The sequence below is a fragment of the Nocardia sp. NPDC050435 genome (assembly GCF_040655395.1).
Classification (GTDB): domain Bacteria; phylum Actinomycetota; class Actinomycetes; order Mycobacteriales; family Mycobacteriaceae; genus Nocardia.
In genome coordinates this window covers 1-55,187 of sequence record NZ_JBFAJW010000010.1, presented here as the reverse complement: position 1 = coordinate 55,187, position 55,187 = coordinate 1, and the positions used below count along the sequence as shown (strand labels likewise).

The window sequence follows — 55,187 nt, the reverse complement described above, 5'->3', positions numbered from 1 at the left end:
CGGCAATGACGATCAACGAAGAGGCGACCCGATGGAGCCATCTCGCAGGTGAGGCCAAAGCTGGTCGCCTATACCTGGACAGATCCGTTGCCACCGAGTGTCGGGACGCGTGCAACAAGCAGATCGAGCTGTTCGAAGAACTGATCAGGGATCTCCAAGGACTGGCTGTCGTATCCGGCTTCGGGCAATTCGACTGCGCCGACGAACTCGCGAAAATGTTGGGTGCTAAAGCAATTGGCGGCGATGGAGACGTCAACACCGCCTTGAAGGAGCACATCGAAGTCCTGAAACTTATTCGGGACACGATTCAGGTCTCTGTCGACAAGTACGAGGCGCAAGACAAGGCTAATGCGGGTGTCCAAGACGAGTTGCTGAACTGATCGGGGGGATTTCTATGGGGTTGTTGTTTGCCGGGATCGCGGCGGCGCTGTGGGAGTCGACGAAGTCGGGGCCGCCGGATGTGGGGCAGGACGCGAGTCCTGAGGCTACGCAGGCGCGGAATCGGATTCAGGAACTGGTGAGCGGCAGCGGCCTGGATTTCCAAGGGGCGAAGGTGCCGGAATCCGCCTACAAGGATCCGGAGGGGATGGACGACCTCTACGCGCGGGTGCAGAAAATGGACCCGGCGGCGGTCAAGATGTTGCACGATCGCTGGGAGGGGCTGCGCAACAAGCTCAATGACGGTTTCGTTGCTTTCGGCTTGGAGATGACGAGGGCGATCGAGTCCAAGTGGCAAGGGGAGGCTGCTGCTTCGGCGGCTACCGGCATCACCGAGTATGTGAAGAAGTCGAGCACGCTGGTTGATTCGGTGGCGCTGGTTTCGGAGAAGGTGAAGCTGGTGCGGTCGGCAATCGATATCACCAAGCCGAACGTGCAGGAAGCTCCCGATACGACGGTGACCAGCAATATCGCGAGCTGGGTGCCGGGTCCGACTTGGAAGCTGAACGATCATCGTGAGGAGTCGTATCAGTCGGCGGCGGCGAATGTCGTGAAGAATGTCTTCTATCCGGCGGTGAAAGAGGCTGACGACAAGGTGCCGATGGTGCCGAAGCCGTATAACCCGGTGCAGAGTGCCGATGTGCCGGAGGTGAAGGAGCCGGCTCGGCCGAGTGCGGGTGTGCCGGATAGTGGTCCGGTGCGGCCGGCGGTGACGGATGAGCCGGAGGCTGGGGCGCGGCCGGGGGAGACGGAGCCTGGTGCGGGGCCGCAGAGTGCGGACGATCCGGGTACGAAGCCGACGGCGGTCGAAGCGCCGACGACGCCCGCTTCGACTGTTCCGGTCACGGCTGATGCGCCGAAAGCCGCGGAGCTCAAACCGAATTCGGGGCTGCCCGGTTCGGCAGCTCCCGGTGTTCCGGGCTCGGGTGTCCCGGGCACGAGCGTGCCGGGCTCGGGGCAGCCGGGCGCGAAAGTGCCAGGTTCGGGGCGGCCGGGGGCGAGCGTTCCGGGGTCCGGTGTTCCGAATTCGGGTGTACCGGGTGCGGGCGTGCCGGGTTCCCGTGCGCCGGGTACCAGTGGGCCGGGATCCCGCGCGCCGGGTACCGGTGTGCCCGGCGGTGGTAATCCTGGTGCGGGAAAGACGGTTTCGGGGGCTCCCGGTTCTGCGGTTGCCGCTTCGGGGGCGAACCGAACCGCCACCACCCGCGCCGGTACCTCCGGCATGCCGGGCATGGGTGGTGTGGGGGCCAATCGGGGCACGAGGGAGGACGACAAGGAGCATCAGACGAAGGAGTACCTGATCAATCAGGAGAACGGGGAGATTCTGACCGGGCTGGATCCGGAGCATCGGGTGAAAACGGTTCCGCCGGTGATCGGCGAATGAGTAAGCAGGACTGGACGTTTACGCCATTGGCGTTCAAGGTGCTGTGGCGGGCGGCGGATCGCGATGTGCTGCCGTATCCGTTGCAGTACCGGTCGACGGCGGACACCATCGCCGATTTCGACAAGACGTGGCGGGCCGAGGCGGCCGCGCTGCACAAGCATTTCGACGAGACGATGTTCGGTGCGCTCAAGGTTCTGGCGGAGCCGGAGGCGCGGATCGAGGTGGCGGGACGGCTCGGCCGGATCAAGTTGCGTGTGCACGCGGCGGTGCATTATCAGCAGGCGGTGCTGCTTGTTCAGGAAGCGACCGACGTGCCGGATCGAGGTGGCCGGGTCCGTATGACCACGGTTCCGGCGCATGAGATTTCGCGCCGGATTCTGGCGCAATTGCCGAACACTGCTCGCGGCAGCGGTGAGGGGCTCGAGGTCTCGCGCCACGACCTCGAGGAGGACGGCCCGTTCCACGGCTTCCACGACGACGCCCCGGTCTCACCCCGGAAACTCGCCGCTCGATTCTTCGAGCGCCCCCGCGGCGCGGTCGTCCACGTCGCCGTCTACGCGGGCCCGGCCTGGGACAAACGGCCCGCCCCGTCCCGCGGTTTCCACATCATGGATTACCCGGATGGCCGCTACATGGTCCGCACCGGCGGCACTCTCAAGGCCACACCAGCGGACCGGCCCCTGCTCCAGGCCGATCTGGACCGCATCCTCGCCATCACCGTGGACGCGCACCGCACCGAAGCCGACCCCGCCTACCAAGCCCGGGTGTAGCGAAACTTTCAGGTGGGGGCCTGAGCGCAGCGGCGCATCGCCGAGCCCCGCAGCTGGATGTCGGCCGAGCCGGGGCTGGGCCGCATACCGACCAGACCTACGGCCCGCCGAGTAGCGCTCGACCGCAAGGCAATCGCCGGAGGTCAGGGGATGAGCACGACTCAGCGCGCCGGACGGACCGCGTCGAGGATGACATCAGCGACGCCCCGCATCCCGGTGGGGGTGGGGTGGTACGGGACCAGGGTTTCGGTCGCGAGAATCGGGTCGAACCATCGGACGCCGACGGGTGCGCACATGTCGTGGCCGATCGAGCGGGAGCGCGTATCGATATAGGTGGCACCGGTTGCGGCCGCACCGGCCGCGACAACGGTGTTCAGACGATCGAAGGCGCGCTGCACGGTCGACGCGTCGGACGGGCGGAGGCCGACGAGTTCGGGGCAGCCGCCGTCACGGACGTAGAGCGGCCACCCGTCGACATACACCTTCGCGTTGGGCGCGAGCACCGAAATCTGGCGCAGTGCGGCCGAATACGCGCCGGCGATGGCGTCGATCTCGGGATCCCATGCCGGGTTGGCGCATTGCTGCGCGCCGGCGGAATGGCAGGCGAGGATGTATCGCGTCGCATTGGTGTCGTTCGCGCCGATGTGGACGGTGACCAGTGCGGTGCTCGGTCCCAGGGCGTCGAACTGGGGGGCGATGCCGGGGCCCTGGGAGGTGGTGAGGTCTTTGATCTTGGCCGAGCTGCAGGTTCGATCGTCCAAGGTCAGCCCGAGTCCCGCGGCGACCAGCTTCGGTGTGTTCGCCGTGGACCGCGCGCATTGCAGCGGTGCGCCGATGTCGAAGTTCTGTACGCCGGTGGTGGCGGCGCCGGAGTCTCCGAGTGCCACGTACTCGGCTCCGGCCGCCGCGGCCGGTGGCGCGAAAGCGATTGGGGCCGAGCAGAATAGTGCTGCCGCCAGCGCCGCCGACAGTGTGCTGTTCATGGTGTTGCTCCACTCCGCATCGAGCGCCCTGGAAGTGAGACGCGCTGGTTCCGCTTTGCGGCACAGTACCCAACGATTCCGTGCCGAGGGGCCGATTCGCACAACTCATGACGCGAGTTGTTTGTCGAGCACCCGCACCAGCCGCCAGGTCACCGAGGGCGCGTCGGCGGGCGGATCGACCCACGGGCGCTCCTCGATGAGCAGCCGATAGGTGTAGCCGGGCTGGTAGTCGAATCCGTCGATCCCGAAGTAGTGCAGTTCCCATTCGGCCTGCGGATCTTTGCGCACTTGCAGGCACTGCATGGGTGCGACGCCGGTGCAGGGCACCTCCTGAGCCGCCACCTCGATCTCGAACTGCTGGGCGGCGGGGGCGGTGCTGGTCGCGGGGGCGGCGGCGGATTGGTCCGCGCTACATCCCGTCAGCGGCATTGCGACGAGTGCGGCGGCGAGAACGAGCATTCCCAGGCGCATGGCCGCGAATATGCCACAGGCCCCGCGCCGCACCGGGGATCTCCGGCCCCTTTCACCATAACCCGGCCCGGCGGGCTTGCCGCAAGGCCCCGGGGCGGGTCCATAATCGCTGCTCTGAGCCGTATCGGCGGCGCAGGGGAAGGCGAGGACGGATGACCGAACAGAGGGCGACGCGGGTGGGCCCGGCGGAACTCGAGATCGCCTACGAGCGGCTGGGCGACCCGGGTAAGCCACCGGTCCTGCTGATCATGGGCGCGGCGGGGCAACTGATCGACTGGCCGGACGGCTTCTGCGCGGAACTGCTCGAGCGCGGCCTACAGGTGATCCGCTTCGACAGCCGCGATACGGGCCGGTCGACGCACGTCACGGCCCCGCCGCCCGACATCGCGGCGGCGATGGCGGGTGACGTATCGACGGCGGCCTACACGCTGTCGGACATGGCCGCCGACACCGTAGGCCTACTGGACGCGCTGGGCATCGACAGCGCGCACCTGGTCGGCGCGTCGATGGGCGGCATGATCGCGCAGACGATCGCGATCGAGTATCCGGACCGGGTGCGCTCGCTCACCTCGATCATGTCGACGACCGGCGATCCCGCTGTGGGACAGTCGGATCCGGCGGCCTTCGGCGCGGTCGGCCCGCCGCCGGCGGAGCGGGCCGCCTACCAGGACTGGTCGGTGCTGACCAAGCGCGCCTCCGGCTCACCCGGCTTCGCCTTCGACGAGGCGGCGGTCCGCGAGCACGCGGGCCGGGTCTTCGACCGCGGCATCGACTTCTCCGGCATGATGCGCCAGGCGGTCGCGGTCCTGGCCTCCGGCGACCGGACTTCCGCGCTGCGGGCGCTGGACGTGCCCGCGCTGGTGCTGCACGGAACCGCCGACCGCGTCTTCGATATCAGCGGCGGTCGGGCGACGGCGCAGGCGATTCCGGGCGCACGGCTGGTGGAATTCGAGGGGATGGGCCACAGCCTGCCGCGCGAGCTGTGGCCGAGTTTCGCCGGCCACATCGTGGCGATCGGCGCCACCGCCGAGCGCGCCCGAACGGTGGCAGACTGGCTGCCATGACAAGTGCTGAGTGGGCTGAGGTCGACGACTACCTGGTGGATCAGCTGGTGCGGGATCCGGAGACGGCGGCGGTGCTGGCCGAGAACGCGAAGGCCGGACTGCCCGCCATCGACGTGTCCGCGCCCCAGGGCAAGTTCCTGTATCTGCTGGCGCGGTCGGCGGGCGTGCGGCGGGTGCTCGAGATCGGCACGCTCGGCGGTTACAGCACGGTGTGGCTGGCGCGCGCGGTCGGCAAGGCCGGGCAGGTGCTGACTCTGGAGTACGAGCCGCGCCACGCCGAGGTGGCGCGGGCGAACCTGGATCGGGCCGGAGTCGGTGAGCGCGTGGAGATCCGGGTCGGCGCGGCTATCGAGAGCCTGCCGGTGCTGGCCGAGGAGAATCCGGAGCCGTTCGATCTGGTGTTCCTCGACGCGGACAAGGTCAACAATCCGAACTACGTCCGGTGGGCGCTGCGGCTGACTCGTCCCGGCTCGGTGATCATCGTCGACAATGTGGTCCGCGCGGGCGGCCTGGCCGACGCGGAGTCCACCGATCCGGCGATCCGGGGCAGTCGCGAGGTCGTCGAATTGCTCTCCGCCGAACCACGTCTGGATGCCACCGTGCTGCAGACCGTCGGCGCCAAGGGCTGGGACGGGTTCGCCTACGCGCTCGTGCTCGACTAGGGGATCAGCACCACCTTGCCCATCGTCCCCCGCGTTTGCAGGGCGTGGTGGGCGCGTGCCGCGTCCGCGAGCGGGAACCGCTGCACCGCGGGCCGCAGCCGCCCGGCCGCGGCCTCGGCCAGTGACCGGGTCTCCAGCACCCGGATATCGCCGCCGACCCGTTGCAGCATCGCCGGGCCGAGCACCACCTCGGAGGTGATTCCGCGCTCGTTCTGTTCGGTCTCGGTGACGGTCAGCGGTCCGTCGGCGTAGCCGTAGACGAGGTGGCGTCCGCCTTTGCCGAGCAGATCGACAGCGGTACGGGCGATGTCGCCGCCGACCGCGTCGAAGACGACGGTGGGCCGGTGTCCGCCGAGCCGCTCGGCCCAGTCGGGCCGCAGATAGTCGAGGGCTATATCGGCGCCGTTCGCGGCGACGCGCGCGGTTTTCGCGGGCCCGCCCGCCAGGCCGATCACGAACGCGCCCGCGTTCGCCGCGGCCTGCACGAGCAGCGTCCCGATGCCGCCCGCCGCGGCGGTGACCAGGGCCACGCTGCCGGGCCCGAGGTCGGCGAACTGCAGGATGCCCAGGGTGGTGCGCCCCGTGCCGATCATGGCGATGGCCTCGGCGGCGTCCAGATTCGCCGGAATCTCGTGTAGCCGAGCCGAATCGGCGACGGCGAGCGCCGCGTACCCGCCGGGAACCGCGCCGAGGTGGGTGACGACGTGTTTGCCGAGCCACGACGGGTCCGTCTGCGGGCCCAGCGATTCCACGATTCCGGCGACCTCCCGGCCGGGAATGGTGGGCAGCTCGGGCACCGGGTAGGGGCCGGGCAGCCCTTGCCGGAGTGCGGTGTCGACGAAGTGGACGCCCGCGGCCGCTACCGCGATGCGCACCTGTCCGGGGCCGGGCTGTGGATCGGGGACGGTCTCGAGGCGCAAGTTCTCGGCGGGGCCGAAGGCGTGGAGCTGGATCGCGTGCATACCCACGACCTTGCAACCTCAACGATGGTTCGGGTCAAGCCTGCCGGATCCGGGCCTCGAATCCGTCACAGAGGGTGGCCAATCCGGCGTAGAGCAGATCCTCCTGCGTCAGCGCGCTGACACCGGCGCCGACCAGGTCGGCCAGGGCGTCGGGCACCGGCGTGGTCGGCGCGCCCTCCAGCAGCGCGCGCAGGCCGTTGCTCTCCTCGGGCTGGATCTTCTTGCGCTCCAGCAGATCCGAGCTGACGTGCGGCAGGGTCGCGCCGGAGATGAAGTTCCACACCGAGAACGACATCTGCATCGCCTCGCGCGGGCTCACCGCCAGCTCCCGGAACCCCTCCACCAGCCAGGCCAGGCAGGCCAGCCCGTGCGGGCCGAAACTGTAGCGGGGCATGGCGAAGGTGAGCAGCACCCAGGGGTGCTGCTGGTAGAGCGCCCAGTCGATCTCGGCGGCGATGCGGACGCGATCGCGCCAGGTCCAGTTCATGCCCTCGGTGGGCGGATACGGGTTGCGCCGGGCGACCTCGTCGGTCATCAACGCGATCAGTTCGTCTTTGCTGGCCACGTGTCGATACAGCGACATCGCCCCGACGCCCATCCGGTCGGCGATGCGGCGCATCGAGACCGCGTCCAGGCCCTCGGTGTCGGCCAAGGCGATCGCGGTGTCCACGATCGCGGGCTGTGTGAGTTTCGGCTCGGTCATCCTATGTTTGCCTGTCCATGCGGGTGTGGCATGCGTACACTGTACCCTTGGTCGTGCGTACGCCGTACGCGAGCAGTGAGAGGAACTCTGGATGACACAGGTGCAATCGCCCGCCGACACCCGGCGGGCGTGGCTCGGATTGGCGGTCCTGCTGCTCCCGGTCCTGCTGGTGTCGATGGACGTCTCCGTGCTGTTCCTGGCCATGCCCACCATGACCGTGGATCTCGATCCGTCCGCCACCCAGGCGCTGTGGATCCTCGACATCTACGGCTTCATGATCGCGGGCCTGCTCATCACCATGGGCAACCTCGGCGACCGCATCGGGCGGCGCAACATTCTGCTGGCCGGCGCGGCCGTGTTCGGGCTCGCCTCGGTGCTGGCGGCGTTCGCGCCGAGCGCCGCGGTGCTGATCGCCGCCCGCGCGCTGATGGGCCTCGGCGGCGCGACCCTGCTGCCGTCGAGCCTCGCGCTCATCTCCAGCCTGTTCCCCGACTCCCGGCGGCGCGCCGCGGCCATCGGCGTGTGGACCGCGTTCTTCGCCGGCGGCTCCGCGGTCGGCCCGATCATCGGCGGGCTGCTGCTGCACCACTTCTGGTGGGGGTCGGTGTTCCTGATCAATCTGCCAGTGCTGCTGGTGCTGCTGGTCGCCGGGCCCTTCCTGCTGCCCGAGCATCGCTCCGAGGCGCTCGGCCCGCTGGACCTGCCCAGCGTCGTGCTCTCGATCGGCGGCATCCTGCCGCTGATCTACGCGGTCAAGCACGCCGCGGCCGAGGGCATCGATGCCGAGGCGCTGGTTCTGGCGCTGATCGGCGCGACGCTGCTGACGCTATTCCTGCGGCGGCAGCGGCATCTGGCCGAACCGCTGCTGGACCTGAAGCTGTTCACCCGGCCGGCGTTCAGCGTCGCGATCGGCTCCAGCCTGACCGGCATGATGGCGCTGGCCGCCATGGGCTATCTGACCAGCATGTACTTGCAGTCGGTGACCGGACGCGACGCGCTGGCCGCGGCGCTGCTCGGCATCCCGAGCGCGGTCGCGGTGTTCGTCGTGTCCATGACCGGCGCGCGGCTGGGCCGCCAGATCGGCGTGCGCTCGACGTTCGTGCTGGCGCTGCTGCTGGCGGCGCTGGGCAACCTGATGTTGCTCGGGGTCGGGGTGCACGGCGGCGTCGGCTGGTATGTCGCGGGCTCCACCATCGCCGGCGTCGGCTACGGACTGGCGTTCACGCTGGTGTCGGATGTGGCGGTGTCCTCGGTGCCGCCGGAGCGCGCGGGTTCGGCGGTCGGCATCTCCGAGACCAGTTTCGAACTCGGCAACGCGCTGGGCCTGTCGCTGCTGGGATCGCTGGCGGCACTGGTGTTCCGCAGCGGCGGCGATTACGCCGACACGCTCGGTGAAACCCTGCAGCGGGCGGGTGACGACACGGCGCTCGCCGAGAGCGCTCGCGAATCCTTCGTCGACGGCATGCATTTCGCGACCACCGCGGGCGCACTGGTGTTGCTCGCGATGGCCGTGGTGGCCCGGCTCGCGCTGCGTCAGAACACCATTCTCACCGACTCGCACGCGCACTGATCAGCGGCCGAAGACCGAGTTCAGCACCTCCGCGGCCCAGCGGTTCATCGGAACGATCACCGTGGCGTGCAGCCGGCGCACCGGCCGCACCACGGCGGCGCGCCACGCGAGGGCGAAGGCGCGGAACATCGGGCCCAGCACCGTGCGGTGGAGGAAACGGCACGGGATGACCACGAGCACGCCGACGACGCGCCAGGCGTAGACCACGGTGGCGCGCAAGGCTTTCCACAGCGGACGCAGGATCCGGCGCCACAGCTGGGCGAGCGGCCAGAGGACGAGCCACCGCGCGAGCTGATACCCGGCCCAGACGACGGCCCTGCCGACCGGATACAGCACCCATCGGCACAGCCGGGCGGCGGCGGGCCGCAGCACCCGCCGCCACAGCCATTCCTCGACGGCGCGGCGCAGCGGCCGCAGGATGAAGTCCAGGATCAGCGCGAGGGCCGGGGTGAGCACCAGACCCCACAGCACCTGCTGTACCAGCCAGCCCCACACAAGGTTCTTGACGAACAGCCAGAGCGGGCGAATTACCCAGTACCGCACCATTGTCGAGACCGGGATCAGCAGGTTTTCGACGAAATAGCGCGCTGCGGCGGCGATCACGCGCCCGATCAGCTTCAAGCCCTCCCAGAGCAGGCGCAACGGCACCAGCAGCACCACGGCGATGGCCCGTGCGATCCAGGCGCCGGGAGAAACACGGCCCGCCTCGGGCCCCGATGAAGTCATCCTCGGATCCTCCCGTAGCCGGGAGCCCCGCCGCCGCCGGATTTCTACCCGATGCGACAGGTAAAAACACGCACGGCGCAATACATTTGACGCGTGACTGAGACGCAGCCCCCTGTCAACGGGCGACCGCTCGCCGAACGGGTCGCCACCCGCCTGCTATATCCGACCTCGCGCCCGCGCGAAAGAGCCCTGCGCGACGCGGTTTCCGGGCGCATCGTGCTGGTGACCGGGGCCTCGCACGGCATCGGCAAGGCCAGTGCCCGCAAACTCGGCGCGGCGGGTGCGGTGGTCCTGCTGGTCGCCCGGTCCGCCGACGAGCTGGCGCAGGTCGCCGCCGAGATCCGCGCCGACGGCGGTCGCGCGCACACCTACCAGGCCGACCTGACCGACTTCGACGCGACCGAGCAACTCGCCCAGCGCGTGCTGGCCGAGCACGGCCACATCGACGTCGTGGTGAACAACGCGGGCAAGTCGATCCGCCGGCCGATCGATGAGTCCTACGACCGCTTCCACGACTTCACCCGCACCATGGACATCAACTACCTCGGTCCGGTCCGGCTGCTGCTGGCCCTGCTGCCGCACATGCGCGCGCGTAAGCAGGGGCACATCGTCAACGTCTCCACCTGGGGCCTGCTCATGCCGCCGACGCCGCGCTGGGCGGCCTACGGCGCCTCGAAGGGGGCCTTCGACACCTGGCTGCGCACGGTCGGCGCCGAGATCGCCGTCGACCGGGTCACCACCACCTCCATCTACATGCCCCTGGTGCACACCCGCATGAGCGCGCCCACCGACTTCAGCAGCATTCCGGGCCTGACCGTGGACGAAGCCGCGGACCTGATCTGTCACGCCGTCACGTCCCGGCCGCGCGCCATCGCGCCGTGGTGGCAGGCGCCGATGCAGGCCGCGAGCAATCTCAGCCGCGTGCAGGCCGCCCGGTTCATGGAACGAGCCTTCCGGCGCGGGCGGTTGTAGCTCGTACGGAGCCGCACATGTGCTGGTGAACCCGCCCAGGTGCCGACCGGCGCGCGGGGGCGACACGCCGAAGCATAGGATCGTGCGGTGCACAAGAGGTCCGCGGAGAATTCGGCGCTGTTATTCGCCCTCGCGGATTCACGCCTGCCGATCGGCGGGCACGTGCATTCCGGGGGCGTCGAGGAAGCCGTCGCGTCCGGACTGGTGCGGGACGTGGCGACCGTCGAGTTGTATCTGCGCCGGCGGGTGGAAACCTCGGGCTTGATCGCCGCCTCCCTGGCCGCCGCGGTGTGCGCGGGTGCGCTCGAGCCCGCGCGCGCCGAACTCGAAGCCGACGCCCGGACGCCGTCGCCCGCCGCCCGGGCCGCCTCCCGGGCACAGGGGCGTGGCCTGCTGCGCCTGGCCAAACAGCTGTGGCCACAGGCCGATTGGACCGAGCTGGGGGCGCGCCCGCACCTGTCGACGGTCTTCGGCGTGGTGGGGGCGGTCTGCGCGGTGACGCCGGAGGAGATCGCGGGCGTCGTCGTCTACACCACGCTGACCGGCGCGGCGACGGCCGCGCAGCGGCTGCTGGCGCTGGATCCCGCCGCCATTGCGGCGTGCACGGTCCGCCTCGCCGAGCTATGCGACGCGACGGCCGCCGCCGCGGCCACCGAACTCGCCGCACTGTCCGATCCGCTGCAGGACGTCCTCGCCGAACGGCACCTGCACCGCGACATGCCCCTGTTCGCGAGCTGAGAGACCCACCGAGAGAAGGAGACTGCCACCATGCCCCCGCACCTGATCGACGGTGAGCCCCACGACCATTCGCACGATCGTCCCAAGCGGCAGCGCACGCCGGGCGAGGCGCTGCGGATCGGAATCGGCGGCCCGGTCGGTTCCGGCAAGACGGCGCTGACCGCCGCGCTCTGCCGCCAGCTGCGCGACGAACTGTCGATCGCCGTGCTCACCAACGACATCTACACCACCGAGGACGCCGACTTCCTGCGCCGCCACGCCGTGCTGCCGGACGAGCGGATCACCGCCGTGCAGACCGGCGGCTGCCCGCACACCGCCATCCGCGACGACATCACCGCGAACCTGGACGCCATCGACGACCTGATCGCGGCGAACCCGCCGCTGGATCTGATCCTGGTGGAATCCGGCGGCGACAACCTGACCGCGACCTTCTCCTCCGGCCTGATCGACGTGCAGATCTTCGTGGTGGACGTGGCCGGTGGCGACAAGGTGCCGCGCAAGGGCGGCCCGGGCGTGACCTTCTCGGATCTGCTGGTCATCAACAAGACCGACCTGGCGCCGCTGGTCGGCGCGGACCTGGGCGTGATGGAACGCGACGCGACCAAGGTGCGCGAGAACCGGCCGACCGCGCTGATCTCGCTCACCGACGACCCGGCCGCGACGCCGGTGCTGGCGTGGGTGCGTGAACAGCTGGCCGCGCTCGCGCACGCCGACGCGCACGCTTCCGATTCCGCTGTTGCGCACTGAATTACGGATCGTGGCGGCCGTCGGGTCGCTGCCGGTGATCGAGGCCGTCGGCGGGCTGGCGGCGCGCCGGACGGCGCCGGACACGGTGCACATGATCGGTACCGCCGCCACCCCGCTGGGCGGTGACGAGCTCGATATCCGCATCGTGGTCGGCGACGGCGCGCGCCTGACCGTGCGCTCGGTCGCCGCGACGATCGCGCTGCCCAGCGTCGCGACGCCGCTGTCGGTGGCGCACTGGCACTTCGAGGTCGGCGAAGACGCGGTGCTGGACTTCGACCCGGAACCGACGATCGTCGCGGGCGGGGCGCGTCACCATGCCCGCACGACGGTGCGGTTGGGCGCCGGCGCGCGGGTACGCATCCGGGAGCGGATCCAGATCGGGCGCAGCGGCGAGGAGTCCGGCGAGTGGCGCGGCGATCTCGTCGCCGACCTCGGCGCGGTGCCGCTGCTGCGCCACCGCCTGCACCTCGGGGGGCTCGCGGTGACCGACGACGCGATCTCCGCGCCGCGGGCGCTGGACAGCGAATTCGTCTATCCGGACGATCGTCCCGCGGAGGTCGACGGCCTCGACGGAGTCCTGCTTCCGCTCGCCGCGGGCGGCAGCTTATTCACGCATATCGGCCGAACACTGCGAGCGGAGGGGCCCGCGTCTGCATCGGCGGCTGTGGTACCCGTCTGAGGCCGAAGGTGGCAGCCGGGCAGCGGTGGCGCGACCGACCCGGTGACTTCGCCCGCCTGACCGGCGAGCGGCCTGGGGCATCCGACCGACTCGCTCGACGCGCGCGGGGCCGAGTCGGGCCACCCCCTCGGCCGTTCGGCCCGAATTCGATTCGGGCCGAACGGCTGCGCGTTAACCGGACAGGCTCGGGAGCAATCCGCCGAGACCGCCTCCGCAGCCACTGCTGCCGGAGTTCCCGGCCGCCGCGACCTGCACTGTGACGGAGTCGGAGACGAGCAGTTGCCGGGCCACCAGTTTGTGTGCGCCGGCGGTTTGCGGAGTCCACTTCAGGCTGACCTTGTTGGTCAGCACCGAGGGCGCGACGGGGCTGCCGGGGATATCGGCGCCGTTGTCGGTGAACTTCACTGTGCTCAGCCGGTCCACCTCGACCGAGGCGGTGAGGGTGTAGGTGCAGCCCACCTTGTGGTCCTGGCCGGAGACGGCGAGATCGCCGACCCAGGCGCCGGCCTGCGGCGCGGTCAGGACGAGGGTGGCGGCCACGGCGACGAAGGCGGTGAAGCCCATGCGGACTCGCCGCGCGCCGATCGTGTGTGCGTTCATGCTGTGTTCCCTATCTACCCGTGCTCTATGGGTAGCGGCACAGTAACGAACGATCATGTTTCACATTTGGGTTTTGCGCGAATCGTCTTGCTGCGCAGAACGGGAAGGAGGGACCCGACGCCGTTGTCGGGTCCCCGTCCCTTGCCTTAAGCCGCGCTCAGTCCCCGACGACCCGGGACGGCGCGTTGAACGCGTTCACCGCGCCGACGACGCCACCGGCCGCCGCGCCGACGACCGCGGCCGGCACCGTGATGATGGCCGCACCGGCGGCCGCGCCGAGCATCGGACCCGCGACGATGCCGACCGGCACCAGCGGCAGGCCGAGCACCAGGCCGACGGTGCCGCCGACCAGCGCGGAGGTCAGCGCGAACGGCGCCGCCGACGCCGCGGCGGCCGCCGCGCCGATGGCGGCGGTGCCGACGGTCTGCCCGGCGATCCGGTCGGACCGGCTGCGCTCCATGCCGATCGAGTCGAGGAACGTCGCCAGGTTCGCCTCGGTCACGGCGGACTGGTCGTTGATCTGGATCGCCTGCTCTTTGTCGATCCAGTCCGGAGCGGGCACCGTGACATCACCGAAGCGGAACTGCCCGGGCGGCGGCGCGATCGGCGGCACCGGGGCCACCGGGACCGGCGGGTGCAGCACGCCCACGGGGGCGAGGTACCGCTTGTCCGGCGCCGGGCGCGACCACTGCAGCGAGCTCTTGGTGTCGTCCGGGATGTTCAGGCCCTCGTACGGCGACGCGTTGGGAACGTCGGCCGCGGGCCACTGGGCCTTCTCCGAAAGCGTGGTCGTCTCGGCGGGATCGGCGTTCGCGGTGCCGGTGCCGACGAGTGCGAGCACCAGCGTGCCCGCGCCCGCGGCGACGACCGTGCCGACCGTCGTGCGCTGCGGGGTGGGAGCCCTGTGCTTTCCTGTGGGCATCAACTTCCTTTCTCAATGAAATGCAAGTTCGACGTCCCACATTCGGATCCACGAGCGCCGCGGATTGGTCCGTTCGGCGGCCGGCCCGGAATATCCGAGTAGCCCTCGGGTAGCTATGAGAAACGGCCGGGCCGGATCCGCTCGATTCGCGAATCCTGCCCGGCCGCATGATCACCGGTGCGTACTGCCTGTCTTCGTGCTCTCGCGGTCACCGCGTCGGCTCGACCGCGGCGCCCACGCCGATCCCGGTCGTGACCCCGGCCCGGACCTCGGGCTCGACCCGCGACTCGGTGCGCACCTCGAGCCCGGTATCCGGAGAGAGCTGCGCCTGCACCGTGGCTTTGGTGTCCAGTCCGGCCGAGGCGCCGCCCGATGCGGTCGAATCGACCAGCAGGCCCGCGCCGGGACCGCGCTCGGCGAGCGCCGGATCCGCGACGGCGATACCCGCGCCCGCGATGGCCGCCGCGAACGGCAGCGTCCCCACGAGCAGCAGCGGGCCGCGGCGGCGCCGGGCGGGTGGACTGTTCTCGGGTTTGCCCACGAATAACCTTCCTGTCGAATTCGAAGAGTGTTCCTTCGGAATTCGGTCAGGAAACGTGCGTGGATGGGCCGGAAACGGTACGAAAGTGCCTAACCGGCCTGCTGTTCCGCGGCGGCGCGGCCGGGAGCCCGGCCGTTGCCCGGAGGCGCGCCCAGCGCCGCGGCGAGTTCGTCGGCCTCCTCCTCGTCGGAGTTGACCTGTTCGAGCGCCAGCCGGGCGAACACCCACTGCTCGGTCGCCGCCATCTGACCGCGGGTGCGGCCGAGGAAGGACACGAACCACTGGATGACGGTGATCAGCCGGCTCCGGTAGCCGACCAGGTAGTACAGGTGCAGCCCGAGCCAGGCCAGCCACGCCAGGAACCCGCCGAACTCCAGCTTGCCGACCTGGCACACGGCGTTGAACCGCGAGATCGTCGCCATGGAGCCCTTGTTGAAGTACTTGAAGGGCTTGCGGTCCTCCGGGCGTGCGCCCTTGAGGCCGGCCTTGATCGCCTTGGCCGCGTAGGTGGCGCCCTGGATCGCGCCCTGCGCCATACCGGGGACGTCGGGCACCGACATCAGGTCGCCGACGACGAAGACGTTCGGGTGCCCCTTGATGGTGAGATCGGGTTCGACGATGACGCGGCCCGCGCGGTCCACCTTGGTGCCCTCGGACCGTTCGGCGAGCATCTTGCCCAGCGGGCTGCCCTGTACACCGGCCGACCACACCTTGGTCGAGGACTCGATGCGCCGGATGGTGCCGTCGGAATCCTTGACCGTGACGCCGTGCGCGTCGACATCGGTGACCATGGCGTTGAGCTGGATCTCCACGCCCATCTTCTCCAGCTTGCGCTGGGCCTGACCGCCGAGCTTGGGGCCCATCGGGCCGAGCACCGCGCCCGCGCCCTCGACCAGGATGACCCGGGCGTCGCGCGGATCGATGTTGCGGAAGGTGCCTTCCAGGGTGCGGTCGGCGAGTTCGGCGATCTGCCCGGCCAATTCGACGCCGGTGGGGCCGGCGCCGATCACCACGAAGGTGAGCAGCCGGTCCCGCATCTCCTGCGAGGTGGCCAGCTCGGCGCCCTCGAACGCGCCGAGGATGCGGCCGCGGAGCTCGAGCGCGTCGTCGATGGTCTTCATGCCGGGGGCGTAGGTGGCGAACTGATCGTTGCCGAAGTAGGACTGCTGCGCGCCCGTCGCCACGATCAGGCTGTCGAACGGGGTGACCGTCTCCTGGTTCAGCAGTTCGGAGGTGACGGTGTTGTTCTGCAGGTCGATGTCGATCACGTCGCCGAGCAGCACCTGCGCGTTGCGCTGCTTGCGCAGCACCAGGCGGGTGGCGGGGGCGATCTCGCCGACCGACAGGATGCCGGTGGCCACCTGGTACAGCAGCGGCTGGAACAGGTGGGTGGAGGTTTTGGAGATCAGGGTGACATCGACGTCGGCGCGCTTGAGGTGCTTGGTGCCGAACAGGCCACCGAAGCCCGAACCGATCACCACCACCTTGTGACGACGGTTCTCGACAGCTTCTGTGCTCATCGCCGGTGCTCCTCGAAGACCTGGGGTTCGTCCCCCGCAGACGGTTATTTCCGGTATCCATGCGCGACGTTCACACATCCGAGCCCGAGCGCACGCCGCAGGGTCAACCGTAGTCGGCGCCTTTCGGGCCGTCACGGCGAGATCCGGTTAGCCGCGTCGCGTTGTGCGTAAACCCGGGCCGCCGGGCGTGCGAAAAGAATACGATGAACACCCTCGTTCCTGGAGGTTTGGCATGGTTGCCGACGCTCGTGTCTCGGAGAACGCCTCGCTCATCGACATTCCGGCCGAACATGTGATCGATCGGGTGCTGCGCCGCATCCCGGAGCGGCCCCGGGTGCTCGCCGCGCCGCCGGCCGCCAGTTCGACCGTCGCGGTGCACGGCGATATCGGGCTGCCGTATCTGGGCCGGGCGCTGCAATATCTGCGCTGGGGCCCGGCGGAGGTGATGGCGCGGCACCGCCGCTACGGGCCGGTGTCGATGTCGCGGTCGCTGGGTGTGGAACGGGTGCTGGTGACCGGCCCCGAGGCCATCGATCAGGTGCTGGGCATGCGCCGCCGGGATTTCGGGCAGGGCTGGAACTACTTCATCGGACCGTTCTTCGGCCGCGGCCTGCTGCTGCTCGAATTCGACGAGCACATGTTCCATCGGCGGATCATGCAGCAGGCGTTCACCCGGGACCGGCTCGAAGCGCACGTGGCCGCGCTCGCGCCCGTGGCACGCGCTGCCATCACGCAGTGGGTGCCGAAGGGGGAGACCAGCGCGACCGTGCGTCTCTACCCGACCCTCAAGGACCTCACCCTGGACATCGCGGGTGAGACGTTCATGGCGGTCGACGTCGGGCCGCGGCGCGGCGAGCTGATCGATGCTTTCCTCGCGTGCACACATGCGGGCCTCGCCACCATCCGGCATCCGGTGCCGGGCGGACGCTGGCGGGCCGGGTTGCGCGGGCGGGCGGTGCTCGAGCAGTACTTCACCGAGATGATCCCGCGTAAACGCCGCGGCGACTCCCCGGATTTCTTCTCCGCGCTGTGCCACGCGCGCAGCGAGGACGGAGACGTGTTCAGTGACGCCGACGTGGTCAACCACATGATCTTCCTGATCATGGCCGCGCACGACACCACCACGACCACGGCCACGGCGGTGCTCTACTACCTGGGCAAACACCCGGAATGGCAGGAGCGGGTCCGGGTCGAGGCGCGGGCGGCGGGCGCCGCGCGCACCATCGCCGACCTGGACCGGATGACCGAGCTGGACCTGGTGATCAAGGAGAGCCTGCGGCTGATGCCGCCGGTGCCAGGCTTCGTCCGCCGGGCCGTACGCGACACCGAGATCCTCGGCCACTACATTCCCGCGGGCACGCCGGTCGACCTGGCGTACCAGGTCAACCACTTCCTGCCCGAGTTGTGGAGCCGCCCGGAGATCTTCGACCCCGAACGGTTCGGCCCGGACCGGCGCGAGGACAAATCGCATCGGCTGGCCTGGGTGCCGTTCGGGGCGGGCGCGCACAAGTGCATCGGCATGCACTTCGGCACCCTCGAGGTGAAGACGCTGGTCGCCGAGCTGGTCCGGACCTACGAGTGGAGCCTGCCGGCGGACTATCGGATGCCGTGGGGTTTCACCACGATTCCGTTCCCGCGCGACGACGCGCCCGTCACCCTGCGGCGGATCAGCGGCCCTTGAGCAGCATCTCGGCGACCTTGGTGTCGGTGTCGGCGCCCTCGGTGTAGCCGCCGTCGGGGCCCAGCGCGCTCATGATCGCGAGGGTGTAGCGCTCTTCGGGTCCGGCGAAGCCGACCGAGTTGACCACCCAGCCGCCCTGTTCGGCGGACCAGCCGTTCTTCAGGCCCGGGCGCATCTTCGCGCCCGCGCCCCAGACGCCCCAGTGCTGGTTGTAGTCCACCGAGCGCATGCGGTCGAGCAGGTAGGCCTTGTCGTCGGGGTGCATGCCGGTGAGCGCGTAGTCCATCAGGCGATCGAGGTCGGCCACGGTGCACTTCTGGAACGACCAATCCGGGAACATCGCGGTGGTGGTCGGCTGCGGCACCAGGCTCGTCATCCCGTTGGCGCGGAAGGCGTTGTTGAACGCCATGCGGTCCAGCCCGGCGTACTTCTGCCAGAGGATGTCGGTGGCGGTGTCGTTGGAGGTGGCCAGCATCGATTCCATCAGCCCGCGATCCTCCGGGCTGAGCGCGATCGCGCCGACGCGGGCGCGATTGAGCAGGTCGACGGCGATGGCGAGCTTGATCGTGGACGCCGTCCAGACCTGGTTCTCGGCGTTCTCGTTGGCGTAGACGCCGCCGGTGACGCGGTCGCGGATGATGTAGCCGGTGACGCCGGGGCGGGTCTTCAGGTAGGCGTCGACGCGATCGATCCTGTTGCTCAGGTCGGCGTCGAAGCCGGGAATGGTGCGGGTCAACGCGGGCGGGGCCGCGTCGGCCCTGGGCGCCAGCGCGGGCGCGGTCGGGATCAGAACCGCCGCGGCGGCGAGGACACAAGCTGATGCGGCCACGCGGGGAAGTGCACCGGTGCCGGCCATGGGGTAACGCACGAGGGAACACATTGGCACATCGGCCCGTGGGACGCACGTCTTGAGCTCGGCGCGCCGCTGTGTTATTCGCAAAACTATCGAGTGAGCAATCCGGTTCGGCGCGAGCCGAATTCAGCGGAAGGCCGCGAGCAGCTCTTCGACCGTGCGCCCGTTGAGGCGATAGCAGTGCTCGAAGGCCTCGGCGTGCCGGTCGCGTGGCCAGCTCTGTAGCACGACCGTGCGACCGTAGAACCGTGAGTTGATCAACTCCCAGTGGTCACCGATGCGGCGGACTGTGAATCCGGCCCTCGGAAACAGGGGAATCACCTTCGCTGCCATTGACGCGAACCAGCCTTTCGATCCAGCTTCCCGTCCTCCCCGGTTCAGCACTGTCGCACACCGCTTCCCGCGACTCCGCGTGACACGGCCGAGAAATCCGTTCGCCTGTGGCTTAATTCACTTTCCGCCGTCCGGGGGCCGGTGCGGTTGCGGAGGAGTCGCTGGCGTATAAACGACCAATGCCGCTGCACATCCACCGTGCCGAGCGCGCCGACATCCTGGCCGATTCGCTCGCCGCGCTGTTGGCGACGCCGCTGGATGATCCGTTCGCCGCGGAGGTGGTGGCGGTGCCGGCCAAGGGCGTGGAACGCTGGCTGACGCAACGACTCTCGACGGTGCTGGGCGTATCGGGCGGCGCCGCCCGGGGTGATGGTGTGGCCGCCAATATCCGGTTCCCGTCACCGGCCGCGCTGGTCGCGGACGTGCTCGCCGCCGCGGCGGGGGTGCGGCCGGAGGCGGATCCGTGGGCGCCGGAGCGTGTGGTGTGGGCGCTGCTGCGGGTGATCGACGCGGCGCTGCCGGAACCGTGGTGCGCCGTGCTCGCCCGGCATCTGGGTGCGGGCGAACCGACCGGTCGCGACCATCGCGTCGGGCGGCGCTACGCGACCGCGGCCCGGCTCACCGCGCTCTTCGACAGCTACGCCGCGCAGCGCCCCGCGCTCATCACCGACTGGGCGGCCGGTTCGGACACCGACGGGGCCGGGCATCCGGTCCCCGACGATCTGCTGTGGCAACCGACGCTGTGGCGGCGGCTGCGCGCCGAGATCGGTGCGCCGAGCCCGGCCGAACGGCTCGAGCCGGCCTGCGCGCGGCTGCGCGCCGAACCCGCGTCCATCGATCTGCCGCAACGTCTTTCGATCTTCGGCGGCACCCGCCTGCCCGCCGACCAGCTCGCGGTGCTCACCGCCCTGGGCGCGACCCGCGACGTCCACCTCTGGCTGGCCCACCCCAGCCCGGCCATGTGGTCCACCCTCGCCGAACTCCCGCCCGCATCCACCCGCGCCGCCGACACCACCGCCACCGCCCTGCACCACCCTCTGCTCACCGGCTTGGCCCGCGATGTGCGCGAGCTCCAGCAGCGCCTGCACACCGTCGCCACCACCCACCTGCCCGCGCACTCGACGCAGGCTTGCGGGCCGGAATCCGCGTCGGCAGAATCCGCGCAGCGGGCGGACGTTCGCGAACAGGCGGGGCCGTGCACGTTGCTGGCGGCGGTGCAGGAGGGGATCCGCGCGGATCGGTGGCCGCCGGTCGAGGCGGCCCACGCCGCCGACGGCACGGTGCAGGTGCACGCGTGTCATGGGCCGACGCGGCAGGTCGAGGTGCTGCGGGAGTGTCTGCTCGGGTTGTTCGCCGCGGATCCGACGCTGGAACCGCGCGACGTGCTGATCATGTGTCCCGAGGTGGAGGCGTACGCGCCGCTGGTTCGCGCGGCGTTCGGCGGTGGCGCGGCGGGCGAGGAGGCGGCCCATCCCGCGCAGCTGCTGCGGGTGCGGCTGGCCGATCGGGGGCGCGGGGTCACCAATCCGATGCTCGCGGTGATCGCGACGCTGCTGGAGCTGGCCGACGGGCGGGTCACGGTGACCCAGGTGCTGGATCTGGCCGCCTCCGAAACTGTCCGCCGCCGTTGCGGTTTCGACGACGACGCGATCGAGCGGCTGCGCGAGTGGGCCGCCGAGTCCGGCGCGCGCTGGGGGATCGGGCAGCGGCAGCGGCAGGCGTTCGGGCTCGCCGACTTCGCGCAGAACACGCTGAACAGCGCCGTCGATCGGATCCTGCTCGGCGTCACCGCCGACGAGAGCGCCGACGACTGGCTGGATCTGGCCCTGCCGCTGGGCGACGTGGACTCCGGCGACGTCGACCTGGCCGGGCGGTTCGCGGAATTCGTGGACCGGCTCGCGGTGTGCCTGCGCGATCTGCGCGGCCCGCGCCCGGCCGGCGAGTGGGCGGCCGTGCTGGCGCGCGCCCTGGACCTGCTCACCGACGTGCCCGACCGTGACGCCTGGATCCGCGCCGAAGCCCGCCGGGAACTCACCGCCGCCACCGAGCACGCCGGCGACGTGCAGCTGCGGCTGCCGGATGTCGGTGTGCTGCTGGCCAATCGGCTGGCCGCCCGCCCGACCCGCGCCAACTTCCGCACCGGTGAGCTGACCGTGGCCACCCTGACGCCGATGCGCTCGGTGCCGCACCGGGTGGTGGTGCTGCTCGGGCTCGACGACGACGTGTTCCCGCGCGCCGGCGGCAGCGACGGCGACGACGTGCTGGCCCGCGATCCGCAGCTGGGCGAACGGGATTCGCGCAGCGAGGATCGCCAGCTGCTGCTGGACGCGATCATGGCGGCCCAGGATCGGCTGCTGGTGTTCCACACCGGCGCGGATCCGGTGACCGGCAGCAAGCGCCCGCCCGCCATCCCGGTCGCCGAACTCCTGGACGCCCTGCGCGGTTACCTGGCGGCAGACCAGGACGTGTTGGTCCGGCATCCGCTGCAGAGCTTCGATCGCCGGAACTTCGACGCGGACCGGCCGTTCAGCTTCGACACCGGCGCGCTGGCGGGCGCCGTGGCCGCCGCCGCCCCGCCCAGCCCGCGCCCGGCGTTCCTGCCGGAGCCGCTGCCCGCCCCCGAACTCGGCGACGTGGCGCTGGCCGACCTGATGGCGTTCGCCGAGCATCCGATCCGCGCGTTCCTGTGGCAGCGCCTGGGTCTGCGCGTCCCCGAGCACGACGAGGACATCGCCGACCGCCTGCCTATCGAACTCGACGGTCTCGCCAAATGGGAACTGGGCGAACGACTGCTGACCGCCCGGCTCACCGGCGCGGACGCCTCCGGCCTGCGCGCCGCCGAGTGGCGGCGCGGCACCTTGCCGCCGTTCGGTCTGGGCGGCGCGGTGCTCGACGAGGTCGAGCACACCGTGGACAAACTGGTGCGGGCCGCGCTGCCGGAGTACCAGAGCCCGGCGCGCGCGGTGGACGTCGCGATCGATCTGGGCGGCGGCCGCCGGCTCACCGGCACCGTGCCCGAGGTGCACGGCGAAACCCTGGTGCGCACCACCTTCTCCCGGCTCGCGCCGAAGCACCGGATCGCCGCCTGGGTCGCGCTGCTCGCCCTGGCCGCCACCGAGGACCGCTCCTGGCGCGCCGTCACCACCGGCCGGGGCCAATTCCATCGTCCCGCTTGGCGTTCGGCGCTCACCGCCCCGGACCGCCCGGCGGCCGTCACCGTCCTGCGCGATCTGGTGAAGCTGCGTGACGCGGGCCTCTGCGAGCCGCTGCCGATCACGCCGACCGCGACCGCCGCCTACGCCGAACGACGCTTCCGCGGTTCCTCGGCCGAGGAGGCGTTCAGCGCCGCCGAACGCGAATTCAACGGCGGCCCCAACGGTCCCGGCGCCTTCGGCGACCACACCGACCGGCACCTGCGCTACATCTGGGGCCCGGCCCCGCGCCTGGACGATCTGATGACCGCGCCCGCGCCGGCCGGCGACGCCAACGAGACCACACACTTCGGCGCCCTCGCCCGCCGCCTCTGGACCCCGCTGCTCGCCGCCGAAACCCAGGGCCAGCCATGACCGCCCCCGGCGCGGGCGGCGCGGGCAACGCACCGGTCATGATCAACACGGACACGCGGGCCGGGGTGCACGGCATTCGCGGGATCGAGTGGTTCGATCGGGGTTTGCGAGTTACCGAGGCGGAAGTGGGTTTGCCCATGCGGGTTTCGGGTGGGTGGCGCGGATGACCGTGCAGGATCTGGTGTTCGCGGCCGAGGAGCTGGCCGAGCCGGGGCGGTTCGATCCGTTCGGGCCGCTGCCCACCGGGACGACCGTGCTGGAGGCCAGCGCGGGCACCGGCAAGACGCACGCGATCGTCGGCTTGGCCGTGCGCTACGTGGCCGAGGTCGGCATCGACGTCTCCGAGCTGCTGCTGGTGACCTTCAGCCGGGCCGCGACCCAGGAGCTGCGGGAACGGGCGCGGGACCGGTTCGTCGCCGTGGCCGCGGCGCTGGTGGACCCGGAAGCGGCTCGTGCGCATCCCGACGAGCTGGTGCGGCATCTGGCCGCGGCCGACCCGGCGGAGGTGCGGCGGCGGCGCGAGCGACTGCTGGTGGCGCTGTCGGATTTCGACGCGGGCACCATCGTCACCACGCACAGTTTCTGCCAGCGCATGCTCGACGAACTCGGTCTGGCCGGGGAACACGACCCCGGCGCGCGCCTGGTCGAGAACGTGGACGAGGTCGTGCTGACCGTCGCCGACGACCTGTACCTGAACCGGTACGCCCGAACCGAACCCCCCTTCGGCCTGAAGGAAGCGCACACCCTGGCGCTGGCCGCGGTGCGCGACCGGCATGCCCGCCTGGCCCCCGAGGGCGACGGCGCGGCCGGGCAGCGCGTCGCCTTCGCCGCCACCGTGCGCTCGGAAACCGAACGCCGCAAACGGCTTTCGGGTCTGCGCGATTTCGACGACCTGCTGGTCCTGCTGCACGAGGTGCTCGCCGATCCGCGGCACGGCGCGCGCGCCTGCGCTCGCATCCGGGATCGCTACCGGGTCGCGCTGGTCGACGAATTCCAGGACACCGACCCGCTGCAGTGGGACATCCTGCGCCGCGCCTTCCACGGCCACACCACCATGGTCCTGGTCGGCGACCCGAAGCAGGCCATCTACGCCTTCCGCGGCGCGGAGGTGCTCAGCTACCTGGACGCGGTCGCACACGCCGACCACCGCTGTGAACTCGACACCAACTGGCGCAGCGACGCCGGTCTGCTCGCCGCCCTGGACCACCTGCACGGCGGAGCGGCGCTGGGGCACAAGGAGATCACCGTCTACCCGGTGGCGGCGACCCGCTCCTGGACCCGCCTGTCCGGCCCGGCCGACCTCATCACCCCGCTGCGCGTCCGCTGTCTCCCGCGCACCGGTGCGGGCCCGCTCAACAAATCCGGGTTCCCGGCGGTCGGCCGCTTGCGCGCCAAGGTCGCCGAGGACCTCGCCGCCGACATCGTCGGCTTGCTCGAGTCCGGCACCACACTGCGCGATCAGGCGATCATCACCGCGCCGGACGATCCGAACACGGCCGCGCAGACCGAGTCCGGTACCTTTGTCGCGCGCCCGATCGGCCCGGGCGACATCGCGGTCCTGGTGCGCACCCGCTCGCAGATCGATGTGGTGCGCGCCGCCTTGGACAAGGTGGGCGTCGCCTCCGTGCTGGCGGGCGGCACCAGCGTGTTCGCGACTGCCGCCGCCACCGACTGGCTCTGGGTGCTGCGCGCGCTGGAACAGCCGCATCGCTCCGACCGGGTCCGCCTGGCCGCGTGCACGCCGCTCATCGGGGTGACCGCCGCCGAGATCGACAGCGGCGGAGCGGATCTCGTCGGCCGGGTCAGCGCACAGCTGCGCGAGGCGGGCCGCCTCTTCGCGCGTGCGGGCTTCGCCGCGGTGTTCGAGCAGCTCGCCGCGGAAACGCGGCTGGCCCAGCGCCTGCTGACCGTGGAGAACGGCGAGCGCGACCTCACCGACCTGCGCCACATCGCGCAACTACTCGACCAGGTCGCCCTCACCGAGGGCCTGGGCCTGACCGCGCTCACCCGCTGGCTCACCGATCGCGTGCGCGACCCCGCCTCGGGCTCGGTGGCCGACCGCAGCCGGCGCCTGGACCGCGACGCCGCCGCCGTGCAGATCGCCACCGTGCACGCCAGCAAGGGCCTCGAATTCCCGGTCGTGTTCCTGCCTTTCGCGTGGGACAGCGCGAAGAATCCGTACCCGGCGACCCTGCTGTTCCACGACGATACCGGCGCCCGCGTGCTCGATGTCGGCGGCCAAGACGCCCCGGGTTTCGCCGAACGCAAGCAGCGCGCCGAGGCCGAGGAAGCGGGGGAGGAGCTGCGCCTGCTCTATGTGGCCCTGACCCGCGCCATGTGCCAGGTCGTGGCCTGGTGGGCGCCCGCGATCACCACGGCCGCAGCGCCGCTGCACCGGATGATCCTGGGCCGCCCCGAGGGCGGCGACCTCGTCCCGAACCGGGCCTCGGTTCCCGCCGACGCTGTCGCGGTCCAGAACATCGCGGCCTGGGCGGCCGCGGCGCCCGAGGCCATCTCGGTGACCGCCGTCGACACCGCCGAGGCGGTGCGACCGCGCCGCGTCCGCACCGACCGGGCCGCCGGCGCGCTCGCGGCCGCCCGGTTCGAGCGGATCCTGGACCAGCAGTGGCGTCGCACCTCCTACTCGGCGCTGACCGCGGGCGCGCACGATCTCGCCGCCGCCGAGCCGGAGGACGCGCACGACACCACCGACGAGCCCGCCACCCCGCTGCTCGACGACACCGAATTGCCCACGGCCGCACCGTCGCTGATGAACGCCCTGCCCTACGGCGCAGAGTTCGGCACCCTCGTGCACGGGGTGCTGGAGCTGATCGATCGCGAGGCCCCCGATCTCGCCGCCGAGGTGCTGACCCGCAGCCGCGCCGCCATCGACGAGCTGCTGGCCGAGATCGATCCGGAGCTGCTCGGCGCCGCGCTGCTGGCCGTCCTGCGCACGCCGCTCGGATTCGGTTGCCTCGCCGATATTTCCGGCCGTGATCAGCTCAACGAGCTGGAATTCGAACTGCCGCTCTCCGGCGGCGATACGCCCGCCGCCCACACCGCCACCCTGCGCCAGATCGCCGATCTGCTGCGCGCGCACCTGCCCGCCGACGACGAATTCCGGCCCTACGCCGAGCAATTGGCCGCCCTCGACGATGTTCCGCTGCGCGGCTACCTCACCGGCAGCATCGACGCCGTGCTGCGCGTCACCGACGGCGCCGCACCGCGTTTCGTGATCGTCGACTACAAGACGAACCGGCTGGGCACCGGCGATCTGACCGTCGACCACTACACCCGTGAGCGGATGTGCGCGGAGATGCGGCGCTCCCATTACCCGCTGCAGGCCCTGCTGTACTCCGTGGCCCTGCACCGTTACCTGCGCTGGCGCCTGCCCGATTACGATCCGGCCCGGCACCTGGGTGGCTGCGCGTATCTGTTCGTGCGCGGCATGATCGGCCCGGACACGCCGCCCGGTCGCGGTGTCTTCGACTGGACGCCGCCCGCCGCGCTGATCGTCGCGCTGTCGGATCTGCTCGCGGGCGAGGCGGCCGGATGACCTCGATTCAGTTGGCGCAGCGCGGTTCCGGACTGCTGCGCACCTTCAACGAGGCCGGGGTGCTCTCCGCCGCGGACGTGCACGTGGCGGTGCGGCTGGGCCGGCTCGGCCGCGAGGAGGCCGAACCGGTGCTGTTCGCGGCCGCGCTGGCGGTGCGCGCGGTGCGGTCGGGCTCGGTGTGCCTGGAACTCGATCGGATGCGCGAGATCGGCGTCGACGCCGACGAGAGCTGGGACGCGGGGACCGGCATCGATCCGGCGACCCTGCCGTGGCCCGAGACCGCGGTCGTGGTTGCCGCGTTGCAGGCCAGCCCGCTCGTGGTCGGCGGGCAGGCGGGGCCGCTGCGTCCGCTGCGCTTGGTGCCGGGGGACCGGGACGGTGGGCCGCTGCTGTACCTGGACCGGTATTTCCAGCAGGAGCAGACGATTCGCCGTGTGCTGACCGAACGCTCGGGCAGTCACCCGGTGATCGATCCGGCGCTGGTGCGGCGCGAACTGGACCGGCTCTTCGACGGTGCACCCGGTCTCGCTCCCGACCGGCAGCGGCTGGCCGCCGCCCTGGCCGCGACCCATTGGACGACCGTGGTCGCGGGCGGCCCCGGCACCGGCAAGACCCACACCATCGCCCGGATCCTGGCGCTGCTGGAGGCGCATCAGCGCGCCCATCCCAAGCTGCCCGCCCTGCGCATCGCCCTGGCCGCGCCGACCGGCAAGGCCGCGGCCCGGTTGCAGGAGGCGGTGCGTGAGCAGGCCGGCACGCTGGAGCTGCCGGAACTGACCGCCTCGACGCTGCACCGGCTGCTGGGCTGGCAGCGCAGTCGCAGCACCCGTTTCAAATACCACGAATTCAATCGGCTGCCCTATGACGTGATCGTGGTCGACGAGACCTCGATGGTGTCGCTGACCATGATGAGCAGCCTGCTCGCGGCCCTGCGCCCCGATACGCGGCTGGTCCTGGTCGGCGATCCGGATCAGCTGGCCTCGGTGGACGCGGGCGCGGTGCTCGCCGACCTCGTCGCGGGACCCGTCGCGGGCGCACCGAATCCGGTCCTGGAGCAGGTGCTCGGCCCGGATCCGGCGCAGCCGCACGCCGAATCGCTGACCGCGCTGGAACAGACCCGGCTGCGCGGCGGCATCGTCCGCCTCACCCGTGGCCGCCGCTTCGGTGGCAAGATCGCTGATCTCGCCGTCGCGGTGCGCGCCGGCGACGCCGACACGGCCCTCGAGCTGCTGCGCGCCGGCGGCTCCGAGTTGTCGCTGTGCGTGCCCGAGGACACCAGGCCGGTGCGCGCGGATGTGGTGGCGGCCGCGCGCGCGGTCACCGAGGCCGCGCTCGCGGGCGACGCCACCGGCGCGCTCACCGCGCTGGAATCGCACCGCCTGCTGTGCGCACACCGCCAGGGCCCCTTCGGCGTCGAACGCTGGGACCGCATGGCCGCCGAGTGGGCCGCGGCGGGCGGCGCGGGCCCCGAATCACCTACGGTCCCTTGGTATCCCGGCCAGCCCCTGCTGGTCACCGCCAACGACCACGAAGCCCGCATCTACAACGGCGACACGGGCGTCATCGTGCGCCTCCCGGACGGCTCCCTGCGCGCCGCCCTGCAACGCGGCAGCGAGCCCTACCTCGTGCACCCCACCCAATTCCCCGCCGTGGTAACGGTTTTCGCGATGACCATCCACCGCAGCCAGGGCAGCCAATACGACACCGTCTCCGTCGTCCTCCCCGAACCCGAATCCACCCTGCTCACCCGCGAACTCCTCTACACCGCCATCACCCGCGCCCGCCGCCACGTCCGCGTCATCGGCACCGACGAATCGATCCGCGCCGCAATCGCCCGCCGCGTCCTGCGCGCCAGCGGACTCTCCCGCAACCCCGGCTGACCTGCCGTGAGATAGGACTCAACCGCCTGCGTGACAACGGACGCATCACCAGCATGTTCTGCTCCTTCACCCGGCAGTCGAAGATCCTGCGCCTGTTCGGCACCGGTCGCCTGGTCCGGCCTGACACCGCGGAGTTCGACGCCCTGCGCCCGCATTTCGGTCTGCAGCACCCCGGTTTGCGCGGCGTGATCGTCGTCGCGGGCCGACTCCTGCGGCTACTCGGTGCCCTATCTCGACCTGGTAGAGGAGCGACCGGTGCTGGACGCGTTGCACACGCGCCGTACGGAGGCGGATTTCGCCGCCCGCATCGCCGGCGACAACGCTGCCAGCATCGATGGGCTTCCGGCATTGGAAGCCGATCATCCGGTGCCCTCCGCCATTCCGCGCTAGGCGGTCAGTTCTGGCAGACGGCCCAGGTGGCGGCGGGGTCGCAGTGGGCGGGGCAGGCGAAGAGGTAGACCTGGTTGCCGAGGAAGAGGCCGTCTTCGAGGCCCGAGGAGTCGAGGGAGTCGTCGAGGTCGGGGTCGACGTAGTCGGCGAAGGGGAAGTCCTCGTAGATCTGGCAGAGGAAAGCGAGGTCGGTGCCGCAGGCGCAGTGGTGGTGTTCGGGGGCTTGGAGCCAGTCGGGGATGCCGCCGAGGTCGCCGAAGGCGTCGCAGTCCAGTTGGTTGGGTGTCGAGTCGATGATGAGGCGTTTGGGCGGGAAGTAAGGGTCGGGGGTTTGGGTGGCTGTTCCGTTGCGCTGGAGCAGGATTTGCCAGAAGCGGGAGTCCGCGCCGGGCGGGTGGTCCCAATAGCGTTCGGGCAGCTGGGTTTCGGTGCTAGAGCCGGACGGGCCGCTCTCCTGCGGGCAATGAAAGACGAGTAGTTGGTCACCGCCGAAATGCGGCACCTCGGCGGGTATTTCGAGCTGGAAGAACAAGGCTAGCCGCGCCCCGCAGTCACATTCGGGCCATGATCGCCCGGCCTCGAGGATCGGCCAGCCCCCGAGTGTGTCGCGATCACCCGGCTGGGCGGGCTCCGAGCCGATCGCGAGGACGAAGGTGCTTGCGCCAACGGAATTCATGAGTTCCCTCCCTGGACATCCGAGGTACCGAGCTTTCCCGGCGGACGGGGTGTGGGGCAAATCGGGGGTTCGTGCTTTGATCGTCCGGTGGGTGAGAAGCACTTGGTGTACTGCCGGATCGAGCGGGCGGGGGCGGTGCTGCTGGTTCGGCGGGCTCCGGGGGTGTTCCTGGCGGGGCGGTGGGAGTTGCCGGGCGGGGGGATCGAACCGGGGGAGCGGGCCGAGCAGGCCGCGGTGCGCGAGGTCGCGGAGGAGACGGGGCTGGTGATCGAGGTGCTCGGGGAACGATCGGCGCGCTCGTGGATGGACGTGGCCGGGCGGCCGCTGCGCATCCACGCGCGGGTGTTCGACGTGGCCGAGCGGGGGCGCGCGACGGTGCGCCTGAATCCGGCCGAGCACGACGACCACGCGTGGGTGACGCCCGCCGAGGCCGCCGCTCTCGATCTCGCCGAGCACTTCCGGGAGGCGCTGGGCGGGTAGCTCAGTCCAGGGCGAAGAGCCGGGCGGCGTTGTCGTGCAGCACGTTCCGCAGCCAAGCGTCGCCGAGGTCCAGCCGCTCCACGGCGAACGCCTGGTGGGCGTAGGGGTAGGGGATGTTGGGGAAGTCGCTGCCGAACAGGATGCGGTCGCCGAGTTCGAGCAGCCGCGGGCGCTCGGCGGGCGGGTAGGGGGCGTCGGCTTCGCTGAAGTCGGTCCACACCATGGTGGTGTCGAGGTGCACGCCCGCGTAGCGCTCGGCCAGGTCGAGGAACTCGGAGTACTCGGGGTTTCCCATGTGCGCGATGATCAGGCGCAGGCGCGGAAAGCGGTGCAGCAGAGCGGCGATGGGCTCCGGGCCGGTGAACGAGCCGGGCGCCGGACCCGACCCGCAATGGATGAGCACGGGCGTGCCGGCATCCTCCAGCATGCCCCACACCGGGTGCAGCAGCGGATCGCCGGGATGGAAGTCCCCGACCTGGATGTGCACCTTGAAGACCCGCGCACCGGCTTCGAGCGCCACCTCCACGTAGGAGTCGACCCCGTGCTCCGGGTAGAACGTCGCGGTGTGCAGGCAGTCGGGGGTGCGCGCGGCGAAGTCGGCGGTCCACTCGTTGAGCCAGGCCGCCATGTCCGGCTTGTGCGGGTACACCAGCGAGGTGAAGGCGCGAACGCCGAACCCGCGCAACGTCTTCAACCGCACCTGCTCGTCGTCGCGATAGGTGATCGGCCATTCGCGCCCGGTCAGCGGGCCCGCGGAATCGAAGTAGGCCCAGACCTTGCGCAGCACCTGCTCGGGCATGAAATGGGTGTGCACGTCGACGATTCCGGCCAGCCCGAGGCGGGCGCGCAGCGCGGCGAGATAGCGGTCGTCCTGCTCGGCGGTCACCGAACCTCCTCTGCGGGGTAGAGCGCCCGGGCGAAATCGCCCACCCGGGTGATCAGACGGTCGAAGAACAGCGCGGGATCGGTCCCGATCACGATGTCGGCGTTGGGTTCCCGCCCCCACATCCCGGACCAGTCGGCGACGGTGGTGGCCCGGGTCAGGGTCCCGGTGAGCTCGACGTCCACGGTGGCGGGCCGCAGCACGGCCAGCGCCGGGTCGAGCGCGACGGCGGCGGCGAACGGATCGTGCATGTGCGCGAGATAGCCCTGGTCGTAGTGCTGATGGAATTCGAAGTAGAACCGCACCGCGTCGCTGAAATGGCGGATGATCGGGTTGGCCGCCGCCGACCTGGTCCCGGCCGGGTCGGTGGCGGAAACCAGCTCCGGCGGCAGGCTGCCCGCACGCTCGGCCAGTGCCGCAAGGTGTTCCGGGAACATCTCGATGGTCTCGGTGATGTCGAGCGCGCACACGATCGGCCGCCGCGGCGCGGCGCCGAAGGCGTCGAACACCTCCTTGGCGGCCTCCGGGTCGACGTGCACGTTCCACTCGTTGGTCGGCGTGGTGTTGCCGGGATGGTTGAAGGCCCCGCCCATGATCACCAGGCGGCGCAGCAGCCGGGGCAGGCCGGGTTCGAGGCGCAGGGCCAGCGCGAGGTTGGTGAGCGGCCCGGTGCACAGCCCGACGAGTTCGCCGGGGTGGGCGCGAGCCGAGTCGATCCACAGCTGCACCGCGGATCGATCCGAGAGCGGCCGTGCCGATTTCGGCAGGTCGGCGTAACCGACGCCGTGTGGTCCGTGGGTGTCCTCGGTGGTGCGCAGCGGGATCGCGACGGGTTCGGCGGCGCCGAGCGCCACCTCGATCGCGGGTGCGCGGCACACGTCGAGCCAGGCGAGATTGTTGGCGGCGACCTGCTCGGCGGAGACATTGCCCGCGGTCGAGGCGATCCCGACGATCTCGGCCTCGGGGGAGGCGAGCAGATAGAGCAGGGCCAGGGAATCGTCGATCCCGGTATCGACGTCCACGATGATCTTCTGCCGCACACCTCGAGCCTAGTCAGCGCCCCTCGGCTCGACCCACGCCCGCCTCTAGGACGACCGTCTTGTACGTTCGTCTGAGACGGGTGGTACGGTGGTCGGATGGGAAACCGGGAAGATCTGCTGGCCGGCGCGCGCAAGGCGATCATGGAGCGCGGCGTCGCCAAGACCACCGCCCGCGACATCGCCGCCGCGGCCGGCGTCAGCCTGGCGGCCATCGGCTACCACTTCGGCTCCAAGGACCGCCTGATCACCGAGGCGCTCGCCGAAGCGTTGGGCACCGGCATCGGCGACGCCATGGAGGCGCTGATCCGGCAGACGGCGGGCCGCCCGCTGCCGGAGGCCTTCGCGACGATGGTGGACGGCCTGCCCGGCGTCTTCGCCGAGAACCGGGAGGCCATGCTGGCGAGCCTGGAGAACATGCTGCGCGTCACCCGATCGGCCGAGCCCCAGACCTTCATGGCCGACAACCTGCCCAACGCCTACCGCGATATCGCGCAGTCCCTGATCGAGACGCATCCGCGGTTGAGCGCCGAGCAGGCCGACGCCGTGGCCGCCCTGTATTTCTCGCTCACTCAGGGGTTGTCGGTGCTGTGGATGATGAGCGGCGGGCAGGCCGTGCCCGGCGGCGCGGACCTGGTCGCGGCGATGACCGCGCTCAGCACGGACTGAGCCGGGCGCTCAGTCCTCGCTGCTGTAATCGCCCGGCGGCAGCGCCCGCAGCCGCCGGAACGCGACCACCGCGATCACCAGGGACGCGACGCCCGCGATACCCGCGGTGATGTGCACACCGTGCAGGAACGCCTCCCGGGCCGCCGTCAGCACCGAATCGCCCAGCGTCTCGGGCAATCCGGCCGCCACCTCGACGGCCGCCCCGAGCGTGTCGCGGGCGGCCTGCGCCGCGTCCGGAGGCAGGTGGGGCGGCAGCGTGCTCGCCAGATCGCCGCGATAGATCGCGATGCTGATACTGCCCAGAATCGAGATGCCCAGCGCGCCACCGAGTTCCGCGCCGGTCTCGGACACCCCGGAGGCCGCGCCGGCCTGTTCGGGCGGCGCGGAACCGACGATGATCTCGGTCGTGATGCCGAACACCGGCGCCAGCCCCAGCGAGCAGACGACCGAGGCGGCCAGCGCCATCCCGTAGCCGCCGTCGGTGGTCAGCAGCGTCATCATCAGCAGTCCGACGCCGGCCAGGGCCATGCCGCCGCCGATCAGGTAGGCGGGCCGGATCACGCGTACCAGCCGCGGCGTCAGCTGGGAGCCGACGATGAAGCCGATGCCCGAGGGAGCCATCACCAGCCCGGTCGCCAGCGGCGTCATCCCGAGCACCAGCTGGAAGTACTGCGCGACGAACAGGAAGTACCCGAACGCGACGAAGATCCCGATCATGTTGATCAGCAATGAGATCCGGAACGTGCTCAGCCGGAACAGACGCAGGTCGAGCATGGGATCGTCATGGGTGAGCTGGCGGCGCACGAACACCGCGCCGACCGCCAGGCCGCCGAGCAGCGCGACGACGGCGGTGCCGCCCAGACCGTCCTGGGCCACCGTCTTCATCCCGAAGACCACGGCGATCATCGTCGCCACGCACAGCAGCGCGCTGAGCGGATCCAGCCGGCCCGCGTCCGGATCGCGGAACTCCGGCAGCACCTTCGGGCCGAGCACCAGCAGCAGCACCATCACCGGCACGGCCAGCAGGAACACCGAACCCCACCAGAAGTGCTCGAGCAGGAACCCGCCGAAGATCGGCCCCACCGCGCCGCCGGTGGAATACGCGCCCACCCACACCCCGACCGCGACCGAGCGCTGCCGGGCATCACGGAACATGTTGAAGATCAGCGACAAGGTGGACGGTGCGACCGTCGCCCCCGCGATCCCGAGCAGCGCCCGGCACACGATCAGCGTCTCCGCGCTGGGCGCGAACGCCGCCACGATCGACACCACGGTGAACAGCGCGGCCCCGACCAGCAGCATGCGGCGGCGGCCGATCCGGTCCCCGAGCGTGCCCATGGTGATCAGCAGCCCGGCCACCATGAAGCCGTAGATATCGATGATCCAGAGCAACTGCGAACTTGTCGGGCGCAGATCCGAACTGAGCATCGGCACCGCCAGATGCAGCACCGTCATATCCATCGCGTACACCAGGCAGGCCAGCGCCAGCACGGCCAGCCCGATCCATTCGGTGCGGCCGGCGCGCGGGGCGACCCCGGCGGCGCCCTCGAGACGATCGCTGGTCGCGGACACGCGATTTCCTTCCGGCAGGCGGGATTCGGTAACGGTCACCGCACTGGAGACGACCGCCGAATCACAATCTCATCGCCCACCGACAAGTTGCGCAAAGCATTTTCCGCGGCCCCGGCCGCGACGGCCCCCGTTCACCCCTGGAATTTCCGTCAAGAGGGCTCAACGGCTGTACACCGGCCAGGCGGCTTCGTCACCCCCGTATTCCGGTGCGGCCCAGAGGTAGTCGGGATATTCGGCCAGGGCCGGGGCGGCGGTGATGGTGTTGCCGCGATACACCGCGGCCGCCGGGCTCGGCGCCGCCGGATGCGGGTGCGCCGGAGTGCGGTCGGGGGCGTTGAGCAGCCAGGACGCCGTCCGGGCCAGCGAGACCCGCACGTCGCGGCCGATGCCGTCGAAGACGCGGGCGACCAGCGCGTCGATGATGCCCGCGGCCAGCAGATAGCCCGAGGCGTGATCGAGGGCCTGGGCGGGCAGCGCGCCGGGGACCGACGGGGCGCCCTCGGTGATGGCGATACCGGTCGCGGCCTGCACGATGCTGTCGAATCCGCGCCGCTCGCCCCACGGGCCGGACTCGCCCCACGCCGAGATCCGGCCGTGGATCAGGCCCGGGCGGACCGCGGTGCTCAGGCCCGCGCGCTCCAGCGCCCCGGGACGGTAACCGGTGACGAGAACGTCTGCGGCGGAGAGCAATTCGTCGAAGGCCGACCACTGCGCGCGGACGTCGAGCAGCGTGGAGCGCTTGCCCTGGCAGGTGTCGAGGAACTGCCACGGGATCTCCGGTAGTTGTGGCGGATCCACGCGCAGCACCTCCGCGCCGAGCAGCGCCAAGGTCCGGGTCGCGACCGGCCCGGCGATCACCCGGGTCAGATCCAGCACCCGCACGCCGCGCAGCGGCTGGAACGGCGTGGGGTCGGAGCGATAGCGCGGCGCGGCGCGGTCGGTGCGCGCCTCGATCGCCACCAGCGGACCCGACGCGGCGGCCTGGGCCTGCGGTTCCAGCGCCCATTCGTCCTCGGTGCGGACCCGCACCGCGATCGCGCCGACCGCGGCGGCGTTGTCCTCGATGTCGGCCGCACGCGTCATGGCCAGTGTCGCCACCGCCAGATCCAGCGGTGCGTCGGCGGGCATGCCGAGGGCCGCCAGCAGGCGCGCGCGATGGTGCGGATAGTTGGCGTGCGTGCGGACCCAGCCGTCGAAGGTGGGGAAGAAACCGGACAGGTCGCCGAACATCGGCACCTGGCGGCCGTCCACCCGCAATAATTGGTCGCTGCAGAAAGCCGCGTTGATCCGCATCGGATCGATCCGGTGCGAGACCGGGGCCAGCCGGTTCGCCTGCCGGTGCCGGTTGGCGGCGGCGGTCACCGCGGCGACCGATCCGGCGGCGAGAGCCCAGACCGGAAGCGCCGCAGCGAGATTGCCGCCGGGGTCGGGAGCGGGTGGGATGGTGGAGCCGGGTACCCCGATTCCGGTTTCATAGTCGTTGACCAGTCGTGCATGCGCGATCACGTCGTCGACACTAGTCGTGCGGCGCGAGTGTCGGGGGTTGGTGAAATGCTTGCGTGTTACTTTCGTGGACCTAGAGAGGACAGGGACGTGGACAAGGCGATCACCGGCACGGACTGGCTGCGGGTGTTGCGCGCCGATCCGGCGCCGCGCCATCAGCTGGTGTGCTTCCCGCCCGGCGGCGGTTCGGCGAGCGCGTATCGAGAGTTGGCGCGGCGCTTCGATTCCGGCGTCACGGTCGTCGGCGTGCAGTATCCCGGCCGCCAGGACCGGCTGGGCGAGCCGGCCGTCACGGACCTGCACGACCTCGCCGAACGGATCGCGGCGGAACTGCTTCGGCAGGCGCCCGTCGCGGGACTGTCGATCTTCGGGCACAGCATGGGCGCGACCGTCGCCTACGAGGTGGCCGTGCGCCTGGAACAGGGCGGCCAGCGCCTCGGCGCCCTGTTCGTATCCGGCCGTCCCGCACCGACTTTCGACGAACCGGGCCGCCTGCACCTGGGCCCGGACGACGCGCTGATCGATCAGCTGGCGCTGCTGGCCGACGACCCGGCCTCGGTCGCCGTCCTGCGCGAGGAACCGAGTCTGGCCGAACTCGTCCTGCCGACGGTGCGCGCCGACTACCGGGCCGTCGAGACCTACCGGCACCGTTCCGCCGCCCCGCTGACCTGCGGCATCGACGCGCTGATCAGCACCGAGGATCCGACCGCGACCCCGGAGCAGGCCGCGGGCTGGCGGGCGCACACCACCGGCGAATTCCGCCTGCACACCTTCTCCGGCGGGCACTTCTACCTGGACGAGCAGTCCGGCGCGGTCGCCAAGGTGATCGGGGAGACGCTGCGCTAACGCCGGGCCGGTGTGCGGGAATCGCGCAGCCGCCACGCGAATCCGGCCCACGACACCAGGACGGTCACCGCGACCAGGGCGCGCACCAGGGTCAGGGCCGAATCGGGGTAGATCACGCCGGTCAGGTAGTGGTCGATGAAGCCGCTGGGCGGCAACCCCTGCTGCCCGGCCCGGCGGCGCGCCCAATCCTCCAGATAGGTGAGCGGGCAATCGAATCCGATCAGCACCGTGCCGAAGCCCCACCCGAACGCCAGCAGGTGCAGCCAGCGAGTGCGCGGCCACCGCCACGCCAGGAATCCGCCGACCACCACGTAGCCGACGAACGCCAGGTGCACCGCCGCGGTGGCGTCGGCCAACAGCCGGAACAGCACACCACCAGCTTAGGCGGAAATCACCAGGGGGAGGGCCGGTAGTCCTTGAGGAAGCAGCCGAACAGGTCGTTGCCGTTCTCGCCCTGCACGATCGGGTCGTAGACGCGCGCGGCGCCGTCCACCAGGTCCAGCGGGGCGTGGAACCCCTCCTCGGCCAGCCGCATCTTCGTGTAGTGCGGGCGCTCGTCGGTGATCCAGCCGGTGTCGACGGCCGTCATCAGGATGCCGTCCTCCTCGAACATCTCCCGGGCGCTGGTCCGGGTCAGCATGTTCAGCGCCGCCTTGGCCATGTTGGTGTGCGGATGACCCGGGCCCTTGTAGGCGCGGGAGAACTGGCCCTCCATGGCCGAGACGTTGACGATGTACTTGCGCCGCGCCGGCGCGGCCGCCATCGCCGGGCGCAACCGCGACACCAGGATGAACGGCGCCACCGAATTGCACAGCTGCACCTCGAGCAGCTCGGTGGGGTCCACTTCGGCGACGGTCTGCACCCAGCTGTTGGTGTGCGCCAGGTCCGGCACCAGCCCGCCCGCGTCGATGGCGATACCGGCCGAAATCCGTTCCGGCGTCGCTGATCCCGCGACCAGCGCCAGCTCGGCGACATCGGCGGCGCTCAGCGACGGTGCGAGCGAGGCGGTCAGCGCGGTGGGGTGCGCCTGCATGGTCTTGCCGAAGGTCACCATCTCCGGCAACGTGCCGACCGGCAGCGGGCCGCTCTCGGCGTCGACCAGCGCGCTGTACGCCCCGGCCGAGCGGCGCACGGTCTGGGCGGCGTTGTTGATCAGGATGTCGAGCGGGCCCTGGGCGGCCACGTCGTCGGCGAGCGCCACCACCTGGGCCGGGTCGCGCAGGTCGATGCCGACGATGCGCAGCCGGTGCATCCAGTCCGCGCTGTCGTCCATGGCCGCGAAGCGGCGGATGGCGTCGTTCGGGAAACGGGTGGTGATGGTGGTGTGCGCGCCGTCGCGCAGCAGCCGCAGCGCGATGTACATGCCGATCTTGGCGCGGCCGCCGGTGAGCAGGGCCCGCTTGCCGGACAGATCGGTGGTGGCGTCGCGCTTGGCGTGGCTGTCGGCGGCGCAGTCCGGGCAGAGCTGGTGATAGAACGCGTCCACCCGGGTGTAGCGGGCCTTGCAGATATAGCAGGGCCGGGCCCGCAGCAGTTCGCCCGCACTCGCGCCCTTGGCGTTGGAGCTGATCGGGATGCCCGCGGTCTCGTCGTCGATCCGGTTCGGTGAGCCCGTCGCCGTCGCGGCGACCACCGCGCGGTCGGCCTCGGACACCGCGGCGCGGGCCTCGGTGCGGCGGCGCTGCTTGAGTTTCTTGAACATGTGCCCGACCGCGCGCTGCACGGCGACGGAATCGGGATGCTCCTTGTCCAACTGCCCGGCTTGCTCGAGCACCCGCAGGCAGGTCGCGAGGTCGTTCTGATCGATAGGGCTGTCGGCCATCGGGGGTCTGGGCGTCCTTCGTGAGCTGGGCAATCGACCACCCATTGTCGCAAACCCTCCGGCGGTGACTTCCCGGCCACCCCGCGGGCCGGGAAGTCACCGCCGGTCACCGCGAGCTCTAGGCAGCGGGTGACAGCCGCCGAGCCGTCCGAATCGGGCACGGAGGTCGTGCCGCGGCGAGCGGTCACCGGCCCGGCGCGCCGGGTCGTACCACGGCGAGCAGCTACCGGCCCAGCACGCTGGGGCCGTGCCGCGGCGAGCAGTTACCGGCCCGGCACGGTGTCTGCTTCGGCGCGCAATGCCGCGGCCACCGCCGGGTGGCCGCACGATTCGGCGCGGTCGGCCAGGCGTTCCCGCAGGGCGGCCGGGATGTCGGCGCGGACCTCGTGGAGACCGTTCCAGACCAGATCGGGGGTTTCCGGCGTCAGAGCTTCGAGGACAGCGCCGAGGTCGTCCATGCCGTCGATGAGTGCGAGCACTCGGGCGCGGCCGGGCTGGTCCTGCGCGAGGGCGATCTCGACGAGGGTGGCGATCTCGGCGCTGTCGGCGGCGGCCCGCAGCGCCGCGAGCAGCTGGTCGTGGGTGAGGTCACCGAGGCAGGAGGCCAGGATCGTCGTGGTGGCTTCCGGGAGCGCGCTCACCAAAGGCAGGCCCTGTGACCACAATTCGTGCTCGGCGAGGGTGGCGATGATCCTGCGCAGCACCTCGGGCTCGCTCAGCACGGGCAGGGCGGCTACGCGGCGGCGATCGGCGTCGCGCATGGCCAGCGCGACCGGGATCAGCGCCGGCCAGAGCCCGGCGGCGTCCGCTTGGCGGACCAGGCCGGTGAGGTCGTCGTCGGGCTCGGCGGCGACGCGCCCGCCCAGGAACGCCAGCGGGGCCGCGGGCAGGTGCGCGGCCAGCGGCAGCAGGTCCAGCCACAGGCCGTGGTCCAGCGCGACATCCAGGATCGGGCCGAGCACCGCCTCGGTGTGCACCACCGGCCGGGCGGCCAGTGTGGCCAGGCTGGCCGGGCTCATCGCGCTGGTCACCGGCAGCAGGGCGGCCCACGCGTCCAGTTCGTGGACGGCCGCGATCAGCGCGTCGAGCACCTCCGGCCCCGCGGTGGCGGCGATGTCGCCGAGCTTGGCGCGGTTGGCCCGGTCGACGGTGTCGAGCAGGTCGATCGCCTCGGCCCACAGGTTCTGCTCGTACGCGGCCCGGATGACGCCGGGGATGCGGTGTTCGACGAGGGCGAGCAGGGGGTCCATCGACGACTTGTCCTCGAGCAGGAACCCGATGCGCAGCAGGTCGGCGTCGGAGGCCGCCGGCAGCGCCGCCCGCAGCGCGGGCTCGGGTACGAGGCCGACGAACCGGCCCATGGTGACGTGGTCGCCGCGCGCGAACAATTCCGCGGCCACCGCCGCCACCAGCGGCGGCGGCACCGCGGCGAGCACGTCGACGGCGCGGCGCGGATCCAGCCGCGCCGCGATCTCGGCCAGAAACGGCGCGGACAGCACCTTCGCGATCGAGATCGCCTGTGCCGGTTCCACCGACCCCGCCACGGCCGCGCACAGCACCGGCCCGAACGCGCGCTCGGCGGCGCGCGCACTGATCGCGGCGGGCACCAATTTGCTTGCGGCGGCGACTCTTTGCAGGCGCCGGGCGTCCCGGTCGAAGAGCAGATCGGTCGCGTGTTCGCGGAAGAGCCGGATCGCCGCGGGGCTGAGTTCGCTCAGGAACGCCAGCTGCTCGGGATCCGGGAGATCCAGCAGCCGAGCGAGTTTCGTGGTCTCGGCGCGGACCAGCAGCTGCGCGGTCACAGGCCGAGCACCTTCTTGACCGCCGGCCGCAGCAGCCGGGGCATCAACTTCAGCGACGTCTCGGTCGCCGTGTCCAGCCGTTCCGCCCGCCCGTCCAGCGCGCCACGCAGCAGGGTGTCGAGCGCGACCAGGTCGGCCTCGGAGAGTCGCTCGAAGCCCTCGGGCAGGGGAGCACCGAGGGTGCGGGAGAGCGTCTGTGCTGCGTCGGACATTCGCGAATCGCTTTCTGGGGGAGAGGTTCCCGGCCGGGAGCATGGCGGCGTCGGATGACCGGCCTGCGGGGCGGGTCACGGGATTGCGTTGCCGGGGCCGGCGTTCGGTCGGATCAGGGGCCGATCTCAGGAGTAGGAGATCGGGGCGTCGCTGGCGTGCAGGCCGTCGATGAAGTTGGCGATGGCCTCGGCGACCAGCAGGGGTTCGGTGCAGGGCAGCCAGTGGTCGGCGGGAATGCCGAAGCGCCACAGGCGATCGACCCAGCGGGCGCTGCCGAAGTACAGGAACGGCGGAACCAGGACGTCGGTGGTGTCGACGACCAGTTGGACGGGCACCGCGGTCCGGCGCACCCGCGGGCGCAGCAGGTGGCGGGCCAGGTTCGCGTAGGCGATGTGGGCGCCCGCGCGCAGGTCCGAGGGCAGGGTCGGCGCGATCGGGGCGTAGGCGCGCGGAATGCCGCCGAGACGTTCGATGACCCAGGTGCGTACCCGCGGCGGGTAGGCGATCCGGCGCGCGGCGGTCTGCGCCGAGGCCGGCCCGTGCCGCCAGAACTTGCGATCGGTGAGCAACTGCGCGGCGCGGGCGGGATCGAAGACCAACTCGCGCAGCGTCATTCCGACGTGATCGAGATTGGGCCCGGAGATCGCGGTGAACGAGGCGATCCGGGTGTTGGCGCGTTCGTCGCACACCGCCTCCCAGGCCTGCACCGCGCCCCACCCGTGCCCGCAGACGTGCACCGGCGCGCCCGGGCTCACCGCGTCGAGCACCGCGAAGAAGTCGGCGGCCAGGCGGTCGATCCGATAGTCGCGCGGCGCACGCGGCTGCGCCGACCGGCCGTGCCCGCGCACGTCGTAGGCGATGACGCGGAAGCCGTCGGCCAGCAGCGCGGCGACCTCCGCCCAGACCTGGTGGGTGTCGGAGAGGCCGTGCACGAGCACCAGTGGCGCGCCCGCCGGGTCACCCCACTCGAAGACGGCGAGGTCGCCGCCCGCGCCGGGCACCAGGGTCGTACGCTGCGGGCGGTGGGTGCCCATCGGTTCGGTCATGTTCTTGCCTCGATCGAAGGGGCCGTGCGGTCGAAGTCGTACCGCCGGTACGTTCGTTGATACTGACAGTACGTATTCCCCGGAATCAAGGCTTCGGCCGATCGCCGGCTATGAGCTGGATCACGTCTGCGAGCTGGGGATCGCGCCGGTACGGCCGGGGCGTACCGGCGGTACGCTATGCTCCGCTGGTGCCCCGCTCCACCGCCCGATCCGCGCCGAGCACCATCACCCGCTCGGAGATCGTCGACGCCGCGATCCGCGTGATCGACCGCGACGGCCCGCGCCCGAGCATGGACGACATCGCCCGCGAGGCCCGCATCACCAAACCCCGGCTCTACCGCCAGTTCGCGGACAAGGCTGATCTCTACACCGAAATCGGCGACCGCCTGGCCAAATCCGCGGCCACCGCCGCCGGCAGCGATCTCACCCTGATCCTGCAACCGCCCCGGGCCGCGCTGGGCCGGGTGCTCACCGCCTACGCCGACAGCATCCTGGCGCACCCGAACGTCTTCCGCTTCCTGGGCCAGGCCCAGGTCACCCAGCAGTCCGACGGGTCGGTGCTGCAATTCGACCTGGGGCGCGCCGCCGCGGGCCGCTTCTCCGCGCAGGCTCGTGAGATCGCCGCATCGATGGCCCTGGACACCTCCGGTATCGACTATCTGGCGCGGGCGGTCGTCGGCGTCGTGGTGGCGATCACCGACCTGTGGCTCGGCGACGCCGGTCGCCCCGCACCCGAGCGCACCGCCGAATTCGTCGAGCAGGCAGGCGAATTCGTCTGGGGCCTGGTCGACGGTTTCCTGCGCCGCCAGGGCATCGCCGCCGACCCGGACACCCCGATTCTGACCGTGCTCGCCGCGGCGGACCGCTCCGCGAGCTGAGCCGGCCCGGATTCCTGGCCGAATCCCGTACCGAAAGACCCTGTGACGCACGTACGCTGGCATTTTGGCGCCGAGTCTAGGAGTTCCCTGCGATGAACGACCCCGTGGCGGGTTTGACGGGTACGCTGACATCGCCGATCCGGGGAGCCGGGATGCTGGGTGAGGTCCAGGTGGCGATTCGCGGGGGAACGGAGCTGTACATCGCACGGGCCACGGAGGCGATTCCTTCGGGGGCCACCGTGCTCATCATTTCCGTCAACCCCGGGCGCATCGTCGATGTGGTGCCCTGGATCGAGTTGAGTTCGAATCCGGGAATGTAGAGGGAGATTTGGGTGCTGGGCTATCACGTGCCGGATCCGGACGAGGCGATGCTGGTCAGCGGCGCCAAGGTCAAGGACAACGCGCCGTTCCGGGTGATCATCGGGCGCGGCGCCTGGGTGGTGCCGCTGTTCCGTAAGGTCCGCTATCTGTCGCTGGCCATGTTCGAATCCGAGATCCGCGAGCGCTGCGTCACCAAGCAGGCGATCCAGCTCGACGTGCGCGCGGTGATCGCGTTCAAGGTCGCCAACGACACGCAGTCGATCGTCAACGCCGCGCAACGCTTCCTGTCCGAGCAGGAACAGGAGATGTCGGTGCTGACCGGTCGCATCTTCTCCGGGCACCTGCGCTCGATCGTCGGCTCGATGACCGTCGAGGAGATCATCCGCGAGCGCCAGAAGCTCGCCGACGAGGTGCTCGTCGCCTCCAAGGTGGAGATGAGCAATATCGGCCTGTGGGTCGATTCGTTCCAGATCCAGTCCATCGACGACGGCAATCTCGGCTACATCAACGCCCTGGCCGCCCCGCACAACGCGGCCGTGCAGCGCGACGCTCAGATCGCGCAGGCGCAGGCCGCGCAGCGGGCCGCCGAGGCCGAGCAGGAGTCGCTGCGCCGGCAGGCGGAGTACGCGCGTGAGACGGCGGTGCTCAAGGCGCAGTACCAGCGCGATATCGACAAGGCGAACGCCGAAGCGGCGCAGGCGGGCCCGCTGGCCCAGGCCATCGCGCTGCAGGAGGTGCTGACGGCCAAGGCCGAGCAGGCCCGCAAGGAAGCCCAGCTGCGCGAGCAGCAGTTGCAGGCCGAGATCGTGAAACCGGCCGAGGCGGAGGCGGAGCGAGTACGCGTCCTGGCGGTCGCCGAGGCCGACCGCACCCGCATCCAGGCCGAGGCCGCGGCCTCCAACAACCGCATCGCCCTCGATCAGTTGCTGATCGAGCAGTTGCCGGAAATCGTGAAGCAGGCCTCGGTGGGGCTGTCCAATGCGAATCTGACCGTTCTGAACGGGCCGGACGGCGTGAGCGAAATGGTGAACGGAATGGTCGGTCAGGGATTGACCGTCTTCAACTCCCTGCAAAAGGCGCTTTCGAACAACGACGAGGATAATCGGAGCTAAAGTGTCCGGGTAGTCCATGGCGCGGGCGAGGAGCGGGTGTTTTGGTGTCATCCATCGGGAAATTGGTGTCGTTCGACAGTTCTCGGGGTTTCGGGTTCATCCGGCCGGAAGACGGCGGCCCGGATGTGTTCGTGCATGTGAACGACATCGGCTTGGACGAGGACGAACTACGCCAGGGCCGGGTATTCGAATTCGACGTCACCGAGGGCGACCGCGGCCCGAAGGCGGTCAATCTGAGCGCCGTCGGCGGCCAGCCGAATACCCCCGCTCCCCGCCATAGAAAAGACCGACCGGCCACCGGGGGTCTGACTGCCGCCGAACACAAACGCCTGATCACCGAACTGCTGCTGGACGCGAGCCCCGCGCTGACCGCGGGGGAGATCCTCACCATCCGGGATCGATTGACCGCCTTCGCCGAACAGCACGGCTGGGTGGACTAGCCGCGCCGTCCGGAGTCAGTGCGAGGTCGCCGCGTTCGCGGCGCGGGAATACGCCTGGCGCTCGGAGGCGCGGTGGCCGGCCTGCTTGCGCTGGATGAACTTGGTGGCCGCGGCCACGATGCCGGTCACCGCGAGCGCGCGCAGCGCTTTGCCGAACACGCCGGGCTTGCTGTGCTGTGCCATGCCGAACCTTCTTTCCGCGCGTCGCCGCGCATCTCGAGCAGTTCTGGAGCAATGCCGCAGTCCAGGGTAGCCACGTTCCGTGCGTGTGCCCATCGCCGCCGCTGAAGAGCTGTTTCTCGAGATTTGCCGAGGGGTCGGGCGCGGGAATCCGAGCAGGTGTCGGACCCGCCACCTACGATCGAGCCGAACGCACCGATGAATGTGCGCCGGTCACGACGTCGACATGGGTGATGACGCACCGAATCCGAGGAGGAGCGCGTGGACCTGCCGGTGATGCCGCCCGTGAAGCCGATGTTGTCCAAGTCGGCGCCGTCGGTTCCGCCCGGCCCGGGGCTGAGCTATGAGCCGAAATGGGACGGTTTCCGCTGCATCGTGTTCCGCGACGGCGACGAGGTCGAACTCGGCTCGCGCAACGACCGCCCGCTCACCCGCTACTTTCCGGAGGTCGCCGAGCTGCTGAAGCAGGCGCTGCCGGACAAATGCGTGGTCGACGGCGAAATCGTGGTGGTGACGGAGGAGGGCCTGGATTTCGACACGCTCCAGAACCGGCTGCACCCGGCGGCGTCGCGGGTCGCCAAGCTCGCGGTGGAGACACCGGCCAGTTTCGTGGCCTTCGATCTGCTGGCCCTCGGCGACAAGGATCTGACCGAGGAGCCGTTCACCGAGCGCCGCAGGCTGCTGGAGACGATTCTGGACACCGAACCGGCGCGGGTGCACCTGACGCCGATCACCCAGGATCCGGCGGTGGCGCTGGATTGGTTCACCCGGTTCGAGGGCGCGGGCTTCGACGGCGTGATGGTCAAGGCGAACGACGAGCCCTACCTGCAGGACAAGCGGGTGATGCTCAAGGTCAAGCACGAGCGCACCGCCGACTGCGTGGTGGCCGGGTTCCGCTGGCACAAGGACGGCGAGGGCGTCGGTTCGCTGCTGCTCGGCCTGTTCGACGAGGAGGGCACGCTGCATCACGTGGGCGTCGCCAGCAGTTTCACCAAGGCCCGCCGCGCAGAGTTGGTGGACGAGCTGAAACCCTTGCGGGAGAACGCCCTCGAGCATCACCCCTGGCGCGCCTGGGCGGATATGGCCGCCCAGGCCAAGGCCGACGGCAAGATGCCCGGCGGGGTGAGCCGCTGGACCGGCGGCAAGGATCTGTCCTGGGAGGCGCTGCGCACCGAGCTGGTCGCCGAGGTGCGCTATGAACACGTGCAATCCGGGCGGCTGCGGCACGGCGGCCGGCTGGTCCGGTTCCGCACCGACCGCACCCCGGAATCGTGCACCTACGCTCAGCTCGAAGAGGTCGCGCCGGCCGAGCTGAGCGCCATTTTCGGCGAGGCTCGAAAGGCGGGGGAATGAGCGCCTCGGTGGAGATCGAGACCGACGGCCGCACGGTCGCCATCAGCAATCCGGACAAGGTCTATTTCACCAAACGCGGTGAAACCAAATTGGATCTGGTCCGCTATTACCAGGCGGTGGCGGAGCCGTTCCTGGGCGTGGTGCGCGGGCGGCCGCTGCTGCTGGAGCGCTATCCCGACGGCGCCTCCGGCAAGTCCTGGTTCCAGAAGCGCGTCCCCAAGACGGCGCCGGATTGGCTGCACACCGTCGAGGTGTCCACGCCGAACGGCACCACCAGCGACGCGCTCGTGGCCCACGATCTGGCGCACATCCTGTGGGCGGTGAACCAGGGCTGCCTGGGTTTCCACGTCTGGCCGACGCACGCCGACGCGCCCGCCGCGAGCACCGCGCCGCCCGTCTTCGACGCCGCGGGCACCGAATTGCCGCCCACCGGCGTCACCGACGAACTGCGCATCGATCTGGACCCGTCACCCGGTATCACCTTCGACGATCTGCGCCACGCCGCGCTGTGCACCCGCGACCTGCTCGCCGAGCTCGGCATCGATTCCAGGGTCAAAACTTCGGGTTCGCGCGGCCTGCACATCTACGCCCTGCTCGCGCCCGAGTGGGACGGCTATCAGGTCCGCGCCGCGGCCGTGGCGCTGGCCCGGGAGCTGGAACGCCGCCATACCGAGCGGATCACCGCCGCGTGGTGGAAGGAGGAGCGCGGCAACCGGGTCTTCGTGGACTTCAACCAGAATGCCCCGCACCGTACGGTTTTCGGCGCGTGGTGTGTGCGTCCCAAGGTGGGCGCGCAGGTCTCCACGCCGATCGCCTGGTCCGATCTCGACACCGTGGTCCCGGAGGAGCTGACGATCGCCACCGTGCCGGCCCGGCTGGCCGAACTGGGTGATCCGTGGGCCGATCGCACGCCGCAATCGCTGACACCGCTGCTGGAGATGTCCGAGCGGGATATGGCCGCCGGGCTGATGGACGCGCCGTGGCCGCCGGTGTACCCGAAGATGCCGAACGAGCCGCCGCGGGTGCAGCCGAGCAAGGCGCGCAAGGCCGACTAGGAGGTCCAGCGCGCCCAGGCGCCGGATTCGCAGACCAGGGCCCGGCCCTCGGGGCTGCGGCCGGTCTTGGCGATATCGGGATCGCAGGCTTCGCCCTCGGTGTAGCGAGCGGTCCCCACGTTGTACGGGCCCGACCATTCGTACTTGCCCGATTTGGCCAGGCACAGCAGCGTGCCGCCGTCGGCGCCGGAGCCGATCAGCCCGGCCTGCGCTTCCGTGCAGGCCGCGCCCTTGCGCGCCGAGACCGGCGCGGCCGCCGAGGAACTCGGCGCGAGGGTGGGCGCCGCGGTCGGCGCGGCGGTGGACTGCGGCACGGCGGCGCTCTGCGTGGCCGGGGCCGGCTGGCTGGTGGTGGTGCTGCCCTCGGCCTTGTCCACCAGATCCTGCAGGGTGTCTCCGCCCATCAGGAACAATCCGGCCACGGCCGCGGCCTCGGCGAACCCGAGCAGCAGCGCCAGGGTGGCCATGCCCTTGCCCTTGGGATGGGAGAACGCGATCATGCCGAACACGATCGCGACCGGGAACAGCACGAGTAAGGCCGCGACCAGGGCGACGATCGCGTAGGGGTTGACGATCGGCCGGCGCTCCTCGCCGAAATCCAGGTCCTCGGGCTGCACCTGCGGCCAGCGCTGCTCGCCGCGCTCCAGCGCCATGCGGTCGCGTTCCCAGCGGTCTTCCTCCGCGGGTAGCTCCTGGCGCCGTCGCTCGCGCTGCCACTCTTGTGTCCGTGCCATCAAGGTCCCTCTCGCATGAACCAATTCGCGCAGGTGCCTCGGGCTAAACCGAACCCCGCCCCGATTTCGACCCACAATAGGTGCCGGAGGCAACGACTTCACGGAAAGTGCGAAATAACGAACTCGGCAAGACGAGCTATTCGGGGCGCGTCGAGGCATAGCCTGATATAGCCACTCATTTGCCGGATCCCGTAGGAGGATGCCATGTGGGGTGACCGCAGTTATACGCAGGAAGAACAGCAGCTGAAGAAGCAGCGCTGGCACGCGCAGGCAGGTGATCTGCTGGGAGATAACCACAACCTGCCCGGCGTCATTCTGTGCGCGCTGGGGATCGTGGCGGTCGCCTGCGCGCTCACCGCGGCCGGATACGGCTACGAGGGCTGGGCGATTGTCGGCGCGATCATCGCGGTGGCCATGTGGGTCGCGGGCCTGTCGATCCTGACCCTGGAGCATCGCCGGCACGGCCGGATGGAGATCGAGCACGACCGGCTCGGGCACCCGCCGGTGGCGCAGCCGATGCGCTTCAACGCCACCCAGGCGCACTACGAGCGGACCTGGCGCTCCTACCGGTAGCGCTCAGCCGCGATCGACCTTGGGCATCGTCTCGGTGACCAGGGTCATCAGCATGTCGGTGAGCAGCTGGTGCACTTGCGCGCGCTCCAGCGTGCCGCGCACGATCCACTCGCGCCCGGCCACTTTCACCAGGCCACCGTAGGCGCGCACCAGTGCCTGCAACTGTGCACTGTGTGCCGATTCGGCGAGCCCGACCATGACGAGCATGCGCTCGGCGGCCGCGTCGTCGGCCTCGTCCAGAATCTGCTGCACCTCGGGGTCGTTGCCGACACCCTCGTGGCTGGTCACCTTGACCCAGGTGCTGCCGTGCTCGGAGATGGTGTCCAGCAGCCACTGCACGCTCGCCTCGACCCGCTGCCGGGTGCTGCCGGTGGGCGCGGACAGCGCTTCCGGGCGGGGCAGGGTGACCATCCGGCGCACCACCGCGAGGTAGAGGTCGCGCTTGTTGCCGAAGTAGTGGTTGATCAGGCCGCGGGCGACACCGGCGCGCTGGGCGAGTTCGGCGGTCGACACCGCCGCGTAGGGCCGCTCGCCGAACATGTCGATGGCACAGGCCAGGATCTGCGCGCGCCGCTCGTCCGGTTCGAGCCGGCGGCGGCGCGCGGAGGCGGCGGCGGTGCCGTTGGCCGACACCGCCGCGCTCGCGCCGGGGGTTTCAGAGGGCCCGGGCAATGAGATCCTTCATGACCTCGTTGCTGCCCGCGAGGATGCGCAGGACGCGGGCGCCGGTGTAGAGCTGCGAAATGGGGTACTCCGTCATGTAGCCGTAGCCGCCGAACAGTTGCAGGCAGCGGTCGACAACGATACCGAGCTGATCGGTCAGCCAGTACTTCGACATGGCGGCGGTGGGGATGTCGAGTTCGCCACGCAGATGCTTGTCGATGCAGTCGTCGAGGAAGACCCGGCTGACTTTGGCCAGGGTGGCGCATTCGGCGAGCTCGAATTTCGTGTTCTGCATGGCGAACAGCGGCTTGCCGAAAGCCTCGCGGCCCTTGGTGTATTCGACGGTCAGGGCGACCGCCTTCTCCATCATCGACACCGCGAGAATGCCGGTGACCAGGCGTTCCTGGGCCAGCATCTGCATCATCTGATAGAAGCCCTGGCCCTCGGCCGGGCCGAGCAGATTCGCGGCCGGCACGCGCAGTCCGTCGAAGAACAGCTCGGCGGTGTCCTGGCCCTTGCCGCCGATCTTGCTGAGGATGCGGCCGCGCTTGAAGCCGGGGGTGTCGTCACCGACCTCGGCGAAGATCAGCGAGACGCCCGCCGCGCCCTTGGCCGGATCGGTCTTGGCCGCGATGATGATGCCGTCGCAGAGCCAGCCGTTGGAGATGAAGATCTTCGAGCCGGTGATGACGTACTCGTCGCCCTCGCGCACCGCGCGCGTCTTGATGGCCTGCAGGTCGGAGCCGGTGCCCGGTTCGGTCATGCCGATGGACAGCACCATCTCGCCGCTGGCGGCCTTGGGCAGCACCCGCCGCTTGAGCTCCTCGGAGCCGAAGTGGTGCAGGTAGGGCGCGATGATGCCGCTGTGCACCGACATCCCGAGCGCGCCGTCGCCGGCCGCGGTCTGGGCTTCGATCACGGCCGCCTCGTGGGCGAAAGTGCCGCCGCCACCGCCGTATTCGGCCGGGATCGACGGGCACAGCAGGCCCAGCTCGCCGGCCCGGTTGTAGAGGTGGCGGTCCGGATGGCCCTGGGCGACGAACTTCTCCTCGTGCGGGACCACTTCCTTGTCGAAGAACGTCCGTGCGAGCTCCCGCACCGCTTCGACCTCGTCGTCACTCCACACCGCGCGTGCCATGTGCTCGATCCTTCTGCTCGACCCGTCCGGCCTCGACGCCGGTCTACGACACAGGTTCCACCACTATTGGCAGCATGTCAACAAACCGCTCAGGCGGTCCAGAACCCGCGTACGGCGTGATAGACCTCGGCGGCGGGGTCCGCGGTGATCCGGTCGTTGTCCTTGGTGTAGTCGTAGAGTTCGGCGTAGCGGCCCCAGTCGATCGCGAGATCGAGCTGGCGGCGCGCGTCGGCGGGGGAGAAGCCGCGCCGCAGCAGATCCAGGAAGAAGCTCGCCGAGAGCGAGCCGTCGCGGCTGCCCGACAGCCCGGCGCAGATCGTGCGCACCAGCGGTGCGCGGTGCCGGGCCTGCTCGGCGAAGATCTGCTTGGACTCCTGGATGCCGGCGGTGGTGAAGCGGGTGCCGATCTCGGTCAGTTCCACGTCGCCGGATTCCACCGTGGCCAGCCCGAGCATGGCCGCGGCGTCGACGAGCGGGAACAGATCGTCCAGCTCGAAATTGAGCTCGTCGGCGATATCGGGCAGATCGGCGCGGCCGCCGGCCGCGTAGACGAGTTCCACCAGGCCCGCCAGACCGCCGGGCGAGGCGTCGGGCAGCGGGCGCGCGGTCGGGGTCGCGGTATCGGGTTCCGGTGCGGCGGGTTCGGTGTCGCGGCCGGTCAGCAGGCCGTAGATCTGGTCGACCTGCGCGGCGAAGGCCGCGGTGCGCTTGTCCCGGGGACGCGGCTGATCGATCGGGATCTCGGCGATGATGCGGCCCGGGTTGGCGCCCAGCACCAGCACGCGATCGGCCAGCAGCACGGCCTCCTCGATGTTGTGGGTGACCAGGCAGACCGCCTTGGACGGGAAGGCGTTGCCCGACCACAGGGTGATCAGCTCGGTGCGCAGGTTCTCGGCGGTGAGCACGTCCAGCGCGGAGAACGGCTCGTCCATCAGCAGCAGGTCGGGCTCGAGCACCAGGGCGCGGGCGAATCCGACGCGCTGGCGCATCCCGCCGGAAAGCTCCTTCGGGTAGGCGTTCTCGAAGCCGTCCAGGCCGATCATGTCGATCGCGTCCAGAGCGCGCCGGCGGCGTTCGGCCGGGGCGATGCCCTGGGCGGCCAGCCCGAGCTCGACATTGTCCTGCACGGTCAGCCACGGCATCAGCGCGAAAGACTGGAAGACCAGCGCCGCACCGGGATTCGCGCCGTTGAGGGGCGTGCCCCGGTAGCGGACCTGCCCGGTGCTGGGGCCGATCAGCCCCGCGATGACGCGCAGCAGTGTGGACTTGCCGGAACCGGAGCGGCCCAGCAGCGCGACCACCTCGCCCTCGCGCACCTGCAGATCGATGCCCTCCAGCACGCGTAGCCGGTCACCGGTGGCTCCGGTGAAGGACTTGCCGACGCCTCGGATGTCCAGCAGGACCTCGGGTGCGTTCATCGGACGATCTCCTGTCGAAAGTTCGTGGTTCACAGCGCGTACCGCCGTTCGGCCAGGGTGTAGAGGCGACGCCAGAACACCCGGTTGACGACCACCACGTAGACGCTCATGACGAGAATGCCGATGAGAATCCGCGGTGCGTCGCCGGCGCTGGTGGACTGGGCGATGTAGGCGCCCAGACCGGTAGCGACCAGTGTGGTGGAGCCGTACTCGACGATCTCGGCCACGATCGAGGCGTTCCACGCCCCGCCCGCCGCGGTGATGCCGCCGGTGACGTAGCTCGGGAAGATCGCGGGCAGGATCAGCTTGCGCCACCACAGTTTTCGCGGCAGCCGCAGGCTGGTGGCGGCCTCGCGCAGATCGTTGGGCACCGCGCTGGCCCCCGCGATGACGTTGAACAGGATGTACCACTGCGCGCCGAGCGCCATCAGCAGCACGCTGGCCCAGTTCAGGCTGATGCCGGTGGCGACCAGGACCGCGGTGACCATGGGGAACAGGAAGTTCGCCGGGAAGCTGGCCAGCACCTGCACGATCGGCTGGGCCAGCCGCGACACCCGGGGATTCAACCCGATCCACACGCCGATCGGCACCCAGATCACCGAGGCGAGCACGACCAGCACGACCACCCGCAGCAGGGTCAGCAGGCCGAGGCCGAAGGCGTGCGCGACCTCGCCGAAGCCGGCGGTCGCCGCGATGTATCGCAGCACCCGGTAGCCGCCGTAGGCGGCGAGTGCGGTCACGGCGGCGCCGAAGAGCCAGTCGCCGGCCCGGCGGCGCGCCGCCGAGGTGTGCAGCGGGTACTCGGCCAGCCCGAACACGCTCATCGCCCGGTCCAGCGGCGCGACCAGCGGGCCGAACACGCGACCGAGCAGCGCCGGAACGTGCGAGCGCCGCAGCAGGTTCAGCACGAGGCTGCGCGGGGCGTCGGGACCGGCGGAGTCGCCGATCCGGAAGCGCTCGGCCCACGCCGTCATCGGCCGCCAGAACAGGAAGTTGACGCCGATCACCAGGAGCACCATCACCGCGATCGCGATCAGCACCTCGGACAGCCGGCCCGCGGCGGTCGCGGCGGCGACGTAGGAGCCGATGCCGGGCAGCGCGTATTCCCGGTTGTTCACCGAGATCGCCTCGGAGGCGACCAGGAAGAACCAGCTGCCGCCGAAGCTCATCATGCCGTTCCAGACCAGCGGGATCATGCCGCTGGGCGCGTCCAGCCGCCAGAACCGTTGCCAGCGTGACAATCTGAGGCTGCGCGCGGCCTCGTCGAGCTCGCGCGGCTGGGCGACCAGGCTGTGATAAAAACTGAAGGCCATGTTCCAGGCCTGGGAGGTGAAGATCGCGAAGATCGACGCGCACTCCAGCCCGAGCTGCGAGCCCGGGAACAGGGCGATGAAGCCGGTCACGGTGAACGACAGGAAGCCCAGCACCGGGATCGATTGCAGGATGTCGAGCGCGGGCAGCAGCACCGCCCGGGCGCGGCGCAGCCGGGCCGCGGCGGTGGCGACGACGAAGGTGAACACGATCGAGGCCGCCAGCGCGAGGAACATCCGCAGCAGCGAACGCGCGGCGTAGTACGGCAGGTGCGCGGGATCGGTGGAAACCGCCGCGGGCGCGGTGGTTTCGTCGAACGGGACGTCGACGCTGCCGCCGATCCGGATCAGGGCCCAGATCAGGGCGGCCGCGCCGGCGAACACGACGACGTCGGCGAACGGGCTGCGCGGGCGTTCCAGCGCCGCGTCCCGGGTGGGGTAGGTGCCGAGGGTGCTCATCGTCAGGACCGCCCGGCCACGTTGTCGACCGTGATCTGCCAGCCGGCGCTGGTGACCGAGGGCTCCAAACTCAGGCGGCTGACCGCCGATTCCATCTGCGGATCGTCGCGCCGGTCGCCGGTGAGCACGGCGCGCACCTCGACCCGGTCGCCCTGGCCGGTATCGGCGCTCGACACCGAGGTGAGCCGGAAGTCGGTGCGGGTCAGAGCCTGCACCAGCAGCGCGCGCACCTGCGCCTCGTGCTCGTCGTCGGTGACGGCGGTGAAGGTGTAGGTGGCGGGGTGTTCCTCGTGCGCGTCGGGCCGCTTGTCGACCCTGCGCGCGGCGGCGCGCAGCGCGACGTTGACCGCGACCACCGCGACCGTGCCCAGCACCGCGACGTCGAGCATGCCCGCGCCCGCCAGCGCGCCGACGGCGGCCGAACACCACAGTGTCGCCGCGGTATTGAGCCCGCGCACATTGAGCCCGTCGCGGATGATGACGCCCGCGCCGAGGAATCCGATGCCCGAGACGATCTGCGCGGCGACCCGGGTGGGGTCGGCGTCGCCGCCTTGGAAGCCGTGCGCCGACAGCAGCACGAACAGGGTGGAACCGGCGGCGACCAGCGCGTTGGTGCGCAGGCCCGCCTCGCGGGCCCGGAACTGGCGTTCGAAACCGATCGCGGCGCCGAGCCCGACGCCGGCGAGCAGCCGGATGATCACCTCTACTGTTGACATCACGCACTCCTGAGAACTGAGTCGAGCGCACCATCGAACAGCGGCTAGGGGAGTTGTCCCGTTCCTGGCTCCGCCATTGAGGTGAGGTCGAGCGAATAGCTGGCTAACTGCGAATACGGACTGTTACCGCCGGGCATCCGGCTCACCTCCCTCGGCTGTACGGGCGCGCGGGAGCGCGCGCCATCGGACTGATCGTTGCAGAGCGCTGCGGAGGAATCCGGCAAACCCACCGGTGGGGACCTCTCCTCGTAAGACCTTTGGCACTTCACGGCGTGAACCCAGCGCACTGGGAGCCAATCGGGATCACCCCTTAAGCCGGGGAGATCTGTCCTGACCCGGGGCGTCTCTCGACGTTCGGGGTCGCTGGCCTATATCCGTGAAGGAGCCTCAGCGAACGATCGGCACCTTGCGGTTGCCAGTTAACACCGGCCGGTGATCCGGCGCAACCCGGTTATCTTGTCGATCGGGCCACAGGGCCTATTTGTAGATCGCCCGGTACACGGTGATCGTCGCGACGATGTGGTCGACGATCTGCTCCCGGCTGGCGCGCAGCGATCCGCTCAGCCACGCCGAGAACATGCCCGCGTTGCCGCTGGCCATGGTGACCGCCGCCAGCCGCCGGCGCACCGGATCCTCGATGTAGGCGAACAGGTGATCCTGGATCAGCCGGGTGAAGGCCGGCATCACGGCGATGGTGGTCTGGCCCAGGCCGGTGCTGGAGTAGGGCTCCACCAGGAACAGCCGGGATTTGCGCGGATCCTCGAGCACCTTGTCGACGAGGACGTCGGACAGCTCCCGGTCCCGAGCCGGATCGTTGGCCTCGGCGAAAGTGGTCATGGGTCCGAGGAATTCGTCGGCGACCTGGCGGTAGAGCACGTCCAGGAGTTCGTCGCGGCTGCCGAAGCTCTCGTAGAAGTAGCGGTCGGTGAGGTTCGCGCGGCGGCACACCGCGCGCATGGTGACACCGGCGGCGCCGGATTCGCCGATCAGGTCCAGCGCGGCCTCCAGCAACGTGGCGCGGCGCGCCTCCCGCCGCTCGTTGAGCGTGGTCCCACCCCAGATGCGGGGGCCGCCCTCGGATTCCTGGCCTGTCTGCACCGCACCACAGTAATGCCCCAGCGCACGAGGACCCGCATCACCGGGGCGACGCGGGTCCGGAAACGGGCCTTCGGCCTCAGGGCAGCACGATGCAGCCGAAGCCGACGTCGGTGCCCGAGCCGACGGTCACGGTGGTGGTCTGCTGATTGTTCTGGCCCCACGCGACCAGGGTGTGGCTACCGCGCGCGTACGGCGTCCACCGGCTGGTGACCGCGCCGGACGCGCCCACCCACAGCGGGCCGGCGGGATCGAACGCGCCGCCGTTGAAATCGTAGAAGTAGATGTAGTCGCCCCAGGTGGCGTTGGCGGTGACCGTGTACTGGCAGCTGCTGCCGTAGGTCGTCGACGTCCCGAAGCTGAGCCCCGGCGCGACGCTGATCCCGGTGACCTAGGTGTACTGACCATGGACGTTGGTGACGGCGTGGCGAGCTGGACATGACGAAGACCTCCGAGTGAAGTGCGAGCTGTCTAGGAACGCA

At 70.4% G+C, this 55,187-nt stretch carries 55 protein-coding genes and 1 riboswitch; of the genes, 25 read left to right on the top strand and 30 right to left on the bottom strand.

The window, feature by feature from the left end; genetic code table 11:
- The first annotated feature begins 5 nt into the window (after window positions 1–5).
- The 3 genes from AB0I43_RS28510 to AB0I43_RS28500 are packed head-to-tail and all read left to right on the top strand — an operon-like array spanning window position 6 to window position 2,592.
- Entirely contained in the window at window positions 6–380 is a 375-nt protein-coding gene (locus AB0I43_RS28510) for a hypothetical protein (RefSeq protein ID WP_356980673.1), read from the top strand.
- A 14-nt stretch (window positions 381–394) separates the two neighbouring features.
- Entirely contained in the window at window positions 395–1,822 is a 1,428-nt protein-coding gene (locus tag AB0I43_RS28505) for a hypothetical protein (RefSeq protein WP_356980675.1), read from the top strand.
- On the top strand, window positions 1,819–2,592 hold the full coding sequence (locus AB0I43_RS28500) for an ESX secretion-associated protein EspG (RefSeq protein WP_356980677.1): 774 nt from the start codon (window positions 1,819–1,821) through the stop codon (window positions 2,590–2,592). Before AB0I43_RS28505 ends, AB0I43_RS28500 begins: the two co-directional genes overlap by 4 nt.
- A gap of 161 nt (window positions 2,593–2,753) precedes the next feature.
- On the opposite strand, the gene AB0I43_RS28495 is transcribed toward AB0I43_RS28500, so the two are convergent.
- Window positions 2,754–3,575, bottom strand: coding sequence for an SGNH/GDSL hydrolase family protein (locus tag AB0I43_RS28495; RefSeq protein ID WP_356980678.1), 822 nt, complete (start codon window positions 3,573–3,575; stop codon window positions 2,754–2,756).
- A 105-nt stretch (window positions 3,576–3,680) separates the two neighbouring features.
- The gene (locus tag AB0I43_RS28490) at window positions 3,681–4,046 is read right to left on the bottom strand and encodes a DUF4377 domain-containing protein (protein WP_356980679.1); all 366 of its coding nucleotides are present in this window, start codon (window positions 4,044–4,046) and stop codon (window positions 3,681–3,683) included.
- Window positions 4,047–4,198: 152 nt separating this feature from the next.
- On the opposite strand from AB0I43_RS28490, the gene AB0I43_RS28485 reads away from it, so the two are divergent.
- Window positions 4,199–5,110: an alpha/beta hydrolase gene (locus tag AB0I43_RS28485; protein WP_356980681.1), complete on the top strand. Its 912-nt coding sequence runs from the start codon at window positions 4,199–4,201 to the stop codon at window positions 5,108–5,110.
- Window positions 5,107–5,772, top strand: coding sequence for an O-methyltransferase (locus AB0I43_RS28480; RefSeq protein ID WP_356980682.1), 666 nt, complete (start codon window positions 5,107–5,109; stop codon window positions 5,770–5,772). Before AB0I43_RS28485 ends, AB0I43_RS28480 begins: the two co-directional genes overlap by 4 nt.
- On the opposite strand, the gene AB0I43_RS28475 is transcribed toward AB0I43_RS28480, so the two are convergent.
- On the bottom strand, window positions 5,769–6,734 hold the full coding sequence (locus tag AB0I43_RS28475; RefSeq protein ID WP_356980700.1) for a zinc-binding dehydrogenase: 966 nt from the start codon (window positions 6,732–6,734) through the stop codon (window positions 5,769–5,771). The two genes, AB0I43_RS28480 and AB0I43_RS28475, sit on opposite strands and share 4 nt — an antisense overlap.
- Window positions 6,735–6,768: 34 nt before the next feature.
- On the bottom strand, window positions 6,769–7,437 hold the full coding sequence (locus tag AB0I43_RS28470; RefSeq protein WP_356980683.1) for a helix-turn-helix domain-containing protein: 669 nt from the start codon (window positions 7,435–7,437) through the stop codon (window positions 6,769–6,771).
- Window positions 7,438–7,528: 91 nt separating this feature from the next.
- On the opposite strand from AB0I43_RS28470, the gene AB0I43_RS28465 reads away from it, so the two are divergent.
- Window positions 7,529–9,007: an MFS transporter gene (locus AB0I43_RS28465; RefSeq protein WP_356980685.1), complete on the top strand. Its 1,479-nt coding sequence runs from the start codon at window positions 7,529–7,531 to the stop codon at window positions 9,005–9,007.
- Here AB0I43_RS28465 and AB0I43_RS28460 read toward each other — a convergent pair whose 3' ends face one another.
- Entirely contained in the window at window positions 9,008–9,733 is a 726-nt protein-coding gene (locus tag AB0I43_RS28460; protein WP_356980687.1) for a hypothetical protein, read from the bottom strand. It abuts the gene before it with no gap.
- Window positions 9,734–9,826: 93 nt separating this feature from the next.
- Between AB0I43_RS28460 and AB0I43_RS28455 the strand changes: the two genes are divergently transcribed.
- The 4 genes from AB0I43_RS28455 to AB0I43_RS28440 all read left to right on the top strand — a co-directional run bounded on the left by AB0I43_RS28455 (window position 9,827) and on the right by AB0I43_RS28440 (window position 12,869).
- Entirely contained in the window at window positions 9,827–10,705 is an 879-nt protein-coding gene (locus tag AB0I43_RS28455) for an SDR family NAD(P)-dependent oxidoreductase (protein ID WP_356980688.1), read from the top strand.
- An 87-nt stretch (window positions 10,706–10,792) separates the two neighbouring features.
- Window positions 10,793–11,443 (top strand): urease accessory UreF family protein, encoded by a 651-nt coding sequence (locus tag AB0I43_RS28450; RefSeq protein WP_356980690.1) that lies wholly within the window; start codon window positions 10,793–10,795, stop codon window positions 11,441–11,443.
- A gap of 30 nt (window positions 11,444–11,473) precedes the next feature.
- Window positions 11,474–12,190: an urease accessory protein UreG gene (gene ureG / locus AB0I43_RS28445; RefSeq protein ID WP_356980691.1), complete on the top strand. Its 717-nt coding sequence runs from the start codon at window positions 11,474–11,476 to the stop codon at window positions 12,188–12,190.
- On the top strand, window positions 12,180–12,869 hold the full coding sequence (locus tag AB0I43_RS28440) for an urease accessory protein UreD (protein ID WP_356980693.1): 690 nt from the start codon (window positions 12,180–12,182) through the stop codon (window positions 12,867–12,869). Before ureG ends, AB0I43_RS28440 begins: the two co-directional genes overlap by 11 nt.
- A 171-nt stretch (window positions 12,870–13,040) precedes the next feature.
- Here AB0I43_RS28440 and AB0I43_RS28435 read toward each other — a convergent pair whose 3' ends face one another.
- The 4 genes from AB0I43_RS28435 to AB0I43_RS28420 form a co-directional block, all read right to left on the bottom strand.
- On the bottom strand, window positions 13,041–13,469 hold the full coding sequence (locus AB0I43_RS28435; RefSeq protein WP_356981432.1) for a hypothetical protein: 429 nt from the start codon (window positions 13,467–13,469) through the stop codon (window positions 13,041–13,043).
- 157 nt (window positions 13,470–13,626) lie between these two features.
- Window positions 13,627–14,391, bottom strand: coding sequence for a hypothetical protein (locus AB0I43_RS28430; protein ID WP_356981433.1), 765 nt, complete (start codon window positions 14,389–14,391; stop codon window positions 13,627–13,629).
- A gap of 208 nt (window positions 14,392–14,599) precedes the next feature.
- Entirely contained in the window at window positions 14,600–14,932 is a 333-nt protein-coding gene (locus AB0I43_RS28425) for a hypothetical protein (RefSeq protein WP_356981434.1), read from the bottom strand.
- An 89-nt stretch (window positions 14,933–15,021) separates the two neighbouring features.
- Window positions 15,022–16,452 carry an NAD(P)/FAD-dependent oxidoreductase gene (locus AB0I43_RS28420; RefSeq protein ID WP_356981435.1) on the bottom strand — a complete coding sequence of 477 codons (1,431 nt, stop codon included), beginning with the start codon at window positions 16,450–16,452 and terminating at the stop codon, window positions 15,022–15,024.
- Window positions 16,453–16,684: 232 nt separating this feature from the next.
- Between AB0I43_RS28420 and AB0I43_RS28415 the strand changes: the two genes are divergently transcribed.
- Window positions 16,685–18,133, top strand: coding sequence for a cytochrome P450 (locus AB0I43_RS28415; protein WP_356981436.1), 1,449 nt, complete (start codon window positions 16,685–16,687; stop codon window positions 18,131–18,133).
- Here AB0I43_RS28415 and AB0I43_RS28410 read toward each other — a convergent pair.
- On the bottom strand, window positions 18,120–19,013 hold the full coding sequence (locus AB0I43_RS28410; protein ID WP_356981437.1) for a tat pathway signal sequence: 894 nt from the start codon (window positions 19,011–19,013) through the stop codon (window positions 18,120–18,122). The genes AB0I43_RS28415 and AB0I43_RS28410 overlap by 14 nt on opposite strands.
- Before the next feature lie 99 nt (window positions 19,014–19,112).
- A complete protein-coding gene (locus AB0I43_RS28405) occupies window positions 19,113–19,319 on the bottom strand; it encodes a hypothetical protein (protein WP_356981438.1) in 207 nt (68 codons plus the stop codon).
- A 179-nt stretch (window positions 19,320–19,498) separates the two neighbouring features.
- Here AB0I43_RS28405 and recC point away from each other — a divergent pair, with 179 nt between their 5' ends.
- The 4 genes from recC (at window position 19,499) to AB0I43_RS28385 (ending at window position 28,711) form a co-directional block, all read left to right on the top strand.
- Complete coding sequence (gene recC / locus AB0I43_RS28400; protein ID WP_356981439.1) at window positions 19,499–22,885, top strand: exodeoxyribonuclease V subunit gamma; 3,387 nt, start codon at window positions 19,499–19,501, stop codon at window positions 22,883–22,885.
- A 163-nt stretch (window positions 22,886–23,048) separates the two neighbouring features.
- Window positions 23,049–26,441, top strand: a complete 3,393-nt coding sequence (locus AB0I43_RS28395) for a UvrD-helicase domain-containing protein (protein ID WP_356981440.1) — start codon at window positions 23,049–23,051, stop codon at window positions 26,439–26,441.
- Entirely contained in the window at window positions 26,438–28,321 is a 1,884-nt protein-coding gene (gene recD / locus AB0I43_RS28390; RefSeq protein ID WP_356981441.1) for an exodeoxyribonuclease V subunit alpha, read from the top strand. The genes AB0I43_RS28395 and recD overlap by 4 nt, the downstream gene beginning before the upstream one ends.
- A gap of 255 nt (window positions 28,322–28,576) precedes the next feature.
- A complete protein-coding gene (locus tag AB0I43_RS28385; protein WP_356981442.1) occupies window positions 28,577–28,711 on the top strand; it encodes a hypothetical protein in 135 nt (44 codons plus the stop codon).
- A 4-nt stretch (window positions 28,712–28,715) separates the two neighbouring features.
- Here the strand turns inward: AB0I43_RS28385 and AB0I43_RS28380 are convergent, their stop codons facing one another.
- Window positions 28,716–29,387: a hypothetical protein gene (locus tag AB0I43_RS28380; protein ID WP_356981443.1), complete on the bottom strand. Its 672-nt coding sequence runs from the start codon at window positions 29,385–29,387 to the stop codon at window positions 28,716–28,718.
- A gap of 87 nt (window positions 29,388–29,474) precedes the next feature.
- Here AB0I43_RS28380 and AB0I43_RS28375 point away from each other — a divergent pair, with 87 nt between their 5' ends.
- Window positions 29,475–29,867, top strand: coding sequence for an NUDIX hydrolase (locus AB0I43_RS28375; protein ID WP_356981444.1), 393 nt, complete (start codon window positions 29,475–29,477; stop codon window positions 29,865–29,867).
- 1 nt (window position 29,868) lies between these two features.
- Here the strand turns inward: AB0I43_RS28375 and AB0I43_RS28370 are convergent, their stop codons facing one another.
- Window positions 29,869–30,753 carry an amidohydrolase family protein gene (locus tag AB0I43_RS28370; protein ID WP_356981445.1) on the bottom strand — a complete coding sequence of 295 codons (885 nt, stop codon included), beginning with the start codon at window positions 30,751–30,753 and terminating at the stop codon, window positions 29,869–29,871.
- On the bottom strand, window positions 30,750–31,790 hold the full coding sequence (locus tag AB0I43_RS28365; RefSeq protein WP_357432894.1) for a nucleoside hydrolase: 1,041 nt from the start codon (window positions 31,788–31,790) through the stop codon (window positions 30,750–30,752). Before AB0I43_RS28365 ends, AB0I43_RS28370 begins: the two co-directional genes overlap by 4 nt.
- Window positions 31,791–31,886: 96 nt before the next feature.
- On the opposite strand from AB0I43_RS28365, the gene AB0I43_RS28360 reads away from it, so the two are divergent.
- Entirely contained in the window at window positions 31,887–32,456 is a 570-nt protein-coding gene (locus AB0I43_RS28360; protein WP_357432893.1) for a TetR/AcrR family transcriptional regulator, read from the top strand.
- A gap of 9 nt (window positions 32,457–32,465) precedes the next feature.
- Here the strand turns inward: AB0I43_RS28360 and AB0I43_RS28355 are convergent, their stop codons facing one another.
- Both AB0I43_RS28355 and AB0I43_RS28350 read right to left on the bottom strand, forming a co-directional pair.
- Window positions 32,466–34,028 carry an MFS transporter gene (locus AB0I43_RS28355; protein ID WP_357432892.1) on the bottom strand — a complete coding sequence of 521 codons (1,563 nt, stop codon included), beginning with the start codon at window positions 34,026–34,028 and terminating at the stop codon, window positions 32,466–32,468.
- Between the two features lie 159 nt (window positions 34,029–34,187).
- Entirely contained in the window at window positions 34,188–35,534 is a 1,347-nt protein-coding gene (locus AB0I43_RS28350; RefSeq protein ID WP_357432891.1) for a CoA transferase, read from the bottom strand.
- A gap of 87 nt (window positions 35,535–35,621) precedes the next feature.
- On the opposite strand from AB0I43_RS28350, the gene AB0I43_RS28345 reads away from it, so the two are divergent.
- Window positions 35,622–36,377, top strand: a complete 756-nt coding sequence (locus AB0I43_RS28345) for an alpha/beta fold hydrolase (RefSeq protein WP_357432890.1) — start codon at window positions 35,622–35,624, stop codon at window positions 36,375–36,377.
- Here the strand turns inward: AB0I43_RS28345 and AB0I43_RS28340 are convergent.
- The 5 genes from AB0I43_RS28340 to AB0I43_RS28320 all read right to left on the bottom strand — a co-directional run bounded on the left by AB0I43_RS28340 (window position 36,374) and on the right by AB0I43_RS28320 (window position 41,260).
- The gene (locus AB0I43_RS28340) at window positions 36,374–36,748 is read right to left on the bottom strand and encodes a DUF2784 domain-containing protein (protein ID WP_357432889.1); all 375 of its coding nucleotides are present in this window, start codon (window positions 36,746–36,748) and stop codon (window positions 36,374–36,376) included. The two genes, AB0I43_RS28345 and AB0I43_RS28340, sit on opposite strands and share 4 nt — an antisense overlap.
- A 20-nt stretch (window positions 36,749–36,768) precedes the next feature.
- Window positions 36,769–38,199 (bottom strand): SDR family NAD(P)-dependent oxidoreductase, encoded by a 1,431-nt coding sequence (locus AB0I43_RS28335; protein WP_357432888.1) that lies wholly within the window; start codon window positions 38,197–38,199, stop codon window positions 36,769–36,771.
- Between the two features lie 263 nt (window positions 38,200–38,462).
- The gene (locus tag AB0I43_RS28330) at window positions 38,463–40,001 is read right to left on the bottom strand and encodes a hypothetical protein (protein ID WP_357432887.1); all 1,539 of its coding nucleotides are present in this window, start codon (window positions 39,999–40,001) and stop codon (window positions 38,463–38,465) included.
- Entirely contained in the window at window positions 39,998–40,213 is a 216-nt protein-coding gene (locus tag AB0I43_RS28325) for a hypothetical protein (RefSeq protein ID WP_357432886.1), read from the bottom strand. Before AB0I43_RS28325 ends, AB0I43_RS28330 begins: the two co-directional genes overlap by 4 nt.
- A 126-nt stretch (window positions 40,214–40,339) precedes the next feature.
- Entirely contained in the window at window positions 40,340–41,260 is a 921-nt protein-coding gene (locus tag AB0I43_RS28320) for an alpha/beta fold hydrolase (protein ID WP_356981455.1), read from the bottom strand.
- A 188-nt stretch (window positions 41,261–41,448) separates the two neighbouring features.
- Here AB0I43_RS28320 and AB0I43_RS28315 point away from each other — a divergent pair, with 188 nt between their 5' ends.
- The 4 genes from AB0I43_RS28315 (at window position 41,449) to AB0I43_RS28300 (ending at window position 44,011) form a co-directional block, all read left to right on the top strand.
- Window positions 41,449–42,138 (top strand): TetR/AcrR family transcriptional regulator, encoded by a 690-nt coding sequence (locus tag AB0I43_RS28315; RefSeq protein WP_357432885.1) that lies wholly within the window; start codon window positions 41,449–41,451, stop codon window positions 42,136–42,138.
- A gap of 92 nt (window positions 42,139–42,230) precedes the next feature.
- Window positions 42,231–42,458 (top strand): hypothetical protein, encoded by a 228-nt coding sequence (locus tag AB0I43_RS28310; RefSeq protein WP_356981457.1) that lies wholly within the window; start codon window positions 42,231–42,233, stop codon window positions 42,456–42,458.
- 12 nt (window positions 42,459–42,470) lie between these two features.
- Entirely contained in the window at window positions 42,471–43,571 is a 1,101-nt protein-coding gene (locus AB0I43_RS28305; protein ID WP_356981458.1) for an SPFH domain-containing protein, read from the top strand.
- 41 nt (window positions 43,572–43,612) lie between these two features.
- Complete coding sequence (locus tag AB0I43_RS28300) at window positions 43,613–44,011, top strand: cold shock domain-containing protein (protein ID WP_356981459.1); 399 nt, start codon at window positions 43,613–43,615, stop codon at window positions 44,009–44,011.
- A 15-nt stretch (window positions 44,012–44,026) separates the two neighbouring features.
- On the opposite strand, the gene AB0I43_RS28295 is transcribed toward AB0I43_RS28300, so the two are convergent.
- Window positions 44,027–44,194, bottom strand: coding sequence for a hypothetical protein (locus tag AB0I43_RS28295; protein ID WP_356981460.1), 168 nt, complete (start codon window positions 44,192–44,194; stop codon window positions 44,027–44,029).
- A 258-nt stretch (window positions 44,195–44,452) separates the two neighbouring features.
- Here AB0I43_RS28295 and AB0I43_RS28290 point away from each other — a divergent pair, with 258 nt between their 5' ends.
- On the top strand, window positions 44,453–45,544 hold the full coding sequence (locus AB0I43_RS28290; protein WP_357432884.1) for an ATP-dependent DNA ligase: 1,092 nt from the start codon (window positions 44,453–44,455) through the stop codon (window positions 45,542–45,544).
- Window positions 45,541–46,599 (top strand): ATP-dependent DNA ligase, encoded by a 1,059-nt coding sequence (locus tag AB0I43_RS28285; RefSeq protein WP_356981462.1) that lies wholly within the window; start codon window positions 45,541–45,543, stop codon window positions 46,597–46,599. Before AB0I43_RS28290 ends, AB0I43_RS28285 begins: the two co-directional genes overlap by 4 nt.
- Here AB0I43_RS28285 and AB0I43_RS28280 read toward each other — a convergent pair.
- Entirely contained in the window at window positions 46,596–47,333 is a 738-nt protein-coding gene (locus tag AB0I43_RS28280; protein ID WP_356981463.1) for a hypothetical protein, read from the bottom strand. The two genes, AB0I43_RS28285 and AB0I43_RS28280, sit on opposite strands and share 4 nt — an antisense overlap.
- Before the next feature lie 204 nt (window positions 47,334–47,537).
- Here AB0I43_RS28280 and AB0I43_RS28275 point away from each other — a divergent pair, with 204 nt between their 5' ends.
- Window positions 47,538–47,906 (top strand): hypothetical protein, encoded by a 369-nt coding sequence (locus tag AB0I43_RS28275; RefSeq protein ID WP_356981464.1) that lies wholly within the window; start codon window positions 47,538–47,540, stop codon window positions 47,904–47,906.
- A gap of 3 nt (window positions 47,907–47,909) precedes the next feature.
- Here the strand turns inward: AB0I43_RS28275 and AB0I43_RS28270 are convergent, their stop codons facing one another.
- The 7 genes from AB0I43_RS28270 to AB0I43_RS28240 all read right to left on the bottom strand — a co-directional run bounded on the left by AB0I43_RS28270 (window position 47,910) and on the right by AB0I43_RS28240 (window position 54,937).
- A complete protein-coding gene (locus AB0I43_RS28270) occupies window positions 47,910–48,539 on the bottom strand; it encodes a TetR/AcrR family transcriptional regulator (RefSeq protein WP_356981471.1) in 630 nt (209 codons plus the stop codon).
- Window positions 48,540–48,561: 22 nt separating this feature from the next.
- Window positions 48,562–49,707: an acyl-CoA dehydrogenase family protein gene (locus AB0I43_RS28265; protein WP_356981465.1), complete on the bottom strand. Its 1,146-nt coding sequence runs from the start codon at window positions 49,705–49,707 to the stop codon at window positions 48,562–48,564.
- A gap of 89 nt (window positions 49,708–49,796) precedes the next feature.
- Window positions 49,797–51,125: a nitrate/sulfonate/bicarbonate ABC transporter ATP-binding protein gene (locus tag AB0I43_RS28260; RefSeq protein ID WP_356981466.1), complete on the bottom strand. Its 1,329-nt coding sequence runs from the start codon at window positions 51,123–51,125 to the stop codon at window positions 49,797–49,799.
- A gap of 29 nt (window positions 51,126–51,154) precedes the next feature.
- Window positions 51,155–52,894: an ABC transporter permease subunit gene (locus AB0I43_RS28255; RefSeq protein ID WP_356981467.1), complete on the bottom strand. Its 1,740-nt coding sequence runs from the start codon at window positions 52,892–52,894 to the stop codon at window positions 51,155–51,157.
- 2 nt (window positions 52,895–52,896) lie between these two features.
- Window positions 52,897–53,610 (bottom strand): MgtC/SapB family protein, encoded by a 714-nt coding sequence (locus AB0I43_RS28250; protein WP_356981468.1) that lies wholly within the window; start codon window positions 53,608–53,610, stop codon window positions 52,897–52,899.
- Window positions 53,611–53,845: 235 nt separating this feature from the next.
- A riboswitch (M-box (ykoK) riboswitch) is annotated at window positions 53,846–54,016 on the bottom strand.
- Window positions 54,017–54,087: 71 nt separating this feature from the next.
- The gene (locus tag AB0I43_RS28245; RefSeq protein ID WP_356981469.1) at window positions 54,088–54,708 is read right to left on the bottom strand and encodes a TetR/AcrR family transcriptional regulator; all 621 of its coding nucleotides are present in this window, start codon (window positions 54,706–54,708) and stop codon (window positions 54,088–54,090) included.
- A 76-nt stretch (window positions 54,709–54,784) separates the two neighbouring features.
- Window positions 54,785–54,937 (bottom strand): hypothetical protein, encoded by a 153-nt coding sequence (locus tag AB0I43_RS28240; protein ID WP_356981470.1) that lies wholly within the window; start codon window positions 54,935–54,937, stop codon window positions 54,785–54,787.
- Window positions 54,938–55,187: the final 250 nt, after the last annotated feature.

Excerpts from the sequence above, each read along its gene's own strand:
- AB0I43_RS28510 (WP_356980673.1), top strand. The coding sequence starts at position 6 with ATGACGATCAACGAAGAGGCGACCCGATGGAGCCATCTCGCAGGTGAG.
- AB0I43_RS28505 (WP_356980675.1), top strand. The coding sequence starts at position 395 with ATGGGGTTGTTGTTTGCCGGGATCGCGGCGGCGCTGTGGGAGTCGACG.
- AB0I43_RS28500 (WP_356980677.1), top strand. The coding sequence starts at position 1,819 with ATGAGTAAGCAGGACTGGACGTTTACGCCATTGGCGTTCAAGGTGCTG.
- AB0I43_RS28495 (WP_356980678.1), bottom strand. The coding sequence starts at position 3,575 with ATGAACAGCACACTGTCGGCGGCGCTGGCGGCAGCACTATTCTGCTCG.
- AB0I43_RS28490 (WP_356980679.1), bottom strand. The coding sequence starts at position 4,046 with ATGCGCCTGGGAATGCTCGTTCTCGCCGCCGCACTCGTCGCAATGCCG.
- AB0I43_RS28485 (WP_356980681.1), top strand. The coding sequence starts at position 4,199 with ATGACCGAACAGAGGGCGACGCGGGTGGGCCCGGCGGAACTCGAGATC.
- AB0I43_RS28480 (WP_356980682.1), top strand. The coding sequence starts at position 5,107 with ATGACAAGTGCTGAGTGGGCTGAGGTCGACGACTACCTGGTGGATCAG.
- AB0I43_RS28475 (WP_356980700.1), bottom strand. The coding sequence starts at position 6,734 with ATGCACGCGATCCAGCTCCACGCCTTCGGCCCCGCCGAGAACTTGCGC.
- AB0I43_RS28470 (WP_356980683.1), bottom strand. The coding sequence starts at position 7,437 with ATGACCGAGCCGAAACTCACACAGCCCGCGATCGTGGACACCGCGATC.
- AB0I43_RS28465 (WP_356980685.1), top strand. The coding sequence starts at position 7,529 with ATGACACAGGTGCAATCGCCCGCCGACACCCGGCGGGCGTGGCTCGGA.
- AB0I43_RS28460 (WP_356980687.1), bottom strand. The coding sequence starts at position 9,733 with ATGACTTCATCGGGGCCCGAGGCGGGCCGTGTTTCTCCCGGCGCCTGG.
- ureG (WP_356980691.1), top strand. The coding sequence starts at position 11,474 with ATGCCCCCGCACCTGATCGACGGTGAGCCCCACGACCATTCGCACGAT.
- AB0I43_RS28435 (WP_356981432.1), bottom strand. The coding sequence starts at position 13,469 with ATGAACGCACACACGATCGGCGCGCGGCGAGTCCGCATGGGCTTCACC.
- AB0I43_RS28430 (WP_356981433.1), bottom strand. The coding sequence starts at position 14,391 with ATGCCCACAGGAAAGCACAGGGCTCCCACCCCGCAGCGCACGACGGTC.
- AB0I43_RS28420 (WP_356981435.1), bottom strand. The coding sequence starts at position 16,452 with ATGAGCACAGAAGCTGTCGAGAACCGTCGTCACAAGGTGGTGGTGATC.
- AB0I43_RS28415 (WP_356981436.1), top strand. The coding sequence starts at position 16,685 with ATGGTTGCCGACGCTCGTGTCTCGGAGAACGCCTCGCTCATCGACATT.
- AB0I43_RS28410 (WP_356981437.1), bottom strand. The coding sequence starts at position 19,013 with ATGTGTTCCCTCGTGCGTTACCCCATGGCCGGCACCGGTGCACTTCCC.
- AB0I43_RS28405 (WP_356981438.1), bottom strand. The coding sequence starts at position 19,319 with ATGGCAGCGAAGGTGATTCCCCTGTTTCCGAGGGCCGGATTCACAGTC.
- recC (WP_356981439.1), top strand. The coding sequence starts at position 19,499 with ATGCCGCTGCACATCCACCGTGCCGAGCGCGCCGACATCCTGGCCGAT.
- AB0I43_RS28395 (WP_356981440.1), top strand. The coding sequence starts at position 23,049 with ATGACCGTGCAGGATCTGGTGTTCGCGGCCGAGGAGCTGGCCGAGCCG.
- recD (WP_356981441.1), top strand. The coding sequence starts at position 26,438 with ATGACCTCGATTCAGTTGGCGCAGCGCGGTTCCGGACTGCTGCGCACC.
- AB0I43_RS28380 (WP_356981443.1), bottom strand. The coding sequence starts at position 29,387 with ATGAATTCCGTTGGCGCAAGCACCTTCGTCCTCGCGATCGGCTCGGAG.
- AB0I43_RS28360 (WP_357432893.1), top strand. The coding sequence starts at position 31,887 with ATGGGAAACCGGGAAGATCTGCTGGCCGGCGCGCGCAAGGCGATCATG.
- AB0I43_RS28335 (WP_357432888.1), bottom strand. The coding sequence starts at position 38,199 with ATGGCCGACAGCCCTATCGATCAGAACGACCTCGCGACCTGCCTGCGG.
- AB0I43_RS28325 (WP_357432886.1), bottom strand. The coding sequence starts at position 40,213 with ATGTCCGACGCAGCACAGACGCTCTCCCGCACCCTCGGTGCTCCCCTG.
- AB0I43_RS28320 (WP_356981455.1), bottom strand. The coding sequence starts at position 41,260 with ATGACCGAACCGATGGGCACCCACCGCCCGCAGCGTACGACCCTGGTG.
- AB0I43_RS28310 (WP_356981457.1), top strand. The coding sequence starts at position 42,231 with ATGAACGACCCCGTGGCGGGTTTGACGGGTACGCTGACATCGCCGATC.
- AB0I43_RS28295 (WP_356981460.1), bottom strand. The coding sequence starts at position 44,194 with ATGGCACAGCACAGCAAGCCCGGCGTGTTCGGCAAAGCGCTGCGCGCG.
- AB0I43_RS28285 (WP_356981462.1), top strand. The coding sequence starts at position 45,541 with ATGAGCGCCTCGGTGGAGATCGAGACCGACGGCCGCACGGTCGCCATC.
- AB0I43_RS28280 (WP_356981463.1), bottom strand. The coding sequence starts at position 47,333 with ATGGCACGGACACAAGAGTGGCAGCGCGAGCGACGGCGCCAGGAGCTA.
- AB0I43_RS28275 (WP_356981464.1), top strand. The coding sequence starts at position 47,538 with ATGTGGGGTGACCGCAGTTATACGCAGGAAGAACAGCAGCTGAAGAAG.
- AB0I43_RS28265 (WP_356981465.1), bottom strand. The coding sequence starts at position 49,707 with ATGGCACGCGCGGTGTGGAGTGACGACGAGGTCGAAGCGGTGCGGGAG.
- AB0I43_RS28260 (WP_356981466.1), bottom strand. The coding sequence starts at position 51,125 with ATGAACGCACCCGAGGTCCTGCTGGACATCCGAGGCGTCGGCAAGTCC.
- AB0I43_RS28255 (WP_356981467.1), bottom strand. The coding sequence starts at position 52,894 with ATGAGCACCCTCGGCACCTACCCCACCCGGGACGCGGCGCTGGAACGC.
- AB0I43_RS28250 (WP_356981468.1), bottom strand. The coding sequence starts at position 53,610 with ATGTCAACAGTAGAGGTGATCATCCGGCTGCTCGCCGGCGTCGGGCTC.